Source organism: Euryhalocaulis caribicus (assembly GCF_000412185.1).
GTDB lineage: Bacteria > Pseudomonadota > Alphaproteobacteria > Caulobacterales > Maricaulaceae > Euryhalocaulis > Euryhalocaulis caribicus.
Map to the genome: position 1 here is coordinate 1 of NZ_ASJA01000002.1, position 57,671 is coordinate 57,671.

General features: G+C 65.1%; 44 protein-coding genes and 1 tRNA gene (1 of these 45 running past the window's edge). 23 read left to right on the forward strand and 22 right to left on the reverse strand.

Annotated features, from left to right (window positions below; genetic code table 11):
* The first annotated feature begins 164 nt into the window (after positions 1–164).
* Entirely contained in the window at positions 165–1,760 is a 1,596-nt protein-coding gene (gene purH / locus L338_RS01815) for a bifunctional phosphoribosylaminoimidazolecarboxamide formyltransferase/IMP cyclohydrolase (RefSeq protein WP_022696650.1), read from the forward strand.
* Positions 1,761–1,766: 6 nt separating this feature from the next.
* Positions 1,767–2,531, forward strand: coding sequence for a dienelactone hydrolase family protein (locus L338_RS16205; protein ID WP_022696651.1), 765 nt, complete (start codon positions 1,767–1,769; stop codon positions 2,529–2,531).
* A gap of 7 nt (positions 2,532–2,538) precedes the next feature.
* Here the strand turns inward: L338_RS16205 and L338_RS01825 are convergent, their stop codons facing one another.
* Together L338_RS01825 and L338_RS01830 are read right to left on the reverse strand one after the other, a co-directional pair.
* A complete protein-coding gene (locus L338_RS01825; protein WP_022696652.1) occupies positions 2,539–2,904 on the reverse strand; it encodes a VOC family protein in 366 nt (121 codons plus the stop codon).
* 57 nt (positions 2,905–2,961) lie between these two features.
* Entirely contained in the window at positions 2,962–7,863 is a 4,902-nt protein-coding gene (locus tag L338_RS01830; protein WP_022696653.1) for an NAD-glutamate dehydrogenase, read from the reverse strand.
* A 179-nt stretch (positions 7,864–8,042) separates the two neighbouring features.
* Here L338_RS01830 and L338_RS01835 point away from each other — a divergent pair, with 179 nt between their 5' ends.
* Positions 8,043–8,735 (forward strand): SDR family oxidoreductase, encoded by a 693-nt coding sequence (locus tag L338_RS01835; RefSeq protein WP_022696654.1) that lies wholly within the window; start codon positions 8,043–8,045, stop codon positions 8,733–8,735.
* A 150-nt stretch (positions 8,736–8,885) separates the two neighbouring features.
* Here L338_RS01835 and L338_RS18075 read toward each other — a convergent pair whose 3' ends face one another.
* Both L338_RS18075 and L338_RS01845 read right to left on the reverse strand, forming a co-directional pair.
* Positions 8,886–9,014 (reverse strand): hypothetical protein, encoded by a 129-nt coding sequence (locus tag L338_RS18075; protein WP_277813410.1) that lies wholly within the window; start codon positions 9,012–9,014, stop codon positions 8,886–8,888.
* 144 nt (positions 9,015–9,158) lie between these two features.
* Complete coding sequence (locus L338_RS01845) at positions 9,159–10,217, reverse strand: AI-2E family transporter (RefSeq protein ID WP_022696656.1); 1,059 nt, start codon at positions 10,215–10,217, stop codon at positions 9,159–9,161.
* Between the two features lie 106 nt (positions 10,218–10,323).
* On the opposite strand from L338_RS01845, the gene L338_RS01850 reads away from it, so the two are divergent.
* The 12 genes from L338_RS01850 to gyrB all read left to right on the forward strand — a co-directional run bounded on the left by L338_RS01850 (position 10,324) and on the right by gyrB (position 33,550).
* Complete coding sequence (locus L338_RS01850) at positions 10,324–11,805, forward strand: helicase HerA-like domain-containing protein (protein ID WP_022696657.1); 1,482 nt, start codon at positions 10,324–10,326, stop codon at positions 11,803–11,805.
* A gap of 3 nt (positions 11,806–11,808) precedes the next feature.
* On the forward strand, positions 11,809–12,648 hold the full coding sequence (gene mutM / locus L338_RS01855) for a bifunctional DNA-formamidopyrimidine glycosylase/DNA-(apurinic or apyrimidinic site) lyase (RefSeq protein WP_022696658.1): 840 nt from the start codon (positions 11,809–11,811) through the stop codon (positions 12,646–12,648).
* Between the two features lie 127 nt (positions 12,649–12,775).
* The gene (locus L338_RS01860) at positions 12,776–13,552 is read left to right on the forward strand and encodes an enoyl-CoA hydratase (RefSeq protein WP_022696659.1); all 777 of its coding nucleotides are present in this window, start codon (positions 12,776–12,778) and stop codon (positions 13,550–13,552) included.
* 131 nt (positions 13,553–13,683) lie between these two features.
* Positions 13,684–13,950 (forward strand): 30S ribosomal protein S20, encoded by a 267-nt coding sequence (gene rpsT, locus L338_RS01865; protein WP_022696660.1) that lies wholly within the window; start codon positions 13,684–13,686, stop codon positions 13,948–13,950.
* Between the two features lie 440 nt (positions 13,951–14,390).
* Positions 14,391–15,770, forward strand: coding sequence for a chromosomal replication initiator protein DnaA (gene dnaA / locus L338_RS01870; RefSeq protein WP_022696661.1), 1,380 nt, complete (start codon positions 14,391–14,393; stop codon positions 15,768–15,770).
* Positions 15,771–15,939: 169 nt separating this feature from the next.
* The gene (gene dnaN / locus L338_RS01875; protein ID WP_022696662.1) at positions 15,940–17,058 is read left to right on the forward strand and encodes a DNA polymerase III subunit beta; all 1,119 of its coding nucleotides are present in this window, start codon (positions 15,940–15,942) and stop codon (positions 17,056–17,058) included.
* A gap of 63 nt (positions 17,059–17,121) precedes the next feature.
* Entirely contained in the window at positions 17,122–18,255 is a 1,134-nt protein-coding gene (gene recF / locus L338_RS01880; RefSeq protein ID WP_022696663.1) for a DNA replication/repair protein RecF, read from the forward strand.
* A 98-nt stretch (positions 18,256–18,353) separates the two neighbouring features.
* Positions 18,354–23,546 carry an FG-GAP repeat protein gene (locus L338_RS16210; protein ID WP_022696664.1) on the forward strand — a complete coding sequence of 1,731 codons (5,193 nt, stop codon included), beginning with the start codon at positions 18,354–18,356 and terminating at the stop codon, positions 23,544–23,546.
* A 55-nt stretch (positions 23,547–23,601) separates the two neighbouring features.
* Positions 23,602–24,663, forward strand: a complete 1,062-nt coding sequence (locus L338_RS01890) for a TIGR03032 family protein (protein WP_022696665.1) — start codon at positions 23,602–23,604, stop codon at positions 24,661–24,663.
* A 100-nt stretch (positions 24,664–24,763) separates the two neighbouring features.
* Positions 24,764–29,278, forward strand: a complete 4,515-nt coding sequence (locus L338_RS16215) for an FG-GAP repeat protein (RefSeq protein ID WP_022696666.1) — start codon at positions 24,764–24,766, stop codon at positions 29,276–29,278.
* A gap of 91 nt (positions 29,279–29,369) precedes the next feature.
* Positions 29,370–31,034, forward strand: a complete 1,665-nt coding sequence (locus L338_RS16220) for a pre-peptidase C-terminal domain-containing protein (protein ID WP_022696667.1) — start codon at positions 29,370–29,372, stop codon at positions 31,032–31,034.
* A gap of 116 nt (positions 31,035–31,150) precedes the next feature.
* A complete protein-coding gene (gene gyrB / locus L338_RS01905) occupies positions 31,151–33,550 on the forward strand; it encodes a DNA topoisomerase (ATP-hydrolyzing) subunit B (RefSeq protein WP_027068191.1) in 2,400 nt (799 codons plus the stop codon).
* Positions 33,551–33,679: 129 nt separating this feature from the next.
* Here the strand turns inward: gyrB and L338_RS01910 are convergent, their stop codons facing one another.
* The 9 genes from L338_RS01910 to L338_RS01950 all read right to left on the reverse strand — a co-directional run bounded on the left by L338_RS01910 (position 33,680) and on the right by L338_RS01950 (position 42,177).
* The gene (locus L338_RS01910) at positions 33,680–33,967 is read right to left on the reverse strand and encodes a GIY-YIG nuclease family protein (protein WP_033310327.1); all 288 of its coding nucleotides are present in this window, start codon (positions 33,965–33,967) and stop codon (positions 33,680–33,682) included.
* A gap of 953 nt (positions 33,968–34,920) precedes the next feature.
* A complete protein-coding gene (locus tag L338_RS01915; RefSeq protein ID WP_051122691.1) occupies positions 34,921–36,282 on the reverse strand; it encodes a DEAD/DEAH box helicase in 1,362 nt (453 codons plus the stop codon).
* Between the two features lie 250 nt (positions 36,283–36,532).
* Complete coding sequence (dut, locus tag L338_RS01920) at positions 36,533–36,994, reverse strand: dUTP diphosphatase (RefSeq protein ID WP_022696670.1); 462 nt, start codon at positions 36,992–36,994, stop codon at positions 36,533–36,535.
* A 7-nt stretch (positions 36,995–37,001) separates the two neighbouring features.
* Complete coding sequence (locus tag L338_RS01925) at positions 37,002–37,502, reverse strand: hypothetical protein (RefSeq protein WP_022696671.1); 501 nt, start codon at positions 37,500–37,502, stop codon at positions 37,002–37,004.
* Complete coding sequence (coaBC, locus tag L338_RS01930) at positions 37,499–38,704, reverse strand: bifunctional phosphopantothenoylcysteine decarboxylase/phosphopantothenate--cysteine ligase CoaBC (RefSeq protein WP_027068192.1); 1,206 nt, start codon at positions 38,702–38,704, stop codon at positions 37,499–37,501. The genes L338_RS01925 and coaBC overlap by 4 nt, the downstream gene beginning before the upstream one ends.
* 51 nt (positions 38,705–38,755) lie before the next feature.
* On the reverse strand, positions 38,756–40,318 hold the full coding sequence (gene ubiB, locus L338_RS01935; protein ID WP_051122681.1) for a 2-polyprenylphenol 6-hydroxylase: 1,563 nt from the start codon (positions 40,316–40,318) through the stop codon (positions 38,756–38,758).
* The gene (locus L338_RS01940) at positions 40,319–41,086 is read right to left on the reverse strand and encodes a class I SAM-dependent methyltransferase (protein WP_022696672.1); all 768 of its coding nucleotides are present in this window, start codon (positions 41,084–41,086) and stop codon (positions 40,319–40,321) included.
* Between the two features lie 69 nt (positions 41,087–41,155).
* Positions 41,156–41,815 carry a peptide-methionine (S)-S-oxide reductase MsrA gene (gene msrA, locus L338_RS01945; protein ID WP_022696673.1) on the reverse strand — a complete coding sequence of 220 codons (660 nt, stop codon included), beginning with the start codon at positions 41,813–41,815 and terminating at the stop codon, positions 41,156–41,158.
* 95 nt (positions 41,816–41,910) lie between these two features.
* Positions 41,911–42,177 carry a hypothetical protein gene (locus L338_RS01950; RefSeq protein ID WP_022696674.1) on the reverse strand — a complete coding sequence of 89 codons (267 nt, stop codon included), beginning with the start codon at positions 42,175–42,177 and terminating at the stop codon, positions 41,911–41,913.
* A 165-nt stretch (positions 42,178–42,342) separates the two neighbouring features.
* Between L338_RS01950 and L338_RS01955 the strand changes: the two genes are divergently transcribed.
* A tRNA-Ser gene (locus L338_RS01955) sits at positions 42,343–42,433 on the forward strand.
* Positions 42,434–42,465: 32 nt separating this feature from the next.
* Here L338_RS01955 and L338_RS01960 read toward each other — a convergent pair.
* Positions 42,466–43,716 carry an endonuclease/exonuclease/phosphatase family protein gene (locus L338_RS01960; RefSeq protein ID WP_022696675.1) on the reverse strand — a complete coding sequence of 417 codons (1,251 nt, stop codon included), beginning with the start codon at positions 43,714–43,716 and terminating at the stop codon, positions 42,466–42,468.
* Positions 43,717–43,924: 208 nt separating this feature from the next.
* Here L338_RS01960 and L338_RS01965 point away from each other — a divergent pair, with 208 nt between their 5' ends.
* Both L338_RS01965 and L338_RS01970 read left to right on the forward strand, forming a co-directional pair.
* On the forward strand, positions 43,925–44,779 hold the full coding sequence (locus L338_RS01965) for a phytanoyl-CoA dioxygenase family protein (RefSeq protein ID WP_022696676.1): 855 nt from the start codon (positions 43,925–43,927) through the stop codon (positions 44,777–44,779).
* Positions 44,780–44,880: 101 nt separating this feature from the next.
* Positions 44,881–46,263, forward strand: a complete 1,383-nt coding sequence (locus L338_RS01970; protein ID WP_033310361.1) for an NAD-dependent succinate-semialdehyde dehydrogenase — start codon at positions 44,881–44,883, stop codon at positions 46,261–46,263.
* Between the two features lie 12 nt (positions 46,264–46,275).
* Here L338_RS01970 and L338_RS01975 read toward each other — a convergent pair whose 3' ends face one another.
* Positions 46,276–46,557 (reverse strand): hypothetical protein, encoded by a 282-nt coding sequence (locus L338_RS01975; protein WP_022696678.1) that lies wholly within the window; start codon positions 46,555–46,557, stop codon positions 46,276–46,278.
* A gap of 178 nt (positions 46,558–46,735) precedes the next feature.
* Here L338_RS01975 and L338_RS01980 point away from each other — a divergent pair, with 178 nt between their 5' ends.
* Positions 46,736–47,233 carry an NUDIX hydrolase gene (locus L338_RS01980; protein WP_161624589.1) on the forward strand — a complete coding sequence of 166 codons (498 nt, stop codon included), beginning with the start codon at positions 46,736–46,738 and terminating at the stop codon, positions 47,231–47,233.
* Here the strand turns inward: L338_RS01980 and L338_RS01985 are convergent.
* On the reverse strand, positions 47,210–48,712 hold the full coding sequence (locus L338_RS01985; protein ID WP_022696680.1) for an inorganic phosphate transporter: 1,503 nt from the start codon (positions 48,710–48,712) through the stop codon (positions 47,210–47,212). The genes L338_RS01980 and L338_RS01985 overlap by 24 nt on opposite strands.
* Positions 48,713–49,046: 334 nt before the next feature.
* On the opposite strand from L338_RS01985, the gene L338_RS01990 reads away from it, so the two are divergent.
* Positions 49,047–49,469, forward strand: a complete 423-nt coding sequence (locus L338_RS01990; protein ID WP_022696681.1) for a hypothetical protein — start codon at positions 49,047–49,049, stop codon at positions 49,467–49,469.
* Between the two features lie 4 nt (positions 49,470–49,473).
* On the opposite strand, the gene L338_RS01995 is transcribed toward L338_RS01990, so the two are convergent.
* Both L338_RS01995 and L338_RS02000 read right to left on the reverse strand, forming a co-directional pair.
* Positions 49,474–50,235, reverse strand: a complete 762-nt coding sequence (locus tag L338_RS01995) for an SDR family oxidoreductase (RefSeq protein WP_022696682.1) — start codon at positions 50,233–50,235, stop codon at positions 49,474–49,476.
* A complete protein-coding gene (locus L338_RS02000; protein ID WP_022696683.1) occupies positions 50,232–50,510 on the reverse strand; it encodes a 4a-hydroxytetrahydrobiopterin dehydratase in 279 nt (92 codons plus the stop codon). Before L338_RS02000 ends, L338_RS01995 begins: the two co-directional genes overlap by 4 nt.
* 132 nt (positions 50,511–50,642) lie before the next feature.
* Here L338_RS02000 and L338_RS02005 point away from each other — a divergent pair, with 132 nt between their 5' ends.
* The gene (locus L338_RS02005; protein ID WP_022696684.1) at positions 50,643–50,915 is read left to right on the forward strand and encodes a hypothetical protein; all 273 of its coding nucleotides are present in this window, start codon (positions 50,643–50,645) and stop codon (positions 50,913–50,915) included.
* Here the strand turns inward: L338_RS02005 and bioB are convergent.
* Positions 50,912–51,904 (reverse strand): biotin synthase BioB, encoded by a 993-nt coding sequence (bioB, locus tag L338_RS02010; protein ID WP_022696685.1) that lies wholly within the window; start codon positions 51,902–51,904, stop codon positions 50,912–50,914. The two genes, L338_RS02005 and bioB, sit on opposite strands and share 4 nt — an antisense overlap.
* An 85-nt stretch (positions 51,905–51,989) precedes the next feature.
* Here bioB and L338_RS16225 point away from each other — a divergent pair, with 85 nt between their 5' ends.
* Both L338_RS16225 and L338_RS02020 read left to right on the forward strand, forming a co-directional pair.
* Positions 51,990–52,829, forward strand: a complete 840-nt coding sequence (locus L338_RS16225) for a heme-dependent oxidative N-demethylase subunit alpha family protein (protein WP_022696686.1) — start codon at positions 51,990–51,992, stop codon at positions 52,827–52,829.
* Between the two features lie 126 nt (positions 52,830–52,955).
* The gene (locus L338_RS02020) at positions 52,956–53,900 is read left to right on the forward strand and encodes a hypothetical protein (RefSeq protein ID WP_022696687.1); all 945 of its coding nucleotides are present in this window, start codon (positions 52,956–52,958) and stop codon (positions 53,898–53,900) included.
* 66 nt (positions 53,901–53,966) lie between these two features.
* On the opposite strand, the gene L338_RS02025 is transcribed toward L338_RS02020, so the two are convergent.
* The 3 genes from L338_RS02025 to L338_RS02035 all read right to left on the reverse strand — a co-directional run.
* Entirely contained in the window at positions 53,967–55,436 is a 1,470-nt protein-coding gene (locus L338_RS02025) for an alanine/glycine:cation symporter family protein (protein ID WP_022696688.1), read from the reverse strand.
* A gap of 165 nt (positions 55,437–55,601) precedes the next feature.
* The gene (locus L338_RS16230; protein ID WP_022696689.1) at positions 55,602–57,299 is read right to left on the reverse strand and encodes an alanine/glycine:cation symporter family protein; all 1,698 of its coding nucleotides are present in this window, start codon (positions 57,297–57,299) and stop codon (positions 55,602–55,604) included.
* 80 nt (positions 57,300–57,379) lie between these two features.
* On the reverse strand, positions 57,380–57,671 hold the end of the coding sequence (locus L338_RS02035) for a bifunctional folylpolyglutamate synthase/dihydrofolate synthase (RefSeq protein ID WP_241762223.1). Its footprint extends 941 nt past the window's final position; only the last 292 of its 1,233 coding nucleotides appear in the window; its start codon lies off the right edge, out of view; it ends in the stop codon at positions 57,380–57,382.

The window sequence follows — 57,671 nt, forward strand, 5'->3', positions numbered from 1 at the left end:
AGGGGCGGCGCGAACGTCAAACTGCCCCCATCGTCCGAACGCTACGCGCCCGACACTTCCCCCCGCGTGCGGGGGAAGAACACACGCCGCCTTCCCCAACACCCAACCCCATGCTAGGCGAGCCGCCAATCTCGCATCGTCATTGAAGAAGAGGCCTTACCGCCATGTCCGCGTCCGATTCCGTCCGCGTATGCCGCGCCCTGATTTCCGTTTCCGACAAGGACAAGCTGGTCGAGCGGGCCACCGCCCTGAACGAGATGGGGGTCGAGCTGGTCTCCACCGGGGGCACGGCGAAGGCGCTGAAAGAGGCCGGGCTGCCGGTCCGCGATGTCTCGGAACTGACCAACTATCCGGAGATGATGGACGGGCGCGTGAAGACGCTGCACCCCGGCGTGCATGGCGGCCTGTTGGCCCGCCGCGACCTGGACGCCCATACCGCCGCGATGGAGGAGCACGGCATCTCCGGCATCGAACTGCTGTGGGTCAATCTCTACCCGTTCGAGGCGACGATCGCGGGCGGGGCGGACTATGACGACGCCATCGAGAACATCGATATTGGCGGCCCGGCAATGATCCGCGCCGCCGCCAAGAACCATGCCCATGTCGCGGTCTGCGTCGATACCGAGGCCATCGAGGCGACGCTGGCCGAGATGAAGGAACAGGACGGCGCGACCACCTATGAAACGCGCCAGAAGCTGGCCGCCCGCGCCTATGCCCGCACGGCGGCTTATGACGCCGCAATCTCCAACTGGTTCGCGAAAGAGCTGGGCGACGACGCCCCGGCCTATCGCGCCTTCGGCGGCTCCCTGAAGCAGACGATGCGCTATGGCGAGAACCCGCATCAGTCGGCGGCCTTCTACACCGACGGCTCGGGCCGCCCGGGCGTGGCGACGGCCGAACAGGTTCAGGGCAAGGAACTCAGCTACAACAACATCAACGACACGGACGCGGCGTTCGAGCTGGCCGCGGAATTCGATCCTGCGGACGGCCCGGCTATCGCCATCATCAAGCACGCCAATCCGTGCGGCGTGGCGGTCGGCAAGAGCCAGATCGAGGCCTATCGCCGGGCGCTGGAATGCGACCCCGTCTCCGCCTTTGGCGGCATCGTGGCGGCCAACATGCCGCTGGACGGCGAGACGGCGGCGGAAATCGTGAAGGTGTTTACCGAGGTTGTCATCGCGCCGGGCGCGGATGAAGCGGCGATGAAAATCTTCGCCGGCAAGAAAAACCTGCGCCTGCTGCTGACCGGCGGCATGCCGGACCCGCGCAGCGACGGGCTCTCCTTCCGCAATGTCGCCGGCGGCATGCTGGTCCAGGGCCGCGACGCGCGGCGGATCACGGCGGACGACCTGAACATCGTCACCAGGCGCCAGCCGACCGATCAGGAAGTGGCCGACATGCTGTTCGCCTTCACCGTCGGCAAGCACGTCAAATCCAACGCCATCGTCTATGCGAAGGACGGCCAGACGGCGGGCATCGGCGCGGGCCAGATGAACCGCAAGGATTCCGCGCGCATCGCCGCCATGCGGGCCGCCGAAGCCGCGGAGATGGCTGAAAAGCCGGAGTCGCTGGCCAAAGGTTCGGCCTGCGCCTCCGACGCCTTCTTCCCCTTCGCGGACGGCCTGTTGCAGGCCGCCGAAGCAGGGGCGACGGCGATCATCCAGCCGGGCGGCTCCATCCGTGACGAGGAAGTCATCGCCGCCGCGGACGAGCACGACCTGACCATGGCCTTCACCGGCGTCCGGCACTTCCGGCACTAGGCCGTCATGGCGCGCCGCGTCCTCTTCCCCGTCATCGTCGTCGCGCTGATCGCCCTGCTGACATGGGCGGCCGCGCCGCCGGAGCGGGTGGACTGGGCCGCGCTTCAGGACGGCGTCACGGTCCATTACCCGGAGGGGGAAGGCCCGTTCCCGGTCGCGGTGCTGATGCATGGCTGCGGCGGGCCGCGCCCCTTCATGGAAGACTATGCCGAGGCCGCAAATCACGCCGGCGTGGCGGCGGTGGTGATGGACAGTTTCGCCCCGCGCGGCATCGGCCGCCTGCGCGCGGTCACAACGGTCTGCACCGGCTTCCGCCTGCATGGCGACCAGCGCGCCCATGACATCGCCGTGCTGCTCGATAATCTCCCGGATGCGCGGCTGGATACGTCCCGTGTGGCGCTGGCCGGCTGGTCGCACGGCGCCTGGGCGGCGGCCGAGGCGCTGACCCGGCGCCCGGTGGAGGCCGAGGGCGTGGACGCCGCCTTTCTGGTCTATCCCTATTGCCGCTTTCCCGCGCGCTGGCCGGGCAAGCACGCGGCGAACGGCGCGCCCATCCTCGCCGTCGTGCCGGAGGACGATTATGTCGGGGACAGCGCCGCATGCCGCGACGCCCTGACGGCCAGCGGCGCGGACATCGTCTCCGTACCCGGCGCCACTCACGCCTTCGACGATCCCGAACCGACCGGCATCGGGTTCGAATACAATGCGGAAGCCACGGCGGAGAACCGCGCGCGATTTACAGATTTTCTGGAAGAGACGCTGACGCGCTAGTTCGCGGCTAGTCCGCTTTCGGCGTGATCAGGCCCAGCATGTTCCCGTCCGGGTCCTTGAACCAGGCAAAGCTGCGGCCATCGCCGGGGATTTCCAGCGGCCCGATATGCGCCGCGCCGCCCTCGGCCGTCACCTTTTCCAGCGCGGCCGCGATATCCTCGACCTCGATATAGAAAAGCACATAATTGTGGGGTTCATGGCCGAGCGCGGTGACATGGCCGTCAATGCTGTCCCCGCCCGGAGTCAGGGACTTGGCGAGGTCGTGATAGGGGCCGGCCTCCCACCCGAAACAATCGGAAAAGAACTTCGCCGAGCGATCCTTGTCGCGGCAGCCGACCTCGAAATGAACAACCGGATTTCCCATGCGCGCCATTCTAGGCGCCGCAAACACGCGCCGGGAAGCCAATTTCGACTCCCCGGCCCGATTTTCTTACGGTTTCACGACTTCCGAGAACTCGCGGAGATAGGTGTTGGCGATGGCCAGCTTGGACAATGTCCAGTTGGATCCGGCCTTCAGCTCCTTCAGCGCCAGATCCGCCCGCGCCGACTCGTGGCCGTTTTCGGCCAGCCACGCATCGACCAGAGACTTGGTCCAGTCCGCGTCCGGCGTCTCGGCCTTGCGGTCCGCGCCATAGGTCAGGATGGAGGCCACCAGCTTCTGGTGCGCGCTGTATAGCTCCTCCACCAGACGCCGCGCCGCCAGCCGGTCCCAGTGCTGCGGGCTGGTCAGTTTCAGGGCAGAGACGCGCAGGCGGTCGAAATCGAACCGGCCCGCCACGCGGTGATAGACCCAGGCGACATTTTCCAGCGGCCAGCCCGCGTCATGGGCCAGGTCGATGATGTCGCTGGCCGAGGTCAGCGGCGCCAGTTGCGCCACGTCATGGGCCAGTTCGCGCGGCGCGCCCTGTTTCACCCAGGCGTCCTCGCGGTCGTTCAGGCGTTTGCGCTGAAACGGGGACAGCATGTCGCTGGTCGCCGACTTCAGCGCGTCCACGCCCGGCTGGTAGGCCGCGATCATTTCCTGCACGGGCCGCGCATCGCCGCCGCCCACGCCCCGCACCCGGCGGGTCAGCCAGTAGGTCTGGCGGCGCAGCAGCTGCATCGTCTCGCGGTGCAGTTCGATCTGCATCGCCGCCGGGGCCTTGTTGTCCAGCGCGTTGATATCGGCGCTCAGCTCCGTATAGCGGAAGATGCGGCGGGCGCATTCGAACGCCCGCGCGATATCGCCGACGCTGGCGCCGGTCGTTTCCCGCGCCCGGTTCAGGAAGGTCGGCCCGCCCAGATCGCACATCTGGTTCGCCAGCACGGTCGAGATGATCTCCCGCTTCAGGCGATGGCCGTGCATTTCCTCGTCGAACTTGTCCAGCTGGTGCGGGAAATAGCCTTCCAGCAGCATGTCGAAATGCGGGTCGTCCGGCACGGACGAAGCCACCAGATCGTCAAACAGGGTCAGCTTGGCATAGGCCAGCAGCACCGCGATCTCGGGCCGCGTCAGACCGCGATTATCCTCGCGCAGCTCCTTGAGGATTTCGGTGGAGGGCAGGTTCTCGACCACGCGGTCCAGACGGCCTTCCTCCTCCAGCCGCACCATCATGCGCTCATGCGCGTCCAGATCCTCATAGGCCGTCGCCTCGGCGATCGAGATGGCCAGAGTCTGATGATAATTATGCGCCAGAACGTGCCGGGAGACGTCATCGGTCATCTTCGCCAGCAGCGCATTGCGGTCTTCGGCCTTCAGGCTGCCGCCGCGCATCGCGCCGTTCAGCAGGATCTTGATGTTCACCTCGTGGTCGGAGCAATCCACCCCGGCGGAGTTATCCACCGCGTCGGTGTTGATCTTGCCGCCCGCGCGGGCGAACTCGATCCGGCCCAGCTGCGTCACGCCCAGATTGGCGCCCTCGCCGATCACCTTGGCGCCGACCTCGCTTCCATTCACGCGGATCGCGTCATTGGCCTTGTCGCCGACTTCCCAGTTCTGCTGCGAATCCGCTTTCACATAGGTGCCGATGCCGCCGAACCACATCAGCTCGCACTGCGCCTTCAAAAGCGCGTGCATCAGTTCGTTCGGCGTGACGGTCTCGTCTTTCAGCCCGGTGATCGCCTGAATTTCCGGGGTCAGCGTCACCGACTTGGCGCCGCGGGAGAAAATTCCCCCGCCCTTCGAGATCAGGGAAGCGTCATAGTCCTGCCAGGAGCTGCGGGCCTGTTCGAACAGGCGCTTGCGCTCCGCGTGGGACTTCGCCGGATCGGGGTCCGGGTCGATGAAGATGTCGCGATGGTCGAAGGCGGCGATCAGGCGAATCTGGTCGGACAGCAACATGCCGTTGCCGAACACGTCGCCCGACATGTCGCCAATGCCGATGACCGTGAACGGCTCGCTCTGGATATCCTTGCCCAGCTCGCGGAAATGCCGCTTCACCGCCTCCCAGCCGCCGCGGGCGGTAATGCCCATGGCCTTGTGGTCGTAACCGACCGAGCCGCCGGAGGCGAAAGCGTCGCCCAGCCAGAAATCGTAATCGGCCGCCACCCCGTTCGCCATGTCGGAGAAGGTCGCCGTGCCCTTGTCGGCGGCGACGACCAGATACGGGTCCTCGCCGTCCCAGATGACGGTCTGTTTCGGGTGCACCACGCGGTCGTCGACAATATTGTCGGTGATGTCGAGAAGACCGCGGATGAAGGATCTATAGGCCCGCTTGCCTTCCTCGAAGATCGCATCGCGCCCGGCGTCGAACGGCAGGCGTTTGGGATAGAACCCGCCCTTGGAGCCGACCGGCACGATCACCGCGTTCTTTACCTGCTGCGCCTTCACAAGGCCCAGCACCTCGGTGCGGAAATCGTCGCGGCGGTCGGACCAGCGCAGCCCGCCGCGCGCCACCGGGCCAAAGCGCAGATGCACGCCTTCGACATGCGGCGCCCAGACGAAAATCTCGCGATAGGGCTTGGGATCGGGCAGGCCGCCGGCGGCCTTGGAGTCGATCTTCAGGGAGATCTGGGTCAGCGGATTTCCGTCTTCGTCCCGCTGGTAGAAATTGGTCCGCAATGTCGCTTTCAGAAGGTCGCGCAGACGGCGCGACACGCGGTCATGGTCCAGGCTGGAGACATTGACCAGCGCGGCCTCGATCTCCGCGTCGATTTCCTGCGCCCGCGCGGCGCGGACATCCATATCGCCCTCGAAATCGGGATCGAAGCGCGCATTGCGCAGCTTCAGCAGCAGGCGTGCAATGTCCGGGTTCTGGACCAGCGTCTGTTCCTGCACCGCTTGCGAGACATCGGCGCCCGTCTGGCGGCGGAAGCGCGCGCAGGCGCGCAGGAAGGCCGCATCGCGCCACGGCACGCCCAGCTTCAGGATCAGCGGATTGAAACCGTCGGATTCGTTCTGGCCCGTCCATGCGGCGACAAAGGCGTCCTCGAACAGGGCGCGGGTGTCGAAATCCTCCGGATCGGCCCCGGCCGGGGCGCGCATCTCGAAATCATGGATCCAGACCGTCTCATCCGCGGCGTCCTCGCCGCGCCGGTTGGCGCGGTATCCGGCCTCCCAGATCACGTCGACGCCCAGATGCTCCAGAATCGGCATCACCTTGGACAGCGGCAGCGGATCGGCCGCGTGATACAGCTTGAAGCGCAGGACGTCCGGCTCGTCGCCCGCCCGCCGCCAGGCGCGCACCTGGATATCGGGCCTGGGGCCCAGCGCCTCGATCTTCTCCACATCGTCCAGCGCCTCTTCCGGCGTGAACCGCTCGCGGTATCCGGCCGTGAAGCCTTCGGTATAGAGGTCGGCGACGGCACGCACGTCATCAATGGCGTGCTCGCGCGCATGCGCCTCGAAATCGTCTTCCCAGGTTCGCGCCAGCTCGGAAATCTTGCGCTCAAGGTCGCGCACGTCCGGCTCGGGATGCTCGAACGGGTTCAGGCCGATGATGAAATGCACCCGCGCCAGCGCGCTGTCGCCGAACTGCGGGTAGAAGGCCGAAAGCCGCCCGTCATATTCGGCGCGCAGCATCTCTCCCACCTGTTCGCGCAGGCGGGTATTGTAGCGTTCGCGCGGAATGAAGACGAGGGCGGAGATGAACCGGTCGAACCGGTCGCGGCGCAGGAACAGGCGCGGGCGCGGGCGGTCGTCCAGATGCAGGATGCCGAGGCTGATCTCCATGAGATCGTCCTCGTCCGTCTGGAACAGCTCGTCCCGCGGATAATTCTCGACGATGTTCTGAAGCTTCTTGGCGTTGTGGCTGCCCGGCAGCTTGCCCGCGCGCTCCAGCACCCGGCGCACCTTGCGGCGGATCAGCGGCACGTCGCGTGCCATACGGTTATAGGCTTCCGCCGTGAACAGGCCGACAAAGCGCGTCTCGCCCGTTACCTCGCCATTCTCGCCGAAGCGTTTGACCCCGATATAATCCATATAGACCCGGCGATGGACACGGGACCGCATATTGGATTTGGCCACGATCAGCGGCGCGGGCTCTTTCAGGAATTGCCGCACCTGCGGGCTCAGCACGGTCGGCTCCGACCCCCGGCGCAGCACGTTGCGCGTCTGGTCGCGCAGAATGCCGTACTCGCTGCCCTCGACCGTGTCGGGCTCCTCGTTCAGCAGGTTTCCATCGCCATCCCGCAGGAAGGCGACCTGCCGGCAGCCCAGAAACGCGAAATTATCGTCCCGCAGCCAGCGCAGGAACGCCACGCATTCCGATTGCTCCTCCTCGCTGGCCTCGGTCTTGGCCGCGTCCAGCTCGTCAATCGCCGCGTCCATGGATCCCAGCATGTCGGGCCAGTCCTCGACCGCCAGTCGCACGTCCTCCAGCGTGGCGTGCAGGCTTTCGATGACGGCCTTGCGCTCGGCCGCGCCCATCGGCTCCAGATGCACCTGGATCATGGATTCGGCGCGCGCCTCCGCGCCGTTCATGCGTTCGCCGGAATCGGACCGGCTGACCACCACGATGGGGTGGAACATGGCCAGCACGTCGCGCCCCTCTGCGGCGATGTCCGACATCACCGAGTCGACGATGAAGGGCCGGTCATTGGAAACGATCTCAAGGATGTCGCGCCGGATCGGCTGACCGTCCGCGCCCTTGCCGGGCCGGATGCGGATCAGGGCTTCGCCCGGCTTGCGCATCTGGCCGAAGCTCCAGAACTCGGCCGCCAGATGCAGCACGTCCTCCATCGAGAGGGTTTCGAGGTCCTCCGCGATGGCGTCTTCGTGAATCTGTTTGAGAAAGGCTTCGGCGAGCTTGTCGAGCCCGTCCGGGCCCTTGAGCTGTTGAAGATCGCTGTTACGGGCGGCCTCCAGGAAATCGGATTCCTTGAAGGCGTGCGTTGCGCTGACGACCGCTTCCATCTTAAACGGCGTCCTCCCTGATCAAGTTCTGTTCTTGGCGCGGATGCTAGCCTTCGTGCGCGGCGGCGCAAGGGGCGAGACATCCCGATTTTTCAGGTCTCTGGCGAAAATCTCAGCGCCTCTTACGTCTCTGGCGCGTTATTCATTCCAGTTAATCGTAGAAAATCACGGAGACCGCCATGACCACCGTCCTGATTACCGGCGCCAATCGCGGCATCGGCCTTGAGCATGTCCGGCAATATGCGGACAAGGGCGCGCGCGTGCACGCCTGCTGCCGCGACCCCGAGAGCGCCAATGAACTCAAGGCCCTCGCCAATGCGTCCGGCGGCAAGATCGTCGTTCACAAATTCGACCAGTCCAGGCCCGAAGACGCCGCGCGCCTGGCGGGCGAGATCGACGAGCCGATCGACATCCTCTGGAATAACGCCGGCACGGCGGGCGACCGCTCCAACCAGGTGTTCGGCACGGCGGCGGACACGATGAACGCGGTGTTCGATGTCAATGTCACCGGCCCGCTGCGTCTGTCGGAGGCCCTGATCGGCCATGTCGAGAAATCGGACCGCAAAATCATCGCCATGCAGTCCAGCCAGATGGGCTCTATCGCCGATAACGGATCGGGCGGGGTTTACGCTTATCGCGCATCCAAGGCGGCGCTGAACATGGTGACCCGTTCCATGGCCACCGATCTGGCCGACAAGGGCGTGACCGTCGTGGCGTTCCACCCCGGCTGGGTCCAGACCGATATGGGCGGCCCCAACGCCAAGATCAGCACGGAGGAATCGGTGCAGGGCGAACAGGAAGTCGTGGACAACCTGACCATCGACCGGTCCGGCGAATTCATCCGCTATTCCGGCGAAAAACTGCCCTGGTAGATTCTGATACCCTCAAAAGGAAACGCCGCCGGCTCTAGGGGGAGGGCGAGCCGGCGGCGTCATGAACAGACCTCAGTCTGCTGTGGGGTAGGGGGACATGGGATTGAGGTCTGTGTTCCTTGAATTCGTCCGGCTAAAAACTTCAGGCTCTTAGACCGTCTGGGCGACGGCGGTTTCGCCCTGATCGAAGAACAGCGGCCGTTCGCCCGCCTGCGCGACGAACACCGCCGACACCAGCAAGGCTGCGGCGGCGAATGCGATGGCGAAAAGACGGGCCATGTAGGTCTCCATGTCTGCGGCGAACAACGCCGCGAAAGACGAATATGGGACCGGACGGAAAAAATGCTCCTTCGCGCCGGTCACAACTGTGTGAACGTGCGGCCAGGTCAGTCGGTTCATTTGTTTTGACAGCGGCGCGGCGCGCTACATGGACGGCCTTGGCGGTATGGCCACGCCCTCGGCCGGCTTGCCGTCTCCCGACAGCAGGATGGCGACGGGCCGGGTCGAGGGGAACTGCGCCAGTATGATCATCACCATGACGGTCAGCGGCGCGGCCAGGAACATTCCCGCAATTCCCCAGATCGCCCCCCAGATCGCCAGCGACAGCAACACGACGAGCGTGGAGAGGTTCAGCGACTCTCCCTGCATTCGCGGCTGCAGGAAATTGCCGATGACGAACTGCCACACGCCGACCCCGCCAAACACCGCCGCCACCATCCACAGCGATTCAAACTGCACCAGCGCGAACAGGGTCGGCAGGACCGTCGCCACGATGGAGCCGATGGTCGGCACGTAATTCAGCAGGAAGATCACGAAAGACCAGAACAGCGCATTGTCCAGCCCGATGAATTTCAGCGTGGCGTAGGACAGCACGCTGGTGATCACGCTGACGATGGTCTGGACCCAGAGATATTTCTCGATGCTCTCGCGGATCGACTCCATCACGCTGGCCGCGCGCATCCGACCCTCGGCGTCCGGGAACAAGGCGTCCAGCTTTTGCGGGAAGCCCGCCTGCGCGGCGAACAGGAAGCCCACGAAAATCAGCACGAAAACCGCGTTGGAGATGACGCTCTGCAGGGCGGAGGCAACCTCGGCGAAGAAGCGGCCCGGCCCCGCGCGCTCGAAAAGCTGCGCCAGGGTCGGCGGATCGGTCAGCCCCAGCAGGGCATAGGTTTCCGATATCGCCTGCGCGATGCGCGCGTCATAGGCGCTGGCGTTGCCGGCAAATTGCGCGGCGCTGTCCACGATCACCATGACCACCGCCACCATGCCCGCCAGAACCAGCAGGATGGCAATGGGCAGGGCCAGCCAGCGCGGCATGAAACGGATGCTTTCGTGCAGCCGCCGCGCAAAGGCGTCCATGACCAGCCACAGGAACACCGCCAGCGCGAACGGGGCCAGGATCTCCCGGAACCAGAACAGCCCGGTGATCACCACGCCCGCCGCAATGATGGAAAGTGAGATTTTCCCCGCCTGGTCCATGGTCCCTATTCGCGAATGCTTCGCCGGCCGCGTCAAGCCGCGTTGAAGCCGGGCGGGGCGGGGGCTATCGTCTTTTCTCTTCTTCCATTTACCGGGATGCGCGCACGTGAGCGATAGCGTTTTTGTCGGCGGGTCGCCGAACGGCCCCCAGAGCCTTCTTCTCAACCGCGCCAACCGTCACGGCCTGATCGCCGGCGCGACCGGCACGGGCAAGACCATCACCCTGCAAATTCTGGCGCAAGCCTTCTCCGAGGCCGGCGTTCCTGTCTTCGCCGCAGACATAAAGGGCGATCTTTCCGGCCTCGCCGCGCCGGGGGCGGATACGCACAAACTGCATGACAAGCTGCATGAGCGCGCCCGGTCCATCGGCCTGGACCCGTATGATTACGCCGCCGCCCCCACCGTCTTCTGGGATTTGCTGGGCGAGAAAGGCCACCCGATCCGCACCACGGTATCGGAAATGGGGCCGTTGCTGCTCTCCCGCCTTCTGGACCTGAACGAGACGCAGGAAGGCGTGCTGACCGTCGCTTTCGCGCTGGCCGATGACCAGAAGCTTCTGGTGCTGGACCTGAAGGATCTGCGCGCCCTGTTGACCTATGTGGCCGAGAACCGCGCGGAGATCAGCGCCGAATACGGTCAGGTCTCCACCGCCTCCGTCGGGGCCATTCAGCGCCGGCTTCTGGTGCTGGAGCGTGCGGGCGCGGACCGCTTCTTCGGCGAACCGGCCCTGTCGCTGGCCGATCTGATCCGCACGGACCTGTCGGGCCGCGGCTATGTGAACGTGCTGGACGCCACCGGCCTGATCGCCGAACCGCGGCTCTATTCCACCTTCCTGCTCTGGCTGCTGTCGGAACTGTTCGAGGAACTGCCAGAGGTCGGAGATCCCGAGAAGCCGCGCATGGTCTTCTTTTTCGACGAGGCGCACCTTCTGTTCGAAGATGCGCCCAGGGCGCTGCTGGACAAGATCGAACAGGTCGCCAAGCTGATCCGCTCCAAGGGCGTGGGCATCTATTTCGTCACCCAGAACCCGCGCGACGTGCCCGATGACGTTCTGGCCCAGCTGGGAACGCGCATCCAGCACGCCCTGCGCGCCTATACCCCGGCCGAGCGCAAGGCCGTGAAAGCCGCGGCCCAGAGCTTCCGGCCCAATCCGGAGCTGGACTCCGAGGCGGTGATCACAGAGCTGGGCGTTGGCGAGGCGCTGGTCTCCACGCTGGACGCCAAGGGCCGCCCGACCGTGGTCGAACGCACGCTCATCCGCCCGCCATCCTCGCAGATCGGCCCGATCACGGATGAAGAGCGCAGCCGCATCATCGCCGGCAGCCCGGCCGCGGGGCGCTATGACACGCCGCAGGATCGCGAGTCCGCCTATGAAATTCTGGCCGAGCGCGCCGAGCAGAAACTCGCCGCCGCTGAAAAGGCCGGCAAGGACAAGGCGAAGGCGTCGACATCCCGCCGCTCCTCGTCCCGCAAATCCTCCGGCCGGCAATCCTATTTCGAGGCCTCGATGAAATCCTTCCTGCGCACCGCATCCACCGAGCTGTCGCGGCAGGTGATCCGGGGCATCATGAAAAACCTCGCCCGGTAGGCCATGCCCGAACTCCCCGAGGTCGAAACGGTGCGGCGCGGCCTGACCCCGGCGCTGGAGGGCGCGCGCCTGGAAACCGTCACGCTGGGCCGCCCCGATCTGCGCTTTCCCTTTCCGCCGCGCTTCCGGGAAAGACTGGAGGGCGCGCGCCTGATCCGTCTGGGCCGCCGCGCCAAATACCTGCTGGGGGAAATGGACACCGGCGAGTCCCTGCTGATGCATCTGGGCATGTCCGGTTCCTTCCGCGTGGACGGGACAGCGCCCGGCGATTTCGCCCATCCCAGAAACCTCGACTCGAAGCACGACCACGTGATTTTCGAGACCGGGGAAGGCCGCCGCGTCACCTTCAACGATCCCCGCCGGTTCGGCTTCATGACCCTGATCGCGCCCGGCGAGACCTCGCCCTATCTGGACGGGCTGGGGCCGGAACCACTTTCCAACGCCTTCAACGGCCCCGTTCTGCACGCCGCGTTCAAGGGGCGGCGAACGCCGGCGAAGGCGGCGCTGCTGGATCAGCGCATCGTGGCGGGCCTTGGCAATATCTATGTCTGCGAGGCCCTGTTCCGCGCGAAGATCTCTCCCCGCCGCCTGGCGGCCAATGTGGGCGCGGCGCGATGCGAAAAACTGGCCGCCGCGGTCAAAGCCGTGCTGTCGGAGGCGATCGCGGCGGGCGGATCAAGCTTGCGTGATCACGCCCTGACGGACGGAACCCTGGGCTATTTCCAGCATTCCTTTTCCGTTTACGGGCGTGAAGGCGAGCCTTGCCGGGCCTGCGCCGCGCCCGTGACGCGGATTGTGCAAGCAGGGCGGTCCAGCTTTTTCTGCTCGTCCTGCCAGCGCTGAACGCGTTTGAAGGCGCCCCCTCGCCACAGGGCGCGGGTTGCGTTATGAGGCCCGGCTTTCGCGCGCGGGACCGGCTCGTCGGTCCGCAAGACGCGCAGCCGCCACACTCAAGGATGATGGTCCGGATATGGCTTTTGAGACGATCGAAGTGAAAACCGACGGCGCGGTCGGCGTCATCACGCTGAACCGCCCCAAGGCGATGAACGCGCTGAACGACCAGCTGACCACCGAACTCGCCCAGGCGCTCGCCGATTTCGAAACCAATGACGACATTGGCTGCGTGGTCCTGACCGGCTCCAAGAAGGCTTTCGCCGCCGGCGCCGACATCAAGGAATTGCAGGGCCGCGATTTCGTTGATCTCTACAAGAACGACCCCTTCGCGAAGACGTGGGAGTCGGTGGACCGCTTTCGCAAGCCGGTCATCGCCGCGGTGTCCGGCTATGCGCTGGGCGGCGGCTGCGAGATCGCCATGATGTGCGACTTCATCATCGCCTCCGAAAACGCCAGGTTCGGCCAGCCGGAAATCACCATCGGCGTCATGCCCGGCTCCGGCGGCACCCAGCGCCTGCCGCGCTTTATCGGCAAGGCCAAGGCGATGGATCTCTGCCTCACCGGCCGCACCATGGACGCGCAGGAAGCCGAGCGCTGCGGCCTCGTCTCCCGTCTGGTCAGCGATGACGACCTGATGGAGGAGGCCATGGAGGCCGCCCGCAAGATCGCCGGCTTCTCCCGCCCCATCACCATGATGGCGAAAGAGACGGTGAACCAGGCCTATGAGACCACGCTCAGCCAGGGCGTGCGGTTCGAGCGCCGCGTCTTCCATTCCATGTTCTCGACCGAGGACCAGAAGGAAGGCATGGCCGCCTTCGCAGAGAAGCGGGCGCCGCATTTCAAGAATCGCTGAGCTTGCGCGGCGCCGCGCGCTTGACGCGGCCCGCCTATCCTTATATCTCGCCTGCCTTCGCCGCAGCGGCGCGAAATGCGCGCGCGGCCCGATGAATTTACGACGACCCTGAACACGGAAGTATAAGGCTCATGGCCAATACGCGTTCTGCGAAAAAGATGGTCCGCAAGATTGCGCGCCGCACCGAAGTCAACACCGTCCGCCGTTCGCGCATGCGCGGCTATGTCCGCAAGGTCGAGGAAGCGATTGCTTCCGGCGATCAGGCGGCGGCCCGCGAGGCGCTCGGCAAGGCCCAGTCCGAACTGGACAAGGCGGCCGGCCACGGCGTGGTTCATAAGAAGATGGCGTCCCGCAAGGTTTCGCGCCTGAATTCGCGCATCAAGGCGATGAGCGCCTGAACACGGCGCGCTGGTTTCCGGCCTGTCGCCGGGCCGTCATGAATCCGCAATAAATTTCAAAACGCTCCGGCCAGAACCTGCGCCGGAGCGTTTTTTTATGGGCCCCGTTTGCGCGCTTTTTCGCGCTGTCACCCCGCTGAAAAAAAATGTTAAGAAAGGTAAACCTAAGTCCCCTCCGGGGTTCCGGTTTTTTCTTGTCAAGTGACTCGTTTCCCTCCAGCGGCGAATTTTGGGGTTTGATTCGCAGTGCCGTCTAAGTATCCTCCTCCTTGCTGATCGACGTACCAATCTTAAGACGGATTGAACTCGATAACCGCCTCCCGTGAGGAGCGCGGAGGGGGAATTTTTGTCTTTAAAAACAATATGCTGGCGTGCCGTCCAAGGCGCGCCGGGCAAGGGGGAATTCAATGGGCGGGCAGTCAAAGGGAGCCGATATATCAATGGCGGTAGAGAGCGTCTGGGAGGCGATCAAGGGTCGCCTGAAGAGCGAACTTGGCGAGCAGACTTACCTGTCCTGGATCGCCAACCTTCAGGCTTCTGAAATTGATGGCCGCACCGTGCGCATCTCCGCTCCCAACCGTTTTTGCTGCGAGTATGTGGAGCAGAATTTCGGCTTCCGCATTCGCGAGTACTGGGCCGGTCTGGATTCGCAGAACCGCATGGTCCGGTTCGAGGTCACCGACGGCATGGCGCATCCGCCCGCCCTGCGGGTCGCCGCTTCCCGTCCCGCCGCCGCCGCGGGCGGCGCGTCCGGCGGAGGATCGGGCGCGGGCCTGTCCGAGCCGCGCCCCCCGGCCCGCATTGACCGCACCTTCGAGAATTTCGTGGTCGGCCCGGCCAATGAAGTCGCCGCCGCCGTGGCGCGCCAGATTTCCGGCGACGCCGCCGCGCGCTTCAACCCGGTCTATATCCATGGCGGCTACGGCATGGGCAAAACCCACTTGCTGCGCGCCATCCAGAATGAAAGCCGCGAGCGCGATCCGGAGCGCCGCATCACCTATCTGACGGGCGAACGCTTCACGAGCGACTTCCTGTCGGCGATGAAGAACCGCGACACCAGCGCCTTCAAGGAAACGGTGCGCAACACCGACCTTCTGCTGGTCGACGACCTGCACATCATGGCCGGCAAGACGGTCACGCAGGAGGAATTCTACCATACCCTGGCCGATCTCATTCAGGACGGCCGCCAGGTGGTCATCACCGGCGACCGCAAGCCGGGCGAGCTGGACGGCATTGACGAGCGCGTGCGCTCCCTGCTGGTCGGCGGCCTGCGCTGCGATGTCGAATGCCCGGATCTGGATCTGCGCCGCCGCATCCTGGACCGCGCCGTGCTGGACCTTCAGCGCACCTATCCCGGCTTCGCCCTGCCGGATCAGGCGTGCGATTTCATCGCCGCCCGCGTCACCGGCTCTCCGCGCGAACTGATCGGCGCCCTGAACACGGTGGTTTCCCGCACCCTGCTGATCGGGCGCGAGGCGACGACCGAAACCGTCACCGCCGCCCTGTCGGATTACGCCGTGGCCGCCACGCGCCGCATCACGGTGGACCGCATCCAGAAACAGGTGGCGTCCTATTATAATCTGAAAGTGCCGGAGCTTCTGTCGCCGCGCCGCGCCCGCGCCATCGCCCGTCCGCGCCAGATCGCCATGTATCTGTCCAAGCAGATGACCCAGCGCTCCCTGCCCGATATCGGGCGGCGTTTCGGCGGCAAGGATCACACCACGGTGCTGCACGCGGTGCGCCGCATCAGCGATCTGATGGAGAACGATCCGGCCGTGCATGACGACGTCAACGCGCTGATCCGCCTGCTGGAGCGCTAGGGCGGCGCGCCTTGCCGCCCCGCGTCCGCACAGGCCGGGCGCGGGAGGAAATGCGGAAAAAGGGCTTCGCGCGGCGGTGATTTTCGTTATTCTCCCGCCCCCGCGCCTGTCTTGCGCGGGGGCGATTCGCCTTTAACCCGTCAACCAAGAACCAAGCGCAGAACCCTTCATGAAGCTGACGATCGACCGCGCCGCGCTTATCCGCACACTGGGCCACGTCCAGAATGTGGTGGAGCGCCGCAACACCATTCCGATACTGGGCAATGTGCTGCTGTCCGCTGAAGACGGCGCGCTGAAATTCGCCGCCACGGACCTGGATCTGGAGATCACGGAGACGGTTTCCGCGGACATCGAGTCCGGCGGATCTGCCACCGCCCCCGCCCACACGCTTTATGAAATCGTGCGCAAGCTGCCCGAGGGCGCGGAGGTGGAAATCTCCATGACCTCCGGCGATCCCCGCCTGCAGATCAAGGCCGGGCGCTCGCAATTCTCGCTGCCCTCGCTGTCGCCGTCCGACTTCCCGGTCCTGAGCGCCGAGGGGCTGAGCCATGACTTCAAGGTCGAGGCGAGCGAGCTGGCGCGCCTGATCGACAAGACGCGCTTCGCCATCTCCACCGAGGAGACGCGCTACTATCTCAACGGCATCCATCTGCACGCCATGGAGGCGGAGGGCGCGTCGCTGTTGCGCGCGGTGGCGACTGACGGCCACCGTCTGGCCCTGTCGGAGACCGCCATGCCGGACGGCGCGTCCGGAATGCCGGCGGTCATCGTGCCCCGCAAGACGGTGCAGGAGGTCCGCCGCCTGGTCGACGACGCCGATGACGAGGTCGAGGTCTCGGTCTCCGAATCCAAGATCCGCTTCCAGATCGGCGGCGCGACGCTGACCTCCAAGCTGATCGACGGCTCCTTCCCCGATTACGAGCGCGTGATCCCGCGCGAGAACGACAAGCGCATGACCATCGAGAACAAAGTCTTCGCCAACGCCGTGGACCGCGTGGCGACGATCTCTGTCGAGAAATCGCGCTCCATCAAGCTCTCGCTGGCCGAGGATACGCTGACCCTGGCGGTCAATAACCCCGAAAGCGGGCAGGCGACCGAGGAACTGATGGTCACTTACGGCTTTGACGCCATCGATATCGGCTTCAATGCCCGTTACCTGCTGGACGTCGCCGGCCAGATCGAGGGCGATACGGTCGATATCCTCTTCCAGGACTCGGCCTCTCCCGCACTGGTCAAGGATTCCGCGGACGAACACGCCCTCTATGTCCTGATGCCGCTGCGGGTCTGAGTTTTTCTGTCCCGATGAAACTCCGTCTCCTCGCCCGCGCGAGGGGATAGAAGGGGCGCCAGCATGACCCGCTCCCTTGCCATCACCCGGCTGCGGCTGACCGATTTCCGCAACTATACCCGCGCCGAACTGGCGCTGGACGCGCGCCCCGTGGCGCTGGCCGGGCCCAATGGCGCGGGCAAGACCAATCTCCTCGAAGCGGTTTCCATGCTCTCCCCCGGCCGCGGCCTGCGCCGGGCGAAACTGGACTCGCTCCGCCGCGCCGGGAATGGCGAGACCGCCCCCGCCTGGGGCGTCGCCGCGACGATCGCGCGCGCAGGCGAGACGCATGAGATCACCACCGGCGTCGCGCCCGAGGCCCCCAATCGCCGCATCGTCAAGATTGACGGAACCAACGCCCCCGCCGCCGATCTCACCGCCCTGATCCCGATGGTCTGGCTGACTCCGGCGCAGGACCGCCTGTTCATGGGGCCGCCGGGCGACCGCCGCCGCTTTCTCGACCGCCTGACTCTGGCCGCCGCGCCCGATCACGCCCGCAACGCCAGCACTTACGAAAAAGCGATGCGGGAGCGCCAGCGCCTGCTGGACGACAATGTTTTCGACCCTTCATGGCTCGGCGCGCTGGAGGCCCGCATGGCCGAGTCCGGCGCCGCCATGGCGGCCGCCCGCGCCCGCACGCTTTCCCGCCTCGCCGAACAGATCGCCGCCTCGCCCGACACCGCCTTCCCCACCGCCGCGCTGGCGCTGGACGGCGCGCTGGAAGAGGCCGCGCTGGCGGGCGAAACGCCGGAAACGATCGCGGAGTCCTTCACCCGCAAGCTGGCCGAGGCCCGCAACCGCGACGCCGCGGCGGGCCGCGCCCTGTCCGGCCCGCACCGCAGCGATCTGCGCGTCACCCACCGGGAAAAAGACGCCCCCGCCGCGCAATGCTCCACCGGGGAACAGAAAGCCCTTCTCACCGGCCTGATCCTCGCCCAGGCCCGCGCCCTGGCCGCCGATCACGGCATCGGCCCGATCGTCCTGCTCGACGAGGCCGCGGCCCATCTCGACCCCGACCGCCGCGCCGCCCTGATCGCCGAACTGAACGATCTTGGCGCCCAGGCCTGGCTCACCGGCGTCGAATCCCGCCTGTTCGAAGCCTTCACGACCGACGCTCAGATGTTCCGCGTCGAAACCGGCGAAATCACGCCGGGCTAGGAAGCGCCCCGAACAGCCATTCCGGTCTGGCCCTCTCCCACAGGCTGCACTAACCTGCGTGCGCAATCTTTGAGGGGCGGGACAGGCAGGGATTTCACATGGCGCTTTTGATGGGCGACGCCGATAACAACACTCTGGTCGGCTCGGAAGACGACGACCTCATTTATGGCGAAAGCGGAAATGACGACCTTTCCGGTCTCGGCGGCGACGATTTCATCGTCGGCGGCCATGATAACGACCAGATAGACGGCGGCGCGGGCGGCGACGAACTCGTTGGCGGCGGCGGCATGGATACCATTGAGGGCGGCGCGGGCGACGATACGATCAAGGGCGGCGCCGGCGACGATTATCTTCTGGGTGACGCCGGGAACGACAAGATCCGCGGCGGGAACGGCTATGACTTCATCGTCGGCGGGGCGGATAATGACTTGCTGTTCGGGGAAAGCGGCCGCGACCAGATTTATGGCGGAACCGGCTCCGACACGCTGAATGGCGGCGAGGATAATGACGACCTGTTCGGCGGCGAGGGCAACGACCTCCTGATCGGCTTCACCGGCTGGGATGATCTGTTCGGCGGCGCCGGCGCGGACCGCCTGCTCGGCGGCGCGGATCGCGATAACCTGTTCGGCGGCGATGGCGGCGACACCCTGAAGGGCGGCGCGGACGCCGACAGTCTCTATGGCGACAGCGGCGCGGACCGCCTTTTTGGACAGGACGGCGACGACCGCGCTTTTGGCGGCATCGGCAATGACCAGCTGATCGGCGGGGCCGGCGCAGACCGTCTGCTCGGCGATGAGGGCGACGACGTGCTGCGCGGGGGCACTGGAAACGACAAGCTGTTTGGCGGGACCGGCCAGGATGTGCTGCAGGGCGGCGCGGGCGGCGACACGCTCTATGGCGGCGCCGATAGCGACCTCCTGCGTGGCGGGTCCGGGGCGGACACGCTCTATGGCAATGGCGGCAATGATACATTGCGGGGCGAAGCCGGGGGCGATGTTGTCAGGGGCGGCGCGGGCGACGACGTGCTCCTCGGCGAAACCGGCAGCGACAGGCTCTATGGCGAAGCCGGGGCGGACAACCTCGTCGGCGGCGCGGACAATGACCAGCTCCATGGCGGCGATGACGGCGACATCCTGACCGGCGGCGCAGGCGATGACGCGCTGGACGGCGGCGCGGGTGGCGACAATCTGTTCGGCGGCGCTGGCGCAGACCGCTTCATCTTCTCCAGCGCAGCGGATACCGCGCCCTTTGGCTCGGGGCGCGACACCATCAAGGATTTCACCAGCGGCGAAGACAGCATCGACCTCTCCCGCATCGACGCCATCGCCGCTACCGGCGCGAATGACGCCTTCACGATCGTCGGCGCCTTCTCCGGGACGGCGGGCGAGCTCACCATCTCCGCCCTCGCAGGCGGCAACCTCGTGGCGGGCGACACGGACGGCGACGGCAACGCCGATTTCGCAATCTACGTCCTCGGCGACGCGCCGGTGGAGGATGACCTAAATCTCGGCGGGCCCGCCCCGGTGATAGACCTCACCCTGTTACGGCAGGATCTGGGTTTTATTATTCAGGGAGACGCGGCGTTCGACGCGGCCGGTATGGATGTTGCGGCGGCGGGAGACGTCAATGGCGATGGATTTGAAGACATTATTATCGGCGCGCCGGGCGCCGAGTCGAATGATCCCGACTATACCGGCGAAGCCTATGTGATTTTCGGAACCGATCAGGGCTTCGGAGCAATCGACGCCTCCAATCGTAACGTCATCGACCTGACAAGCCTTTCCGCAAGCGAAGGCTTCGTGCTGCAAGACAGTTTTGCACGCACTTTCCAGTTTAACGGCTTGTCCGCCGCGGGCGATATCAATGGCGACGGGCTCGGCGATCTCGTAATCGCGGGGGCCGCCAGCGAAGGCGTCTATGTCGTCTTCGGGTCTGACAGTGGTTTCGGCGCATTGGTCGACCATGAGGGGCACGACCGCCAAACGCTCGACCTCTCCGCGATGTCTTCGGAAGAAGGTTTCCTGATCGCCACTGAAGGCCGGTCCGTTTCAAGCGCCGGCGATCTGAACGGTGATGGCTTCGACGATCTCGTCATTGGCTCGCCGGATGAGGGCGGCGGAAGCGATTCCGTTGGCGCGGCCATCGTTATTTTCGGGACTGACCAGGGTTTTGGCTCTCCGGACGCTGACGCGGGGACTCCCGATCTGGTGCTCGACGACGATACGCTGACAGCCGGGGAAGGGTTCGTCATTATAGGCGAGGCTGGCTCTGCCTACAGCCCCGAGACCGGACTCACCGTTTCGGGAGCCGGCGATCTGAACGGCGATGGCTTTGATGACCTTGTGATCGGCGCCCCGAACGCTTCATCAGCCATCGATGACGGGGCCCTTACTGGCAACGCCTATGTAATTTTCGGAACGGATCAGGGCTTCGGCGCGCCCGGCGGCGATGGGCGTCAGACGCTGGATCTGGCGAATCTGGCGCCTGAGGAGGGATTCACGATCTCCTCACAGGAAGCGGCGCGGCACGCATGGAGCGTGTCGTCTGCAGGCGATATCAATAATGACGGTTTCGATGACCTTCTGATCGCTACCCCTTACGCCGACATCTACGTCGAGCCGGACGTGATCCGGAATCTTGGCGACACCTACGTTATTTACGGCTCGGAATCCGGATTTGGCTATCTGGATAGCGATGGCCGTCAGTACATGGATCTTTCGGCGCTTGCGCCATCAGAGGGCTTCATCATTCGCGGCGCGTCCGGGGACGACTTCGCCGGATACCGGGTATCGAACGCTGGCGACGTCAATGGCGACGGTCTCGGCGATATCCTTGTCGGCGCGCCACTGTCAGGGGCCGCAGGCGCAGAGGCGGGTTCGGCCTATATCGTGTTCGGGTCCAATGGCGGTTTCGGCTCGCTTGACGAACAGGGCCGCCGGGTTCTGGATCTGGGCGGCCTGTCATCGAGCGAGGGCGTCGTCATTCACGGCGACGGACGCACAGACCGCGCCGGGTTCGATGTCTCCGCCGCTGGAGACATAAATGGCGACGGCTTTGACGATGTTCTGATCGGCGCCTATCAGGGCGATGATGGCGGGACCAACGCCGGCGAAGCTTATGTCCTCTTCGGCCGGGCTGATTTCACGGATATCTACCAGGGGCCCAACACGCCGCCCGCCTTCACCTCTTCCGCGTCAGTCTCGACCCCTGAACATTACGTCCAGACCGGCTATTTCGTCACCGCATCCGATCCAGATAATCACCCGCTTGACTATTTCGTCTCCGGCGGCGCGGACGCTTCCCTTTTCAAACTTGTTCACGGCAGCTGGGCGCTGGATTTCAAGACGGCGCCGGATTTTGAAAACCCTGCGGACGCTGACGGCGATAATGTCTACGAGGTGGAGATCAGTGTCACGGACGGCCAATCCACGGTCGCCCGTACAATCGAGTTCACCGTCACCGACCAAGTGGAAGCGCCCGTTATCGACCTTACAACGCTCTCCGCCGCCGACGGCTTTATCGTTCAGGGCGACCCGGCTTTCGGACAGCTCGGCGTGAACGTGGCTGCCGGGGGCGACTTGAATTTCGATGGCGTCGATGACCTGCTGCTCGCCGCGAGTGGCGAGGCCTATGCCATATATGGCTCGGATTCAGGTTTTGGCTCTCCCGATGCCTCAGCGCGTCAGGTTATTGACCTGGTCACGCTCCCCGCAGCAGAGGGACTGATTGTTCAGGACGGCGGCGAGGCGCAGCTTGGCGGCGACGTCTCCGTGCTTGGCGACATCAATGGCGACGGTCTGGCCGACCTGGCGTTCGGCGCGCCGAACGCCGATGTCAGCGGCTCCCGTGACGGCAAGGTCTATATCCTGTTTGGCGGCGAAACCGCCCCCGGACAACCGGATGCCGGCCGCCAGGTTCTGGATGTCTCCAATATGTCGTCATCTGAGGGCTTCACGATCACTGGCGCGCCCGGGGGCGAGGAGCCCGGTTATAGCGTGTCCGGCGCGGGCGATATCAATGGCGACGGAATCGATGATCTGATTATCGGCGCGCGATGGGCTGAACATGGCAACAGCATTCCCCGCCCGGGAGCGGCCTATGTCATTTTCGGCTCCGATGAAGGCTTCGGACAGGTTTCCGGCGGACAGTCCTCTCTGGACCTGTCCGCTCTGGGGTCGGACGAGGGCTTCGTGATAGAAGGCGCGTCATGGTTTGACGACGCCGGAACAAGCGTTTCTGGCGGCGGCGATTTCAATAATGACGGATTCGATGATCTCATCGTAGGCGCGCCGGGCGCCGAAGTGGATGGCGTCTCCGGCGCTGGAGCCGCCTACCTGATATTCGGCAGCGACCAGGGGTATGGCGCGCCGGATTCTCTCGGGCGGCAATCCATCAATGTCGGCGATCTGGGTGCGGACGACGGATTCCTGATTGTTTCAGGACCAAGCGGTGTCGGGCAAAGCGTCTCCATTACCGGCGATGTGAATGGCGATGGATTCGATGATCTCCTTGTTGGTTCAAGCGAATCCTATGTGATTTACGGAACCAGCCAGCCTTTCACTGATACGGACAATTATGGACGTATTCAGGTCGACGGCCGTTATCTGGAAGCGTCGGAAGGTTTTGTCATAAAAGGCGCGGCGAGCGGAGACGACGCCGGTTTCAGCGTTTCCGGGGCCGGAGATGTAAACGGTGACGGTTTCGCCGATATGGTGATTGGCGCGCCCCATGCTGATGAAGGCGGCGACTCCGCCGGCGCCGCTTATATTATATTCGGATCTGACGCAGGGTTTGGCCAGCCTGACGATGCGGGCCGGCAAGTCATTGACCTTGCACTGCTCACGGCATCCGAAGGCGTGATCATTCAGGGCGATATGACCGGGGATCTCGCCGGGTGGAGCGTCTCCGGAGCTGGCGACCTCGACGATGATGGTTTTGACGATGTTGTGATCGGCGCGCGCAATGGCGATGACGGCGGCAACATCGCCGGTGAAGCTTACATTATCTATGGCCGGTCAGATTTCTCCTCGGAGGAAGCTTTCCTTGCGGAACAAAAGGATCTGGCCGCCTTCGAGGACGGGCAGGCTGCATCCGGCACAGAACCGGATCACCCCCTCCCCTCCAACGGCACCTCCGCCCCGCCGCCCGAGCCGCCGCTCGCCAATTTCTCCGAAGCCATGGACGCGGCGCTGGCCGGACAGATGTCGGAGATTGCCGGGCGGTTCGGGCTGGGCCTTGGCGGGGAAGACGCGCCGTTCGCCAGCTGGGCGCCAGATACGGACTGGTTCTGATCGCTTGCGGCGGTTTGCGGCTTTTCCAGCCGCGCATGTCCGTTAGGATGCGCCGATGACCGGGACGAAAACCGCCGAAAAGCCTGCGCTTGAAATCGACGCCTCGCGCGGTTTCCCCTCATGGCTGGCCGATTTCGGGGCCTCGCTGGCCTTCACCACCTATCAGGTGGGCAAGCTGCTGTTTATCGGGGTGAAGCCCGACGGCTCTCTGTGGGTTCACAACCGCAATTTCGGCCGCTGCCTTGGCATGGCCGCGGACGGGGATGCGTTGTGGGTGTCCAGCGATGTCCAGATTTACCGTTTGAATGACGCCATGGCCGGCAACGCCGCGCCCGCCGGGGTGGAGGGGGACGCCTTCTATATCCCCCAGATGAGCTATTTTACGGGCGATCTGGACGTGCACGACCTGATCGCCGCCGATGGAAAACCGCCCGTCTTCGTCAACACGCTGTTCAACTGCCTGGCGACGGTCAGCGAGACGGCCAGTTTCAAGCCGCTCTGGCGTCCGCCCTTCATCACCGAAATGAAGGCGGAGGATCGCTGTCACCTGAACGGCGTGGCGATGGAAGACGGCGCGCCGCGCTATGTCACGGCCATATCCGAGAGCGACACGTTCGACGGCTGGCGCGATCACCGGCGCGATGGCGGCGTGGTGATTGACGTTAAAACCGGCGAGGTCATCGCCCGGGGCCTGTCCATGCCGCACTCCCCGCGCCTGCATGAGGGCAGGATATGGCTGTGCAATTCCGGCCAGGGCGAGCTGGGCTTTGTCGACCCTGACACCGGCCGGTTCGAGCCCGTCGCCTTCTGCCCCGGCTATATGCGCGGCCTGTCGATCCATAACGGCGTGGCGGCGGTCGGCCTGTCCCTGCCGCGCGAGAACAAGACCTTTTCCGGCCTGCCCCTTCAGGGCGAGCTGGAGCGGCGCAAGGTGGAGCCGCGCTGTGGCGTCTATTTCATCGAACTGGCGACCGGCACGGTCCTCCATTCGGTGACCATAAGGGGCGTGATCAGCGAACTTTACGACGTTCTCTTCCTGCCCGGCCGTCTCCAGCCCGGCGCGCTGGGCCCCGGTAACGAGGCACTGAAACGCACCGTTTCAATCGCGGGCGGCTGACCGTACCGGCGACAATCTTCGCCTCCCCGCTCTGGCCCCGCGCCGCTGGCTGCACTAACCTGCGTTTGCAATCAAAAGTACGGGCGGGGGGATATTCCGTATGTCGGTTATCAATGGCACAGACGGCAATGACCGGCTGGTGGGGGACACCGGCGCGGATCAGCTTTACGGCGCGGCGGGCGACGATGATCTGTATGGCGGGGCCGGAAACGATTCGCTGTACGGCAATGCCGGCGCGGACACCCTGCACGGCCAGGCGGGGTCGGACCTGCTGGTGGGCGGCGCGGGCCGCGACTATCTCTATGGCGGCGATGATAACGACATGCTGTTCGGCGGCGATGGCGATGACGTGCATCGCGCCGGCGCCGGCGCGGATCTGGCGCGCGGCGACGCGGGCCAGGACCTCATCTATGGCGGCGAAGGCGACGATAATCTCAAGGGCGGCGCCGGGGCCGACACGCTGTTCGGCGAGACCGGCGCGGATCGTTTGTTCGGCGAAGGCGGGCTCGACACGCTTTTCGGGGGCGACGGCGACGACAAGCTGTTCGGCAACGGCAACGCCGACATTCTCTACGGCGGAGCCGGTTCGGACCTGATCGAGGGCGGCGTCGGCGACGACCGGCTCTTTGGCGGCGCGCAGAATGACACCCTCGTCGCCGGGCCCGGCAATGACAGCGCCTATGGCGGCGACGGCAATGACCAGCTTCTCGGCGCCAGCGGCGCGGACCGCTTCTTCGGCGGCGCGGGCGATGACGTCCTCAAAGGAAAAACAGGTTCAGACAGCCTCTATGGCGGCTCCGGCGCCGACAAGCTCAAGGGCGGAGACGGGGATGACACGCTGCTGGGCGGCCGGGCGCGAGACGTGCTGTTCGGAGGAAGCGGCGCTGACAGCTTTGTCTATCTGACCGCGGCGGAAAGCGCCGCGGGGGGCGGCGGCCGCGACATCATTGTCGACTTCGAAAGCGGCGCCGATGTTATCGACCTTCTCGGGGTGGATGCGGACAGCAATCGCGTCGGCAATCAGGGCTTCGATTTCATCGCCACCGCCTTTTCCGGAAGCGGCGCCGAATTACGCATCATCGACCAGGTCGGCCGCTCCCTCCTGCAGGCCGATATCGATGGCGACGCCAACGCCGATTTCGAAATTCTCATCTATGGCGATGCGCCGCTTGAAAGCGATTTCGTCTTGAAAGAAGCGGCGCCGGTTCTGGATTTGGCGACGCTGCCGCCGGATCTCGGCTTCATCATTCAGGGCGATACGGAAGGCAACGGCGCAGGTTATGACGTATCAGACGCGGGAGATCTGAACGCCGACGGATTTGCCGATCTTGTTGTCGGCGCGCCCGGCGCAGGCGATGGCGGCGCGGCCTACGTGATTTTCGGAACGGACCAGGGATTCGGCGCGCCGGACGGTGGGCGTCAGGTTCTGGACCTGACAGGGTTGTCGGCCGGCGCGGGCCTGATCATCCAGGCCCATGAAGCCAATGACAGCACGGGTTTCAGCGTCTCCTCGGCAAAGGACGTGAACGGCGACGGAATCAACGACCTGGTGGTCGCCGCAGCGGGGGAGGGTCAGGACTCTCTGGAAGGCAGCGAGGTCTACGTCATCTTTGGCGCGGCGGATGGGCCGGGCGAAACACAAGGCGGCCAGCGAATCCTTGATCTGACGGACCTGTCCCCGTCCGAAGGTTTCTTGATCAGGGGCGATGCGCCCTATCAGGACGCGGGGCACAGCGTGGCCGGTCTCGGCGATATCAATGGCGACGGCCTGGGCGATATCGCCTTTGGCGCGCCGGGGGTCGGGCCGCGCAGCGGCGAAGCCTATGTCATCTATGGCTCGGACAGCGGCTTTGGGTCGCCCGATGAATATGGGCGCTCACTCATAGACGTGACGAATTTCACGCCCGATGAAGGCTTTGTCATTCGTGGTGACGATAACGGGGCCGAAGTCGGCTTCGATATCTCCACGGCGGGCGATATCAACGGGGACGGGTTCGCCGACCTCATGGTCAGCGCGCCGGAAAGCGATGTCCCGGGACCGGCGACGGGCGAAGTCTATGTGCTCTTTGGCGGCGATGATGGATTCGGCGCGCCAGAAGACGGCCGGCAGGTGGTCGATGTTTCGGCGCTGTCCTGGCCGGATGGATTTGTCATCGAAGGCGCCGATGAACGCGACAAGGTCGGGTACGACATATCGGCGGCAGGCGACGTCAATGGCGACGGGTTCGATGACCTGATCGTGGGTTCGCATCTGGGCGATGATGGCGGGTCCGGCGCAGGCGAAGCCTATGTGGTCTTTGGCGATGACGGACTGATCGGCGATCCGACCCGCGGCCGCCGTGTTCTAGATCTCTCGGACCTGACCTCCGACAAGGGCATCGTCATCCGGGGTGAAGTCGCAGGCGACAATCTCGGATACAGCGTGTCGGGCGCCGGGGATGTCAACGGCGATGGATTTGCCGATCTGATTGTCGCCGCCCACAAGGCCAGCCCCTCCGGCGAAAAATCGGGACAGGCCTATCTGGTTTTTGGCTCGTCCCGTGCTTTCGAACTTGATGAAGACGGCCGGCAGGTTCTGGACCTGTCCGAGATGTCTGCCGGGCAAGGCGTTGAGATCCTGGGCGACGCGCCCTTTGATCGTCTGGGATGGAGCGCTTCAGCCGCGGGCGATATCAATAATGACGGTTATGACGACATCGTCATAGGCGCTCAGCATGGGGATGACGGCGGCGTCAACGCCGGCGAGGCCTATGTCATTTATGGCGGGCTGCATTTCGCCGCCGGCGACGCGCCCGTGATCAGTCTGGAGAGCCTTGCCCCTGAAGCCGGATTCGTCGTGCAGACGCCCGGCGCGGGGAACAGCCTGGCCGGGGGCGGAGACTTCAATGATGACGGCGTTGCCGACTTCATCATTGGCGGCGTTGCCGGTGAGCCGGGCGGCGGCGCGCCCGGCGGCTCCTATGTAATCTTTGGCGGCAATACCTCGCTGGGCGCCATTCAGGACGGCAGACAGGTCTTCGATCCGTCAATGATCGACGCCAGCGAAGGGTTTTTCATTCGCGGCGAAACCAGCTCCGACTCCCCGGGCGAATCCGTCGCCAGCCTGGGCGATGTAAACGGGGACGGCATTGACGATATCCTCATGGGCGCGCCGAACGCCCGTGTCGAAGGCGGCCAAAGCAGCGGCGAAGCTTATGTCGTTTTCGGCTCCGACAGCGGCTTCGGGTCTGATCTGGATGGCCGCCAGACGCTCGATCTTCTGAATCTCGATGCCTCTGAAGGCTTCATCATCGAAAGCAACGGCTATTTTCACGGCCTGGGCCTGTCCACCGCCAATGCGGGCGATATCAATGGCGATGGTTTCGACGACATAATCATTGGCTCCAGGGGGGATTATTTTCGGGAATCCTATGCTGGCGAATCCTATGTCGTTTTCGGCACAGATCAGGGATTCGGCGTCGATAGTGACGGGCGCCAGATCCTCAACACCGCGTCTCTGGACGGCGAAACCGGCTTTGCCATCCACGGCGAGGATTCCTACGACTCCGCAGGCCAGAGCGTATCCGGGGGCGGCGACGTCAATGGCGACGGGTTTGACGACCTTGTCGTGGGCGCGCGCGGGCTGGATGCGGAAGGCCCGACGACGGGCGGCGCCTATGTCATCTTCGGCAAGAGCGCGGTTTTCGGCTCCAACGTGGACGGTCAGCAGATCTTCGACCTTGGCGGTTTCTCTGCCTCCGATGGATTTCTGATCCAGGGCGACGCCCAGGGCGATCAGGCCGGCTACAAGGTTTCCATTACCGGCGACATCAATCAGGACGGTTTCGACGACATCCTGCTCAGCGCCTGGTTCGGCGACGATAACGGCGAGGATGTGGGCGAGGCCTATATTGTCTACGGTGCCGATCAGGGCTTTGGCCAACCGGACGGGAACGGCCAGCAGGTCGTCGACCTTTCCACCCTGAGCCAGGACGAAGGCCTGATCATACGCGGGCGGGAGGGCGAGATGCGCACCGGGCAAAGCCTTTCGAACGCGGGCGATGTCAATGGCGACGGATACGGCGACCTGCTTATTGGCGCGCCCCGGCCGGACGATAGCGGCGACCTGCCCGGCGTCGCCTTCCTTGTCTTCGGATCGGAAGCCGGGCTCGGCGCCGTCATCGACGGCCAGCGCATTCTGGACCTGTCGGACCTACAGGCGGACGAAGGCGTCGTCTTTACCGGCCCTGACGGCGGCCGGGCGGGCGAGAGCGTGGCCGCGGCCGGCGATATCAATCAGGACGGTTTCGATGACATCCTGATTGGCGCGCAGGGCGCGGGCGAGGCTTATGTCATCTATGGCCGCGCGGACTTCACGCCCGTCGCGGCCCCGGAAACCGCCCCGCTGACCGAGGATATGCTGGCGCGAATGGCCGCCCAGAAGGCCGGAGCGCCGGAGGGTGGAGCGTCCTCCTCCGCCCCGCCTCCGCCGGAACGACCGCTGACGGACCATTCGCGGGACTTTTCCGCCGCTCTCGACGCGCAAATGGCGGAGATCGCGGCCCGGTTCGGCGATGGACCGGACGATGCGGCGGCCTTCGATTCCCTTGCGCCGGACGGATTCGACTGGTTCTGATTTTTCGCGCCGATATCGGATAATACTGGCCCGATCCGCCGTATTTGAGTAAAATCCCGCCAGAAAAAGGGTCAGGCGGGAGGGCGGGATCATGGCGCTAATCACGGGCGGAGCGGCTGGGGAGAGGCTCCTTGGCTCCACGGGGCCGGACACCATCTATGGCGCCGGCGGCAATGACTACATCATCGGCCTGGACGGCGACGACATCCTGTTCGGCGAGACCGGCAATGACCGGCTGTTCGGCAGGGAGGGCGATGACCGGCTCTATGGCGGGACGGGGGCGGACTATATCGCGGCGGCGTCCGGCGACGATCTTCTGTTCGGCGGCGGCGGAGACGACAATCTGCTGGCCGCGGTGGGGGACGACCTGGTCGATGGCGGCGACGGCGATGACCGCCTTGTCGGCGGCGGCGGCGACGATGCCCTGACCGGCGGCGACGGCGATGACCGCCTGCTGGGCAATGGCGGGCTGGACACGCTCTATGGCGGCGAGGGGGCGGACGTGCTGGTCGGCTCCGGCGGCACGGATCTGCTGTTCGGCGGCGCGGGCGGCGACCGCATGCGCGGCGGCGGCGGCGATGATCTTATCTTTGGCGGCTCGGGCGATGACCGGCTCTCCGGCGAGAGCGGCGACGACACCCTCGCGCCCGGCGGCGGATCCGATCTGCTGCTCGGCGGGGCCGGCGCGGACCGGGCCTCCTATGAGGAGGGTCAGGCGGACCTTTATATCGCGCTGGAAGATGACGGCGATGTCAGCGTCACGGGCCTCGCCGGCGACGCGGACGACACGCTGCGCGAGGTCGAATTCCTCAGCAACGCGGATTTCCTGATCGACCTGGCCGGCGGCGCTGAATCGTCCGACCTCGGCAATTCCGCCGCCTCCGCCGGCGCGGCCATGGCGGTGGGAACCCGGTTCACCGGCGAGATCGGCTCGGCCGGCGACGAGGACTGGATCGCGGTCACCCTGCTGGCCGGCGTCACCTACCAGATCGAGCTGCTGGGCGCGGATTCGGAAAATGGCACGCTGCGCGACCCGTATCTGACCATCTTCGACGCGGACGGCCTGCTGATCGCGGAGAATGACGACAGCGGGCTGGGCGTCGACTCCAACTATATCTTCCGCCCGGACGAGAGCGGGCTCTACTATGTCTCCGCCTCCTCTTTCTTCGCCAGCGATACGGGGACCTACACGCTTTCGGTGACCGCGCCGGAGGATGATTTCCCGGGCACGCTTCCCACCGACAACACGCTGGCCATCGGCGAATCCGCCACCGGCGAAATCCAGTTCGATGACGACCTGGACCTGTTCGCGGTCGAGCTGGTCGCCGGGGCGCGCTACACGATCCAGGTGCGCGGGGCGGACGCCTATGGCGGCACGCTGGACGATCCCTTCGTTTCCCTGCTGGACGCCAAGGGGAACACGGTCGCCGCCGATGATGACGGCGGAATCGGCTCCACCTCCCGCATCAGCTACACGGCCACCGAAACCGGGACCTTCTATATCGAGGTCGATACCGACGACGAGCGGGAATACGGCACCTATACCGTCTCCATCGTCCAGAACACCGCCGCCTCGACCGCGGCGGACCTGATGGCGCTGGCCGGCGGCGACCAGCCCGAGCCGCAGGACGGCCCCGGCCTGCCCGCCATGCCCGGCTGGGCCGGGCTGCAGGCCAGCATCGTTCACGCCCATCTGGACGCCGACCTCAATCCCGTCGCCGCCGCCATCCATAGCGAGCCGGCGGACTGGTTCTAGGCGCGGCCCCACCGCGCCTCGGCCTTTCTATTCAAGGATTTGCGGCCTAAAATGGCGGCTGAATCACCCCGCCGCCAGACATGGCGGTCCGCCCCCTCATCGGCTACAACAAATCTATGACGGCAGAAGCGAATCAGGCGCCTGAATACGGCGCGGAATCCATCAAGGTTCTCAAGGGTCTGGACGCGGTGCGAAAGCGCCCGGGCATGTATATCGGCGACACCGATGACGGCTCCGGCCTGCACCACATGGTCTATGAGGTGGTGGACAACGCGATCGACGAGGCGCTGGCCGGCCATGCGTCCAGGGTCACGGTGGTCCTGCACGCCGACGGCTCGGCCTCTGTCGAGGATGACGGCCGCGGCGTTCCGGTCGAAATGCACGCCGAGGAAGGCGTCTCCGCGGCCGAGGTCATCATGACCCAGCTGCACGCGGGCGGTAAGTTCGACCAGAATTCCTACAAGGTGTCCGGCGGCCTGCACGGCGTCGGCGTGTCCGTCGTGAACGCCCTTTCCGAGTGGCTGGACATGACGATCTGGCGCAACGGCAAGGAGCATTTCGTCAAGTTCCGCATGGGCGACACGGTGGAATCCCTGACCGTGGTCGGCGATGCGGAGGGGCGCACCGGCACCCGCGTTCGCTTCATGCCGTCCGACCAGACCTTCACGGGGATCGAGTTCGACCGGAACACGCTGGAGCACCGCCTGCGGGAGCTGGCCTTCCTGAATTCCGGCGTCGCCATCCGGTTTGCCGATGAACGCGGCGCCGAGCCGTGGGAGATCGAGCTGAAATATGAGGGCGGCGTCTCCGCCTTCGTGAAGCATCTGGACCGCGCCAAGTCGCCGCTGACCGAGGAGCCGATCCTGATCCACGGCGTGCGCGACAATATCGAGGCCGAAGTCGCCCTGCGCTGGAATGACGGCTATCACGAGAATGTCCTGGCCTTCACCAACAATATTCCCCAACGCGACGGCGGCGCCCATCTGGCCGGTTTCCGCGCCGCGCTGACCCGCGTGGTCACGCGCTACGCCAATGAAGTCGGCGCGGCCCGCAAGGAGAAAGTCTCCCTGACCGGCGACGACGCCCGCGAAGGCCTGACCGCCGTCATCTCCATCAAGGCGCCGGACCCGAAATTCTCCTCTCAGACCAAGGACAAGCTAGTCTCCTCCGAGGTCCGCCCCGTGGTGGAAAACCTCGTCGGCGAGGCGCTGAACGACTGGTTCGAGGAAAACCCGGCGCTGGCCAAGGAGGTGCTGGCCAAGATCGTCGAGGCCGCCGCCGCCCGCGACGCCGCCCGCAAGGCGCGGGAGCTGACCCGCCGCAAGTCCGCGCTGGAGGTCGCCAACCTGCCCGGCAAGCTGGCCGATTGTCAGGAACGCGACCCCGCCAAGTCCGAACTCTTCATCGTGGAGGGCGACTCCGCCGGCGGCTCCGCCAAGTCGGGCCGCAACCGCAAGAATCAGGCGGTGCTTCCTCTGCGCGGCAAGATCCTGAACGTGGAGCGCGCGCGCTTCGACCGCATGCTGTCTTCGGACCAGGTCGGCGCGCTGATCACCGCGCTGGGCGCGGGCATCGGGCGGGACGAATTCAACCCGGACAAGCTGCGCTACCACAAGATCATCATCATGACGGACGCCGATGTCGACGGCGCCCATATCCGCACCCTGCTCCTGACCTTTTTCTACCGCCAGATGCCGGAACTGATCGAACGCGGCTATCTCTATATCGCCCAGCCGCCGCTGTTTAAGGTCGCGCGCGGCAAGTCCTCCCGCTACCTGAAGGATCAGGCGGAGATGGATTCCTTCCTGATTTCGGAGGGCGTCAGCGACGCCTCCCTGACGCTCTGGAATGGCGAGGTTCTGGCCGGTAACGATCTGGCCGAGGCGACCGAGGAAGCCCGTCAGGTCGTGCTGCTGCTCGACCGCCTGTCACAGCTCGCCCCGCCCAATATCGTGGAACAGGCCGCCATCGCCGGCGCGCTGGAGCCCGAGGCCGGGGAGAAAGAAGCGCAGGAAACCGCCCGCCGTCTCGACAAGATCGCCGATGAGGGCGAAGAGGGCTGGAGCGGAACCTTCGAGGACAATTCCCTCATCCTCACCCGCGAGGTCCGCGGGGTGGAGGAGCGCCGCGTGCTGGACGCCAAGTTCCGCGACAGCGCCGACGCCCTGAAACTCGCCAAACGCGCCGCCAAGATGGAAGTGATGTGGCGCGAGGTCGCCGTCCTGCGCCAGAAGGAAACCGAAACCTTCATCCACGGCCCGTCATGGCTGATGGAGGCCATCATCAAGGCCGGCTCGAAGGGCCTGACGCTGCAGCGCTACAAGGGCCTCGGCGAAATGAACCCCGACCAGCTCTGGGAAACCACGCTGGACGAAAACGCCCGCACCCTCCTCCAGGTCAAGGTCAAGGAAGCCGACACCGCCGACGACCTCTTCACCAAGCTGATGGGGGATGTGGTCGAGCCCCGGCGCGATTTCATCACGGAACACGCGCTGGAAGCCGAGGTGGACGTTTAGGGCGGGGGCGCACTGAAGTTCGCCTTCGAGACGCCCTCCCGGGCTCCTCAGGCTAAGGGAATAGAATTTAAAACGACCTCACCCTGAGGAGCGGCCCGAAGGGCCGCGTCTCGAAGGGTCGAAGGGTCGTCACAGAACCCCGCGCTCCCCCTTCCGCCACGCCAGCTGCGAAATCCGCGCATAATCCCGTTCGATCAGCGCCTCCTTCTTCGCCCGGCTCCACCCCTTGATGCGGCGCTCGGACGCGAACGCATCGTCATAACGCTCAAACCACTCCGCCCAGACCAGCTCCACCGGCAACCGCTTCGACGTATAGGCCGTCCCCGGCGCGCTTTCCGCATGCTGGTTCACCCGCACGCCCACGTCTTCATGCCGCGTCAGCCCCGTATAAAAACTCCCGTCCGCACACCGCAACATATAACCCAAGCGCCCATGCCCCGAGCCTACCGGCGGGGACGGGAGAGGGGAAATCCGGAGGAAACTCGCGTTCTCTGGAGTTCGCCTTCGAGACGCCCTCACGGGCTCCTCAGGCTAAGGGATTGGGGTTGTAGGTTATTGTTTCTCCACCCCTTCCTATCACCCTTCCCCTGAGGAGCCGCGCCAAGGCGCGGCGTCTCGAAGGGCTCTGAAAACAGGGACGAACCCAGAAATATCAGACCGCGTATAAGACTGATCCATAATCTCCGGTGTTCGCCGTCATGCGAGGGGCTTCGGATCCGGTCGCCCGAGGGACGGAGTTGAACGCGGTTCCCGGGATACGGCAGGGTCTGACCAGACCGTGCGCGTCCCGGCGCACCGCCAGGCGCCAGTCTGAGGCTGAAATGCCCTGGCTATTAAGACTCTGGCGGCAGCGGATGGAGAGGCCGGTCGAGGCGACTCCCGCCCTCCGCAAAAGAACCGCGCGGCGCGTCTCAAGGACGCGAAACATACAAACACACGGTAACCGGCGTCCCGAAAGACGCGCCGCGCCACCCTCGTGTTTCTCTTCTCCAACCTCTGCGGCCAGCGGGCCGTGGAGCCAAACGCGTAACGAAGACACCAACCAACTCCGTCATCCTCCGACGGAGCGAAGCGGAGATCGGAGGACCCAGTTGAAATCTTTGCGCCCCACGTTCCCTGGGTCCTCCGGTCAAGCCGGAGGGTGACGATGAAGAGAGGAGTAAGGCGAGAGAAAAAGACCCCTCACCCCTTAAGAAGGGGAGAGGGCAAAAACGCCCCAAAGCCCGCAAGGGCTTTGGATGACGGAATGGGAGAGGGGTGGTCAGGCGGTTACACGCAATCCGGCAACGTCCCCCTCTCCCTTTCGCGCAAAAGAAAACGCCGTCCCCGGAGTGCGGGAACGGCGTTGTCAGGCGTGTCGGCGAAAGGGCCTAGTTGCGGCCGCCCTGCTGGGCGTTCTGGCGTTGGCCGCCATGGGCGCCCTTGTTGCCGGGCTTGCCGCCGCGGAAGCGGCGGTTGCGGCCGCCGCGTTTGGGGGCGCCGCCCTTGCCTTTGCCGCCGCCCTGATGGCGCGGCTTGTTGTTGTACTGGCGGGGCCGTTCTTCGGTCTCCAGCTCCACCACCGCCGGGGTTTCGGCGGCCTGCGCCTCGGCCGGGGACTTGCCGGTATGCTCGCGGCGGTCTTCAGCCGGGATTTTCTGGCGGGTGATCTTTTCGATCTGCTTGAGATAGGCCCGCTCGTCATTGGCGCAGAAGGCGATAGCCGACCCTTCCGCCCCGGCGCGCGCGGTGCGGCCGATGCGGTGGACGTAAGACTCGGGCACGTTCGGCAGCTCGTAATTGATGACGTGGGTGACCTCGTCGATATCGATGCCGCGCGCGGCGACATCGGTCGCCACCAGGATCGGCGTCTTTCCGCGCTTGAACGATTCCAGCGCGCGGGTGCGGGCGTTCTGGCTCTTGTTGCCGTGGATCGCCGCGGCCGGGACGCCGGTCTTGATCAGGTGCTTCACCAGCCGGTCCGCGCCGTGCTTGGTGCGCGTGAAAATCAGGGTGCGGCCCATGCCTTCCGTCTCCAGAAGCTCGGTCAGCATGTCGCGCTTCTTGCCCTGCTCGATATAGATGACGCGCTGGCTCACCCGCTCGGCGGTGGTCGATTGCGGGGCGACGGTCACGCGGGCCGGATCGGTCAGCATCTCGCCGGCCAGCTTTTCCATCTCCTTGGGCATGGTGGCCGAGAAGAACAGGGTCTGGCGATTTTTGGGGAGGGCGGCGACGATTTTACGGATCGGGCGGACAAAGCCCATGTCCAGCATCTGGTCGGCCTCGTCCAGAACGAAGATCTCGGTCTGGTTCAGCATCAGATTGCCCTGCTCGATATGGTCGATCAGGCGGCCCGGAGTGGCGATCAGAATATCCGCGCCATTGCGCAGGCCGCGCGTCTGCGGGCCATAGCCGGCACCGCCGAACAGCACCTGGACGTCCAGCTTCAGGAAACGGCCATAGGTGCGGAAGCTCTCGGCGATCTGGTTGGCCAGTTCGCGCGTCGGCGACAGGATCAGCGCCCGCGCCGTGCACGGCTTGGCGCGCTGGCCCTGATAGAGCTGGTTCAGGATCGGCAGGGCGAAGGCCGCCGTCTTGCCGGTGCCGGTCTGCGCCACGCCCAGAAGGTCGCGGCCTTTGAGAAGCTGCGGAATGGCCTGGGCCTGGATCGGGGTGGGCTTGTCGTAATTCTCGGCGGCGAGCGCTTTCAGGATGGGCTCAGCCAGGCCGAGATCGGTAAATTTGGTCATGAAGTCTTCTTGTTCTTTCGCATGCGGCGAAAACCGTGGACGCGCAGACATGCGCGCACGGGTCAGGCCGCGGGGGTCAGGGAACGCCCCGCGTGATTTGGGCAATTCAAGGAGGTTATCGGGCCCGGCGAGACGGCTCTTCTTTGAAGATCAGGCCACTCACGCAGCCGGGCATATGGGCCGCTCTATTTATGCGGCAGTGCAGCAAGTGGCCTTCGCGGGGCCGGAAGTCAAGCGCAATGCGCGGCGCCTAGACGCCGGTGGAGCCAAATCCCCCGCCGCCGCGCTGCGTTTCGGGCAGGGCCTCGGCCACCATCCAGTCGATCTGGGTGACGGGCGCGACCACCATCTGGGCGATGCGCATGCCGCGCTCCACCGTGAACCGCTCGGCGGCGTGATTGATCAGGATGACCTTCACCTCGCCGCGATAATCCGCGTCGATCGTGCCGGGCGTGTTGAGGCAGGTAACGCCGTTCTTGATGGCGAGGCCCGAGCGCGGACGCACCTGCGCCTCGAACCCTGGGGGCAGCGCGATGGCCAGCCCCGTGGGGATCAGGGCGCGGCCGCCCGGCGGAATATCCACTGGATCGCCCTCCGGCACGGCCGCGCGCAGATCCATCCCCGCCGATTCGGCGGTTTCATAGGCAGGCAACGGAAGGTCGCCAAAATGGTCGAGTTTGCGGACCGAGACCAGCGGCCGTTCGTCGCCCATGAAGCCTCTAGCCCTCGGTCTGGGCGTTATACGCCGCGATGCGGGCGTCGGCGGTCGCGCGTTCGGCGTCCGTCAGCTCGCCCAGCAGGACTTCATAGCCATAGACGCCGTCTTCCAGGACCAGCTTGGAAACGCCGGTCTTTTCCTCGCCGTCATAGGTCTCGACATAGAGCGGATAGCCGCTTTTCGGGGCCTTGTAGTCGTCTGGCGCGGGCACGATGGAATTGCGCTCGCACAGTATGCCTTCGGTCTCGAACCCCTCGGCGGTGTCCAGCTTCAGGCCGTCATGGTCGCGCGTCATCGCCAGCACGGAAAGATCCGGCGCGGCATAGACATTGGACTTCTCGGCGCCGGCTTCCTTGCCGACAATGGCGCAGCTCATCTCCACCAGCTCGGCCTCGGCGGCCGGGGCGGTGCTCATCGGCGCCGCCGCGTCATCCTGCGCAAGGGCGGGCATGGCGGCAAAGGTCAGGCTGGCGGCGGCTGCCGCGGTCAGAAAATGTTTCATCGTTTCACGTTCCCATCGAGTGTTTCCGCGATGCGCGCCGCCAGACGGGCGGCCACTTCGCGCTTGGTCAGGCGCGGCCAGCGGTCTGTCCCATCCCCGCTCACCAGCGCAATCTCGTTATCGTCGCCGCCCATCGCATCCCCGGACACGTCATTGGCGACGATCCAGTCCGCGCCCTTTTTATCAAGCTTGGCGCGGGCATTCTGTTCCACGTCGCAGGTCTCTGCGGCAAAGCCGATGACCAGCGCCGGGCGGGGATCGGATCCCGCTACGCCTAGCAGGATGTCCGGATTCTCCGCAAGGGCAAGCGAAGGCGGCGCGCCGCCCGTCTTTTTCTGCTTCTTCTCTGCGGCGGTTTCAGGGCGCCAGTCGGCCACCGCCGCCACGCTGACGAAGACATCGGCGGGCAGCGCGTCATGCACGGCGCGCTCCATCTCCCGCGCGGTCTCGACCTCGACGCGTCGCACGCCCGCCGGGGCGGGAAGCGCGGTCGGGCCGGAGACCAGCGTCACCTCGGCGCCCAGCGCGGCCAAGGCGGAGGCGATGGCGTATCCCTGCTTGCCGGAGGAGCGATTGGCGAGATACCGCACCGGGTCCACCGGCTCATGCGTCGGCCCCGCGGTCACCACCGCTTTTCTGCCCGCTAAAGGGCGGGCGCCGCCCTCCAGCAGCGACAGGATTTCATCGGCGATGGCGTCCGGCTCGGCCATGCGGCCCGGGCCGTATTCGCCGCAGGCCATGTCGCCCTCGTCCGGGCCGATAAAGCGCACGCCGTCGGATTTGAGGGTCTCCAGATTGCGCCGGACGGCCGGATGCTCCCACATGCGCACATTCATCGCCGGGGCCATCAGCACCGGCTTGTCGGTCGCCAGCAGCGTTGTCGAGGCCAGATCATTGGCCAGGCCATTGGCGCATTTGCCCATCAGGTCGGCCGTGGCCGGGGCGACGACGACCAGATCGGCGCTGCGCGACAGCTCGATATGGCCCATCTCCGCCTCGTCAGTCAGGTCAAAGAGATCGCCATAGACGGTGTCGCCGGTCAGGGCGGAGACCGAGAGCGGGGTGACGAATTCCGCGCCCGCGGCGGTCAGGATGGCGCGCGTCTTCACGCCCCGCTCGGCCAGGCGGCGGATCAGGAACAGGCTCTTATAGGCCGCGATGCCGCCGCCGATGATCAGCAGGATGCGCTTGCTCTCGCTCATAGAGGCTCCTGATTAGCAGGGCGCGGCGGGGCTTGGAAGCACAGTCAGGCGTCAGGCCAGCCACAGCGCCAGCGCCCCGGCGATGCTGGCCGCGGCGATCAGCCAGATAGCGAGCGTCGCGGTGGAGCGCGCCTGCCCGATTTCACGCGACAGCTCGTGAACGGTCGGCCCGTCCAGAGCTACGCCGCCGTCCTTCCAGTGCGCCGCGGCGTCGGCCAGATCCTCGATCGCCTGCGGCATGCGGCGCATGGCGGAGCGCAGGCGGCGGAGATCGTCCAGCGCGTCCAGCGCGACGCCCTCCGGTCCCAGCTCGGCGCGCAGGAACCTCTCGACGATGGGCCGTGAGGCGGCCCACATATCCAGCGACGGGTCCAGCCGCCGGGCCACGCCCTCCGCCTGCACCATGGTTTTCTGCAAGAGGACCAGTTCGGGCCGCAGGCGCATATTGAACAGGTCCGTGATTTCCAGCAGCTGCAGGAGCACCCGGCTCATCGAGACCTCTTCGGCCTTGCGGCCATAGATCGGCTCGCCCACCGCGCGCAGGGCGGCGGCGAAATCGGCGTGATCGTAATCGTCCTCGACATAGCCGGCGTCGAAATGGGCGCGGGCGGCGCGATCATAATCGCGCTCCAGGAAGCCATAGATGATCTCGGCCAGGTAGCGCCGCTCGGCCCGGCCCAGCCGACCCATGATCCCGAAATCGACCGCGATCAGCCGGCCGTCATGATCGGCGAACAGATTGCCCTCATGCATGTCCGCGTGGAACACGCCGAACTCCAGCGCGCTGCCGAGGAAAGTCTGGATGACGGTTTCGGCGAGCGCGCGCTGGTCGATCCCCGAAGCCTCGATCGCCGCCATGTCGCTGAGCTTGATGCCGTCCACCCAGTTGGTGGTCAGCACCCGCTTGCCGCAGCGCCGCCAGTCCGGCGAGGGCACGCCGAAATTGTCCAGCCCCGGCGCAAGGTCCGCGAGGTTCGAGGCGGCGGCGGCCTCCAGACGCAAATCCATCTCCAGTTGCAGGGAGCGGGCCAGCGTGTCGACCAGGTCCAGCGGGCGGAAGCGGCGCGTGTCCGGCAGGAAGCGATGGGTCAGGCGGGCGGCCAGCTTCATCGCCTCGATATCGCGCACCACGCGTTGTTCGATGCCCGGGCGCAGGACCTTCACGGCCACGGACTCGCCCTCCGTCGTCACGGCCGGATGCACCTGGGCGACCGACGCGGCGGCGACGGACTGGCCCAGTTCAGCGAAAAGCGATTCCAGCGGCGCGCCGAACTCCGCCTCGATGGACTCGACAGCCTTGGCGTGCGGGAAAGGCGGAACGCTGTCCTTCAGCCGGGCGAGGCCGCGCGCGAAGCGTGGGTCGAGAATATCGGCGCGGGTGGAGAGGAACTGACCGAGCTTCACATAGGAAGGCCCGAGCGCCTCCAGCGCCTGCGCGAAACGCTCGCCGGGATTGTCGGCGCGCTCCGGCTTGGCGAACAGGCGGGTGAATTTGGAGAACAGGCGGGCGAAAAGCGGCAGGCGCTGGTGATATTCGCGCGGCAGCAGCGCATCGCGGCGGGCGAGCACGAATACAGCGCGCGAAAGCCGCCAGGCCGACCCGAGACGGCTCATCTAGATGGCCCAGCCGATATGCAGCGCCGCGACGCCGCCGGCAAAGTTCGTATACGAAACATTCCGGAAGCCGGCCTGGCGGATTTCGCCAGCGAAGGTTTCCTGATCGGGAAAACGGCGGATGCTTTCAACAAAATAGCGATAGGGCGCGTCATCGCCGGCCACCAGCTTGCCCATCGCCGGGATCATGTGATCGGAATAGAGATCATAAAAACGCTGGAAGGCGTCGAAAGTCGGCCGTGACATTTCCAGGCACAGGAACCGGCCGCCGGGTTTCAGCACGCGTCGCATCTCCGCCAGCGCGGCCGGGCGGTCGGTCATGTTGCGGATGCCAAAGCCCGCCATCACGCAATGGGCGCTGCGGTCCGCAAAGGGGAGCTTTTCCGCATCGCCCTGCGCCCAGTCGACCTTTCCCGCGTCCTTGCGCGTCAATCCGGCCTGCAGCATGGCGGCATTGATATCGACGACCACGGCGCGGCCCGGATCGCCGCCACGGCGGCCGCGCGCCTTTTCCGCCATCCGGACCCAGCGCAGGGCCAGGTCGCCCGTGCCGCCGGCGATGTCATAGAGCATTTCGCCGGGCTGCGGATTGGCGCGCGCCACGACGATGTCCTTCCAGACACGGTGCGCGCCGCCGGACATGACATCGTTCATCGCGTCATAGCGATCGGCCACGCGATCGAACACGCCGCGCACGAGGGAGGATTTCTCCCCCCGCGGCACGTCGCGTTCACCGAAAGGAACCGTGTCTTGAGCGCGCTCTGTCATGACGGGCGGCACCTTAGACGAGGCCTCCGCCACGCGCTATGCGTCGGCGCCGCGCAGCGGCGGCGGGCTTCAGTCCGCCTTGCCGCGGGACAGGATGGGGCAGACGACGCCGGTGCCGCCAATGCCGCAATAACCGTCCGGATTCTTTTCCAGATATTGCTGATGATAATCCTCGGCGAAGAAGAAATCGGGGGCCGGGGCGATTTCCGTGGTGATGCGGCTTTCGCCCCTGGCGTCCAGCGCGTCCTGATACATGGCGCGGCTATACTCGGCCGCTTCGGCCTGCGCCGAGCCGTGCGTGTAGATGGCGGAGCGGTATTGCGTGCCGATATCATTGCCCTGACGCATGCCCTGCGTCGGGTCGTGCGCCTCCCAGAAGGCGCGCAGCAGATCCTCATAGGCGACGATGGACGGATCATAGACCACGCGCACCGCCTCCGTATGGCCGGTGCGCCCTGAACACACTTCCTGATAGGTCGGGTTGGGAGTCATGCCGCCCTGATAACCGACGGCCGTGATCCATACGCCTTCCATCTGCCAGAAAATGCGCTCCGCGCCCCAGAAACATCCCAGACCGAAATCGGCGATTTCCAGATGCTCCGGATAGGGCCCCTTCAAAGGGTTTCCGGTGATGGCGTGATGGTCAGCCGTGCGGATCGGCTCATCCCGGCCGGGCAGAACACGGCGCGGGTCTGGCGAGGCGGTTTTTTCGGAGTTGCCGAACAGCATGGGCGCGACTTTCGCAGATCAGTCAATAAAACCGGTTTCGATCACATAAACCCGTTATTGCGAAATGAAAGTGCGCCGCTGCTCACAATTGCGTGTCAGTGGTGAAAAATCTTGCGCTCTCTCCGCACCCGTCCGGCCATGGCGATCAGAGTCGCGCCCATCACCATGCTGAGCGCCCAGACCCAGAACTGGTCCAGCGGGCGGACGCCGAAGCGGTGAATGTCCGAAATTGTAAGAAAGTCCGGCGCTGCCGCACGCGTGGAATGGGCGATGTCCGAGCCGAAAAGAATGATCGCGCCAAGGATCAGAAAAAGCCCGGCCCAGCGGACAAGACGGCGGGGCCCCGATATGCGCTTCGACATTTAGCGTCCCTCGCTACTGGCAATGGCGGCGGGCCGTTCCGGCTGAGAAAACCATAACCCGTCCTGCAAAAAAATTTAAGACACGCGGCAAACAGTGCGCGTAGGCGCTTGTCGCAGCCAATCATGACATGATAAGGGCGGCGCCTTCGCGACATGCAAAGCGCGGGTGAGGTGGCCGAGTGGTCGAAGGCGCACGCCTGGAACGCGTGTAGGCGGTGCTCCCGTCTCGTGGGTTCGAATCCCACCCTCACCGCCACTTTGCATGTCAGGCGAGTCTCTCCGCCAAGCCTATTCCGTCTCGACCCTCACATCCCGCCAGACCATGCGGTGGTCCGAACTTTCGATCGGGTAGCCGGGGCCGACGAGGCTGTAATGCGGGTGACCGGGAGCGGGCCAGACGACGCCCGTGCGGACGGTTTCCAGGCAGGCGCGTGAAGGGATCACGTAGTCGAGGCGCAGATTGCCGACGCCGGATTCGGCATCGTCCCCGAAATCGGCGGTTTGCTGCGCCGGCGGCCCGGATTTGCCGATATTGGCGCCGCCCTGCCGCACCGCCGCCGCGGCCCCGCCCCGGCTTTCCGGCGCATCCCGGTCAGCGGTTTCAGGCTGATCCAGCAGACGGTTGATCGCCCGGCGGGCCAGATCATCGCCGTCATGCGGGTCGGCGTTGAGATCCCCCAGAATTACGAAACAGGCGCCGGGCGCCAGGCCGCCTTCGACGCCCGTGTCGTCATAGATGTATTCCCCCGCACCGCCGACATAGTCCGACCAGAAACGGATTTCGTCGTGATTGCGCTTGCCGTTGCGGTCCTCCGGCCCGTCAAAGCTGGGCGGGGTCGGGTGGCTGGCGAGGATATGAACGCTCTTGCCGCCGATGAGGACGGGAACATCCCAGTGGCTTTTCGAGGACAGGCGGAAATCGGCCAGCGCGGCCGCGTCATACCAGTCCGCGGGCAGCAGCGCGCCGGGCATATCCTTCCACAGGAATGTCTGGAAGGTGCGCCCCGCGCTTTCGGCCAGCGGGTATTTCGACAGCAGGACCATGGCGTACTGGCCGGGAAACTCGCCATAGCCGAACGCGTCGCCGCCATAGGCGCGGGAGCCGGGCTGCGGGCTGACCGCGCCGTCGCGGTCGAGATCATGGCCGGAGGGCAGGCCGGTATTGGAGGGAGCCAGGAAGACATAGGGATAATCGATGGGCGCGGCGCCGTTCTGGCTGACGCCCAGATAATTTTGCCGGAAGAGCGCGATGGCCTCGCCCGCCGCGTCATAGTCGAACTCATTGAGGAGAAGGACGTCAGGCGCGGCGCGCTGGATGATCTCGGCGACCTTGCGGGCCTGCGCGTCGCCGCTCCTGAGGTCTGCAATCAGTGCGCCTTCGGCCGGACGATTGAGATAGGCGTTGAAGGTGACGATGCGCACCGCCCCCTCCGTCCGGGCCGGGAAAATATCCGGTTCGGGTCCGGGGGCGGTCATACAGGCGGACAGAGGCGAAACCAGTATCAGAGCCGCAAAACCAAGCCAGTGAAAACCACGCATCGGGACCGCCTCCCAGTCATCGCACAAGGCCACCTTTAGGGACGGTCTGAAACAGTTTTGTAAAGCCGCGCTGCGGCGCGTCCAGACGGCATGCCAGCCGAATTCGGTCCCGCCGCCATCGACACCGTTCCAAGCCATTGGCCGGCGTGATAATTTTCCGCGAGGCGGCCTTCATTCCCGGCGCGCCTCACAGATGGGAGGACAGGCGATGGACAGCGCGCAGACGGAGTCGCCGCAGGACCAAGCCTTGCGGCGTTATCACGAAAGGCGCGAAGCCTTTGACCGCGACGGCTATGTCATCTTCGAAAATATCCTTTCCGAAGAGGAGACGGCGGCGATCCGTGCGGCGCTGGCGCCGTGGATGAACCGCACCGGGCGCAATGATTTCGAGGGGCTGAGCACCAATCGCGTCTACGCCCTTCTGGCCAAGTCACCCGTGTTCGCTGATCTGGCGGCCCATCCGCTCGCCATGGCTTTTGTGGAGGGGGAGCTGGGGACCAGCTGCCTGTTATCGGCCTGTCTGGCGATCAATCTCCATCCCGGCGAAAGCGTGCAGCCCTGGCATCACGATGACAGCCATATCGACATGCCGCGTCCCCGAAAGGCCTGCGGGGTCAGCGCCTTCTGGGCGATTGACGCCATGACCGAAACCAATGGCGCGACGGAAATCCTGCCCGGCAGCCATCTGTGGCCGGAAGACGACATCCCCGGCGCCGTGGCGGCGGAGCACTTCGCCGATCGCAACAGGCGGGATGCGGGGGACGATCCGGGGGCGCGGCCGGACGCCATGAAAGTCGTGATGCCGGCCGGGTCCCTGATGCTGGCCAAGGGCACGTTGTGGCATCGCGGCGGAGCCAACCGTTCCGACGCGCCGCGCCTTATCATCACGCCGCAATACTGCGCCGGCTGGGCGCGCCCGCTGGAGAATATGTCGCTGGCCGTGCCGCCCGCCATCGCCCGCGGGCTGCCCGCGCGCGCCCGCGAGCTCCTGGGCTATTCCATCCATGAACCCTTCATGGGTTATGTCGATGGCGCGCATCCGCGGCGGGTTCTGGAAAATTGAGGCCGGGCTGAGGCCGCCCTGCAGAGGACGGGAACGCAAGTTGAGGCCTGCGGGTTGCTGTGTCTGAAAATTCCTTTGAGATCAGCAAGGACGACGCCTCCATGAGCAAGCCCATCGTGACGATCAATCCGGCCACCGAAGAGACGCTGGATCGCTATCCCCTTATGAGCGACGCGGAGGCAGGCGATGCGGTAAGCCAGTGCCATGAGGCGTTCCGTAGCTGGCGCCTGGAGCCCGCGGCTGAGCGCGCGAAAATCATCAAGGCGATTGGCAAGGCGCTGCGCGACAACAAGGAAGAGCTGGCCGAACTGATGACGAAGGAAGTCGGCAAGCTGAAATCCCATAGCGTTCAGGAAATCGAGCTATGCGCCGGGATCTGTGACTGGACGGCGGAGAACGGCCCCGGCTTCCTGGAGGATGAAGAGCGCGAGGTCGAGAACGGAACGCGCGGCATCATCACCTATTCGCCCATCGGCGTGATCTACGGCATCCAGCCGTGGAATTTCCCGGCCTATCAGGTGATCCGCTATTCCATCGCCAATCTGATGGCGGGCAATGGCGTATTGCTGAAGCACGCGGCGAACTGCACCGGCTCCGGCAAGATGCTGGAGCGGATCTATCGCGAGGCGGGTTTGCCGGAAAACCTGTTCACGGTGCTGACCATCGATCACGACCAGTCCGACAGGATCATCGAGAATGATCTGGTGCGCGGCGTCACCCTGACCGGCAGCCCCGTCGCGGGGAAAATTATCGGTGAAAAAGCCGGCGCCAAGCTGAAGAAAACCGTGCTGGAGCTGGGTTCCAACGACGCCTATGTCGTGCTGGAGGACGCCGATCTGGAGCAGGCGGTGAAGATGTGCGTGATGGGCCGGGTCTATAATAATGGCGAGACCTGCGTGGCCGCGAAACGCTTCATCGTCGTCGACGCCCTTTATGACGCGTTCAAGGACGCCTTTGTCGAAGCCATGAAGGCGGTCAAGACCGGCGACCCGTTCGATGAGGAATCCGGGCTTGGCCCCATGGCGCGCGAGGATCTGCGGTCTGATCTGCACGAACAGGTGGAGGAGAGCGTCAAGAAGGGCGCGAAAATTCTCTGCGGCGGCGAAATACCGGACGGCAAGGGCTATTATTACCCCGCCACGGTGCTGGGCGATGTCGAGCCCGGCCAGCCCGCCTATGACGACGAACTGTTCGGCCCCGTCGCTTCGCTGATCCACGCCAAGGATCAGGACGACGCCATGCGCATCGCCAATGACAGCCGTTTCGGCCTTGGCGGCGCGATCTTCTCGAAAGACGTGAAAAAGGCCACCGAACTGGCGTCGAAGCATTTCGACACCGGCATGGTGTTCATAAACGGCTTTGGTCTGGCGACGCCCAACATGCCCTTCGGCGGGGTGAAGGATTCCGGCTATGGCCGCGAACATGGCGGCTTCGGCATCCGTGAATTCGTGAACGCCAAGGCGATTGTGGTGGTCAGCGAATAGGTCGCGGCGCGCTCAGGAGAGATAGCCGGGAAGCTGGCGCTCGAATTCCGGGAAGTAGCGGGCAATGACCCTGATGTCGAAGGCGGCGAGGATCGCCTCTTTCGGCTCCCGGTCCAGCAGAAAGCGGAAGGCGGCGTCAATCACCCGGTCGGGCGCCGCGCCCGCGCCCGCGCCCAGACGCTGATAATCGGCGCGGGCCAGGGTGACAGAGTGGCGCGTTTGCCCGCCGCCTTCAGCAACCGTGACATCAAACGCCATCGGGTCCCCGGACCCGGTCTGTGTGACCGAAATCATGACCGGACGCCTAGCATGAAACCCGCCCGCGCCGCCAGAATGCGCGCGTGGCGGTAGGACTTTATTCACCATCATTAGCGCAGTCTTGTCAGGCACTTATGCTGTCAGTCTCTGATGATGGCGCTTTATCGCGCCGCAAACCGTCATACATATGGCTGACGCCGACGAAGGATATTTGATGCTCGAAACCGTGAAACAACTCTGGCCCACGCGGGAAAAACTGACCGGCCCGGCGATTACGCAGGCCGGGGTGATCCCCTATGCCGTGAAGGACGGAGTCGCGGTTTATCTGCTGGTCACCTCGCGCCGCACGGGGCGGTGGATCTTTCCCAAGGGGGGCTGCGATGCGGGCGAATCCGCCCCGGAATGCGCCGCGCGGGAAGCCCGCGAGGAAGCGGGCGTGAAGGGCGAAGTCACCGGACCGGCCGTGGGATTCTATCGCGACCGCAAGGTGCATCCCATGCGGCGCAAGCTGATTGAGGTGGCGATGTATCCCCTGCGCGTATCGGAACAGCTTGAGGACTGGCCGGAAAAGGACGAGCGCCAGCGCCACTGGGCGACGCTGGAGGAAGCCCGCAAGCTTCTGACCACGCCGGGGCTGTTCGAACTGGTTGAGCGCGCCGAGGAACATATCCTGGCCGCGCACGAGGCGTCAGGCGCGGGACATCAGGCTTAGGCCCAGATAGAGCACGGCGGCCAGACCGCCCGCCGCCGGAACGGTGATCACCCAGGCCGCGGCGATGGTCCAGCCATGCTGACGGCGCACCAGACGCCGCCGCTCCTGTTTCTTCAGCTTCTTGACCGCGTCTTCCGGGGTTTCGTTGATCTGGTCTTCGGTCAGCGGCACGGGTTCCCTGTCCTGACGGCGGCGAAGGCCGCGATTGGTCAGGATCTCCCGCAACAACCCGACGCCGAAAACCCCGCCAATCGCAATATGGGTGGAGGAAACCGGCAGGCCCAGATGCGAGGCGATCAGCACCGTGATCGCCGCCGAAAGCGCCACGCAATAGGCGCGCATCGGGTCCATCTTTGTAATCTGCTGGCCCACGGTGCGGATCAGGCGCGGTCCGAACAGGGCCAGGCCCAGCGAAATCCCCGCCGCGCCGATCAGCAGAACCCAGATCGGCAGCTCCACTGCGGTCGGCGCGGCCATCTGGGTTTTTGCCGCCGCGACGATGGCGGCCAGCGGCCCGACCGCATTGGCGACATCGTTTGCGCCATGGGCGAAGGACAAAAGCGCCGCCGCGCCGATCAGCGGCGCCACGAACAGGCGGCTGACTTCCTTGCGGCGATTGTCCATGTCGCGGCAGCGCCGGTTTACCCAGGGGCGGGCGACGGCCCACATGGCGAGCGCCGCGAGGACAGCCAGCACCAGAGAGGCCGGATCGGAAACGTCCACGACCTTTTTCAGCCCCTTGCCGAGCATATAGAGCACGAAAACCCCGGCCATGAGGGCAATCAGAACCGGCACCCATCGCCGCGCCGCGGAGACCCGGTCCTCGCGGAACAGGATCGACCATTTCACGAACGCCAGAAACGCCGCGGCGATAACGCCGCCCATGACCGGGCTGATCACCCAGCTGGCGGCGATCGCGGCCATGGTTCCCCAACTCACCACGCTGGCCCCCGCGGCCGCCAGACCGGCGCCCAGAACGCCGCCCACGACGGAATGGGTGGTTGAGACCGGCGCGTTCAGCACAGTGGCGAGATTGATCCAGATGGCGGCCGACAGGAAAGCGGACATCATCAGCAGGATGAAATTGACCGCCGGCATGTCCGCCGGAGGCGTAACGATGGACTTTGAGATGGTGGAGACGACATCCCCGCCCGCCAGCATCGCGCCTGCGCCCTCGCAAACCGCGGCGATGACCAGCGCGGCGGTCATGGGCAAGGCCTTGCTGCCCACCGCCGGGCCCATATTGTTGGCGACATCATTGGCGCCGATATTCAGCGCCAGATAGCCCCCGATCAGCGCGCCGACGACCACATAGATGGCCAGCGGCCCTTCGCTGAGAAACGCCGCGACGAAAATGGCGACCGCCGCCAGAAAGACCCCCGCCATGCCCGGCAGAGCCATGCCGCGCGCCAGATCGGTCGTGGCGGTTTCAAGCCGCCCGACCTTTTTCAGGTCCTTGTCGAGACTTGTCTTTGCCAAACCGGAAACTCTCGACGAACGCTTGATGGGGAATGACGGGGCCGCCGGGTTATTCGGCGGCGGAGATCATGAGCCGCACGGCCCGGGCGGCCGCCCGTCCATGACAGTTTTGTGACGGTGCGCACAATGCGGTGGAGGGTTTGAAGTTTCAAGCCGCCTGACGGCAAGAAACACCGCCGTCAGTGAGAAAAGAACGCGCCCTTCAGGCCAGGAACAACCACCAGCCGCCCAGAGCGATCAGGGCGAGGCCGGCGGCGAGCGCGATCAGACGGGTTTTCATGACGCATGGCTCCTGAAAGCGTTTTTTTACGTTGATGCGATATTAGCGTGTCTCATGAAAGTCGCGCTTCGCATCCTGACGGTCCTCGCGGCCGTGACATTCGCCGCCACGCCCGCCCTGGCCGCGGGCGCCGCGCCCGCCAAGAAACGGGTGACGGCGTCCGAGGAATTCATGGAGATGCCGGGGCTGACCGCCACCATCACCCAGGATTACCGCATTACCGGCCTGTTGCAGGTCGAGGCGGGTCTGGACATCCATGACGACAAGCTGCGGCGCAAGGCCGAAGCCCTGATGCCCCGCCTGAGGGACGCCTACGCCACGGCGCTGACCGCCTATGCCGGGGGCTTCTACATCCCCGGCAATGTGCCGGACGCGGACCGCATCGCCAATATGCTGCAGGCCGCGACCGACCGGGTTCTGGGCGAAGAAGGCGCGCATCTTCTGCTGGGCATGGTCGTGGTGCACGAACAGCCCTGATGCTTCACCAGGCCGAAAGGCCGCCGTCGATTTTCAGCTCTGTCCCCGTGACGAACTTGGATTCGTCTGACGCCAGATAGACGCAGGCATACGCCACGTCGTCCGGCTCTCCGATGCATTTCAGCGGGATGCCGCGGGCGAGATTCTTGTGCAGCTCCTCGTCCGTCTCGATGCCCAGCGCCTCCTTCATGCCGTCCAGGATCGGCGTCTTGATGAAGGCCGGATGCACGGAATTGGCGCGGATGTCATAGCGCCGCTTGGCGCAGTGTAGCGCCACCGACTTGGTCAGCAGCCAGACGCCGGCCTTGGCGGCGTTATAGGAGGCCAGCTCCGCCTGACCCAGCAAGCCCGCGATGGACGAGATATTGATGATGGAGCCGGGCGCGTGGCCCTTCATCACGCCCAGCGCGTATTTGCAGCCCAGAAAAACCGAGTCGAGATCGACGGCGACGACTTTCTTGTAGCTTTCGAAACTGTCGTCCTCGACCGAGCCGAACGCGCCGATGCCGGCGTTATTGACCAACACATTGAACCCGCCGAGCGCTTCGTCGGCGCGCTTGATCGCCGCCTTCCAGTCTTCCTCGGAGGTGACATCATGCTTCATCGCCTTGGCGCCCAGCGTTTCGGCGTTGGCGCGCGCGCCGTCCTCGTTCAGGTCGGTCAGGAAGACCTCCCCGCCCTCATCGACAAATTTCTGCGCGATGGCGAAACCCAGGCCGCTGGCCGCGCCGGTGATCAGGGCGCGCTTGCCCGTCATCCGGCTCATGCGAGCGAATCCATGAATGAGGCCAGCGTCACGTCCTTGTCCGTCACCCCGCCGGCGTCATGCGTAGCCAGGGTGACCTCGACCCGGTTATAGACATTGAACCATTCGGGATGGTGATCCATCTGGTCGGCCTTGATGGCGACCCGGGTCATGAAGCCGAAGGCTTCATTGAAGTCCTTGAATTCAAAAGTCTTCTCTATGGCGTCGCGGCCATCGGCGGCATTCCAGCCATCCAGCTTCGAAACCGCGTCCTTCGCGCCGATCTTCCCGGTCATTTCGATCTCTCTCCCGTATTCTTGTTGCGTCCTCATTATCGCGCCGGGCGCGGCGGCGAAAGGCGCGGGAAAGCAATTCTTTACCGCCGCCAGGGTAAGTTTGGCACCTGTTGAGCATGGAAGGGGGCGGGTATGACCCGGTTTCTGGTTTCCGAAGAAAATCCCGGCGGGCACAAGCTGGAGGATATCCTCAGCCTGATCCGCGGCGACGTGCTGAAACGCTCGATCAAGATCGACGCCGATCCGCGGCCCGAGGCGCTGCACGTCATGGGCAACAACATGAAGATCCTGCAGCACCTGACCGCAGCCATCGAACTGGCGCAGGATTCGACTCATGTTCTGGATCGCGCCTTCGGGCCGTCCAAGGCGTCCCAGGGCGGCCAGCCGCGCATCGGCGCGGCTTAAGGGCCGGCGGCGTCCGCCGCCTCCCGATTCAGGCCCAGCTCCGCCAGCAGGGCGGAATCCGCGTCGTCGCCCGCGTTCGGCGCGGTCAGCAAGGCCTCGCCCATGAAGATCGAATTGGCGCCGGCGAGGAAGCAGAGCGCCTGCATGGTTTCAGACATCGTCTCCCGGCCGGCCGAGAGGCGCACTACGGATTTCGGCATCATCAGGCGCGCCAGCGCGACCGTGCGGATGAAATCCAGATCCTTGACGCTTTTGGCCTCCGCCAGCGGCGTGCCTTTGACCGGCACAAGGCGGTTGACCGGCACGCTTTCCGGGTGCGGGTCCAGCCGCGATAGCTCCAGCAGCAGGCCGACGCGGTCTTCCTGATCCTCGCCCAGTCCCAGAATGCCTCCGACGCACAGCTTCACGCCCGCCTTGCGCGCGCGGCCGAGCGTTTCCAGCCGGTCGTCATAGGTCCGGGTGGTGATGACCTTGTCGTAATATTCGCGGGAGGTATCGAGATTGTGGTTGTAGAAGTCGAGCCCGGCGTCGGCGAGGCGTTCCGCCTGCCCCTCCTCCAGCATGCCCAGCGTCATGCAGGTTTCCAGTCCCTCCGCCTTCACTGACGTGACGATGTCGCAGATCTTCTCGACATCGCGATCCTTGAGCGAGCGCCACGCCGCGCCCATGCAGAACCGGTCCGCGCCCTTGGCCTTGGCCGCGCGGGCGACCTGCATCACCGAATCCTTGTCCATCAGCTTGGAGGCTTTGACGCCGGTGTCGAACTTGGCTGACTGGCTGCAATAGCCGCAATCCTCGGCGCAGCCCCCGGTCTTGATGGAAAGAAGCTGTGCGCGCTCGATTTTGCCCGGATCGTGAAAGGCGCGATGCACGCTGGCGGCGCGGAACACCAGATCGGAAAATGGCAGGCGGTACAGCGCCTCGGCTTCCGCGCGGGTCCAGTCGGTGCGAATGTCGGTGTCGGAATAGGCAGGTTGCGGCGCGTCCACGGCAGGCGGGCTCCTTGAGAGAGTCACTGATTGGCGGTCAACCTAGGGCAGGGGAGCGGCGCGCGGCAACGCGCGGAAGACAAGATTGACCAGTTTTTTTCCAGACAGGCCGCCATACCGGCCCTTTCTGTCCGGCCCGCCGAAATTCAAGGTCGGACTGAAGAAGATAGAGGCCGCGGAGTGGCTGCGGCCTGACCCGGAGCTTCAGGCCGGACGCGCGCATGGCGCGGCGATGCTGGACCAGCGATTCAGCGAGGTATTCCGGGAAATCCACGGCTCCGCTGCCGCGCAGGCGGAGGCGCGGGCAATGGTGGAGTCCGCGCTTGCTGAAGCAGCGCCGGAGACCGGCGAGCCCGATCTGGCGCGCGCCCGGCGCATGGTCTCCGACGATCTCGTCGTGATGACGGCCGAGGACGGCGAATGGCGAACCGCCGCGCTGGCCCTGTGCCAGCCAACCTTCTTTTCCGCCGGCCACGCCATCGGGAAGGCCCTGGACGGTTTGCACGTCCCGGTGCCGGACGGCGCGCCCCGGCTGGCCGGCGCCATCGCCCATGTCTTCAACAGCCTTGCCGCGGACGCGGTGTTCGAACGTTTCAACTGGACAGTCCAGTTCGGCGGAGACCGCTATACGCCGGACGGCGGCCCCTTGCGGGCACAGGCGGCGGCGCTGGGACCGGAAGCGGCGGCGGACCAGCTGCATCTTCGCGTGGAGCGCCAGACCATACGGCGCCTGCCGGAAACCGGGGGAGTCCTGTTCACCATCCGCATCGCACTGGACCCTTTGGTTCCCGTTCTGCGCAACCCGGAAACCGGCGCTGCGCTGGCCGCCGGCTGGCGCGGCGCGGCGGATAACGCCCGGCGCTACAAATGCTGGGACGCGCTGGAAGCCGCCATGGAACATCTCCTGAAACGCGAAAATCTCTGAATTTTTCGCGTTATCGGGGAATTATGGGCTTTTTTATTCGCTCATTTCGGGCAAGCGCTTGACCTCCCTGACCAAAAGCCGGGTTAATAATCGTTAACCATTCTCAAACCTTGGGGAGGACCGGGAATGATGAAGCGAGTTCTGATGAGTTCCGGCGCGCTGTCATTGTGCGCCGGCGCGGCTTTTGCCGGGGGGCAGGGCGTTCCGCTTCCCAATGACCCGCCGGCCTATGCCGAGCCGGGCCAGTGCTATCAGCGCATTCTCGTCCGCGCGGAATATGACCGCTATGTCGACGAATATCTGTCGCGCGAGGCCTATGACCGCATCGAGGTTACCGAGCCGGCGCTGGAAACGCGGTCGCGCGATTATCTGCGCAAGGAGGCAGGGGTCCGCTATGTCGTGCGCCAGCCCGTCTATGAAACCGTGACCGAGCAGGTTCTGGTGCAGCCGGAATATGAACGCCTTGTCGTCGAGCCGGCGCGTCTGGAAACGGTGACCGAGCGCGTCATGGTGCGCGAACCGCAAATGGTGTGGAAACGCGGCCGCCTGCCCGGCGCCAAGCCCTATCGCTATGACGAGGAAACCGGCGATGTCTGGTGCCTGATCGAGGAAGCGGGCGAATACCGCACGATCGAGCGGCAGGTCGTGGTGCAGCCCGAGGAAGTGCGCTCCATCCCGGTTCCGCCACAATACGCGACCATCGAGAAGGAAGTTCTGGTGCAGCCCGGCGGCGTGGAGGAAATCCCCATCCCGGCGGAATACGCCTCCTATAATTATCAGGAAGTGGTGCAGACCGCCGGGCACAGCCGCTATCGCGTCGAGGCGCAGATGGCCTCCATCGAGAAGCATCAGCTGGTTTCGCCGCAGCGCTATGAGTGGCGGCTGGTCGAGTGCGACCAGATCCCGGTTCTGGAACAGCCGCATCATCCCCGGAAACATGATGACGGATGGCGGGACTATCAGGAAAAGGACGGGGTTCCGGCCTCGGGCTTCAAGGACGCCGAGGGCATGGAGCTGAGCTATTACCAGCCCGCCGACAATCGCGTTCTCAACTGGAACGGCAAGCGCTAAGGGGACGAGCGCGCCGTGGCGTGAAGGAAAAAGGGCGGTCCGGAGGGAGCCGCCCTTTTTCCTTGCCTATTCGGCAGGCTCCTTCGCCGCCGGGTCGTTCAACGCCCCGGCCCTGATCTGGCCCGTTCCGGCTTTCGACATGGCCAGGACCACGCCGGACAGCGCCAGCAGCGCGATGACATTGGGGAACAGCATCGAGGCGTTGGCGACATCGCCCAGCCGCCACAGGCCGTCCACATTCACGATCATCGTGCCGGCGAAGATCATCATGACCCACAGGAAGCGGAACGGCCGCGCCGCCCAGTCGCCGGTGATGAAGGTCAGGGCCTGTTCGGCGTAATAGGACCAGCCGATCATGGTGGTGAAGGCAAACAGGAACTGCGCCGCCAGCACGATCCATTGCCCGCCATAAATTCCCTGCGCGAAGGCCGCCGTGGTGATGGCGGAGGCCTGAAGGTCCGCCGACTGCCAGGCGTATTCCACCGTGCCCCCGGCGCTGGGGAAATCCCCGGCCACGGTCAGGATGACCAGCGCGGTCATGGTGCAGATGACGATGGTGTCGATGAAAACGCCCAGCATCGCGATCTCGCCCTGACGAACGGGGTCGCTGGTCTGCGCCGCGGCGTGGGCGATGGGGGCCGAGCCCTGTCCGGCCTCGTTGGAGAACAGGCCGCGCGCCACCCCGGCGCGGATCGCCGCCAGAACGCCGTACCCGGCCAGACCGCCCGCCGCTTCCTGAAATCCGAAAGCGGAGCTGAAAATCAACGCGAAGGCGTGCGGCACTTCCGAGGCGTGCAGGATGATTACCGCCAGTGACGCGATGACATAGGCCGCGGCCATCAGCGGCACCAGCTTGCCCGCGACAGACCCGATGGACTTGATGCCGCCAATGATGACCGCGAAGACCAGCCCCGCGATCACCAGCCCCGCCGCCCAGTTCGGAATGGAAACACCCAGAGAGCGCGCGGTTTCCTGCGTGGACTGCGTGACCGAGTTCGCCTGGATCATCCCGCCCGTGGCGACAGCCGAGAACAGCGTTCCGATGCAGAACAGGAAGGCCAGCACGATCCACGGCCTGGGCAGGGCGTTCTTGATGTAATACATCGGCCCGCCATGAACCCGGCCATCCGGGTGCTGTTCGCGATAGCGCACGGCCAGCGAGGATTCGGCGAAGGCCAGCGCCATTCCGAACAGCGCGGTTACCCACATCCAGAATATCGCGCCCGGCCCGCCCAGCGTGATGGCGGTAGCCACCCCGGCCAGATTGCCCGTTCCGACCTGCCCGGATAGCGCGGTGGAGAGCGCCTGCCAGGGCGTGATCTCCCCCGCGCCGAGCGCCTTGCGCCCTGTCCAGAGCTGGGCAAAAGCCGGGCCCAGCCGCGTCACCGGCCGGAACCGCATGGCAATCATGAAAAAGACGCCCGTCCCGATCAGGGCGATGGTGACGATCCCGACCGGCAGGACCCGCGTCTCGCCCCATGTTCCGCCCCACAGAAAATCGCTGAAGAACTGAACGGGTCCGAAGAAGTTTTCCATTGGCGCATCGCTGAGAAGTGAAATCCCGATACGCACTAGAAGCGCAAATTTCACCCCCGGCAAGCGAAATGAGAAAACGCGCTATCCCTTGCCATGACTGAAAAAGAAACGGGTCCGCCAGTCACCCGGCGGACCCGTTATTTCAGGCCGGAAGCCTCAGGCGCGTTACGCCTTTCCGCTCTCGCCGTCCTCTTCGCCCGCGGACGGAGCGGGCATGGGCGTGTTCTGGTCGCCCAGCTTGTGATCGCCATCATCGCCCGGCCGCGCGCCATGGCGCTTGGCGATGGCGAACACCGTGCCGGAAAGCGCCAGAAGCGCGATCAGGTTGGGCGCGGCCATCATCCCGTTGCCGATGGAGGCGACCGTCCAGGCCAAATCGTTCGTCCATATGGCGCCGACAAACACGACGAGGCACCAGAAGACGCGATAGGGGAAGATCAGCTTCGTCCCTGTCATGAATTCCAGCGATCGTTCGCCGTAAAGCGCCCAGCCCAGGATCGTCGTGAAGGCGAACACGGTCAGGCCGATCACCACGATCCACTCACCCCCCGGCAGCGCCGCGCCGAAGGCTTGCGCCGTCACATCCGCCGCCGAAGCGATGCCCGAGAGCCAGGAATGATCGGTCTGGGCCACCACGGACGCATCCGTCGCCGCCGCCAGAGCGTCAGACGGAACTTCCACGCCCGCCGCCTGGCAGGCCTGAAGCGCGCCATAAACGGCGTCGCCGCCCTGCGCCACGCTCTGCGCGCGGTTCTCGACATCGGTCTGGGGCGCAGCGGCGAACAGCGCCGTGCGGCTCATGCCGTCGGGTATGGTCAGCGCACCTTGCGTCTCGCACTGGCCCAGCGCGGCCCGCGCCGGATTGTAGTTGAAATTGCCCGTGGCGGTCAGGATCACCAGCGCGGTCAGGGTGCAGACCACGATGGTGTCGATGAACGGGCTGAGCATCGCGATCGAGCCCTGACGGTGCGGATTGCGCGTCTTGGCCGAAGCGTGCGCGATAGCCGCCGATCCCAGACCCGCCTCGTTCGAGAACGAGCCGCGATTGGCGCCTTCCCGGATCGCGGCGGCGAAGGCCGCGCCGAAGAAGCCGCCGACAGCCGCGGTGCCGGAGAAGGCGTCGGTGAAGATCGACAGGAAAGCGGCCGGAACATCGCCCGCATTCACCAGAAGCACGGCAACCGCGCCGACCACATAGGCGATGGCCATGAAGGGCACCAGGACCGAGGCGACACGGGCGATCGACTTCACGCCGCCCACAATCACCGCGAACACCAGAACGGCCATGACGCCGCCGCAGATGATCGCCGGAACGCCCAGATTGGATTCCACCAGCGCGGCGACGGAGTTCGCCTGCACCAGATTGCCCGTGCCGAATGCCGCCACAGCCGTGCAGATGGCGAACAGCCAGGCCAGCCACAGCCATTTTTTCGAGAGGCCGTTCTTGATATAGTACATCGGGCCGCCGACATGTTCGCCCCGGTCATCGACCTCGCGGTAGGTGACGGCCAGCACGGCTTCGGAATATTTCGTGGCCGAGCCGACAAGCGCCGTCATCCACATCCAGAAGACCGCCCCCGGACCGCCCAGCGTGATGGCGGTGGCGACGCCGGCGATATTGCCAGTGCCGATCGTGGCGGAAAGCGCGGTGAAGAGAGCGGCGAGCGGGGAGATTTCCCCATCGCCTTCATCTTCGGGCTTGGATTTCTTGAACATCATGCCCAAAGCCGCCGGAAGGCGGTAAATGGTCATGAATTTCAGGCCGATAGTCAGATAGAGACCGGTGCCGAACAGGAGCGCCACAAGAACGGGGCTCCACACCCAGCCATCGATCTGGGTGAGCACGGATTGCAGTGCTTGCATGATTGTTTTTCAGCGTGTTGCGAATTGTTGCAGGCAATCTAGCCCGAGGCCCGGCGCGGCCTCAAGCGAAAGCCGGTCATTTATCCGCCATAATCGGCCAGGACCTCGCCGGCCAGCCTGAGAGAGCCCGCGATGACGATGCGCGCCGCGCCGTGCCGCTCCAGCGCCTCGGAAAGCGCGGCGTCGAGCGAAGGCGCGATGGAGGCGCTGATTCCGGCCTCCGCCGCGGCCATGGCGATCAGGCCGGGATCGGCGCTGGCGGCCTCGTCTTTCAGCGGCACCGCGATCAGTTCGGTGGCCAGCCCGGCGAACGGCGCGGTGATGCCGTCCAGATCCTTGTTCGCCATGGCGCCCATGATCATGATCAGGTCC

What these genes read in the sequence shown, in the direction of transcription:
- purH (WP_022696650.1), top strand. Translation starts at nt 165, where the DNA reads ATGTCCGCGTCCGATTCCGTCCGCGTATGCCGCGCCCTGATTTCCGTT.
- L338_RS16205 (WP_022696651.1), top strand. Translation starts at nt 1,767, where the DNA reads ATGGCGCGCCGCGTCCTCTTCCCCGTCATCGTCGTCGCGCTGATCGCC.
- L338_RS01825 (WP_022696652.1), bottom strand. Translation starts at nt 2,904, where the DNA reads ATGGCGCGCATGGGAAATCCGGTTGTTCATTTCGAGGTCGGCTGCCGC.
- L338_RS01830 (WP_022696653.1), bottom strand. Translation starts at nt 7,863, where the DNA reads ATGGAAGCGGTCGTCAGCGCAACGCACGCCTTCAAGGAATCCGATTTC.
- L338_RS01835 (WP_022696654.1), top strand. Translation starts at nt 8,043, where the DNA reads ATGACCACCGTCCTGATTACCGGCGCCAATCGCGGCATCGGCCTTGAG.
- L338_RS18075 (WP_277813410.1), bottom strand. Translation starts at nt 9,014, where the DNA reads ATGGCCCGTCTTTTCGCCATCGCATTCGCCGCCGCAGCCTTGCTGGTG.
- L338_RS01845 (WP_022696656.1), bottom strand. Translation starts at nt 10,217, where the DNA reads ATGGACCAGGCGGGGAAAATCTCACTTTCCATCATTGCGGCGGGCGTG.
- mutM (WP_022696658.1), top strand. Translation starts at nt 11,809, where the DNA reads ATGCCCGAACTCCCCGAGGTCGAAACGGTGCGGCGCGGCCTGACCCCG.
- L338_RS01860 (WP_022696659.1), top strand. Translation starts at nt 12,776, where the DNA reads ATGGCTTTTGAGACGATCGAAGTGAAAACCGACGGCGCGGTCGGCGTC.
- rpsT (WP_022696660.1), top strand. Translation starts at nt 13,684, where the DNA reads ATGGCCAATACGCGTTCTGCGAAAAAGATGGTCCGCAAGATTGCGCGC.
- dnaA (WP_022696661.1), top strand. Translation starts at nt 14,391, where the DNA reads ATGGCGGTAGAGAGCGTCTGGGAGGCGATCAAGGGTCGCCTGAAGAGC.
- dnaN (WP_022696662.1), top strand. Translation starts at nt 15,940, where the DNA reads ATGAAGCTGACGATCGACCGCGCCGCGCTTATCCGCACACTGGGCCAC.
- recF (WP_022696663.1), top strand. Translation starts at nt 17,122, where the DNA reads ATGACCCGCTCCCTTGCCATCACCCGGCTGCGGCTGACCGATTTCCGC.
- L338_RS16210 (WP_022696664.1), top strand. Translation starts at nt 18,354, where the DNA reads ATGGCGCTTTTGATGGGCGACGCCGATAACAACACTCTGGTCGGCTCG.
- L338_RS01890 (WP_022696665.1), top strand. Translation starts at nt 23,602, where the DNA reads ATGACCGGGACGAAAACCGCCGAAAAGCCTGCGCTTGAAATCGACGCC.
- L338_RS16215 (WP_022696666.1), top strand. Translation starts at nt 24,764, where the DNA reads ATGTCGGTTATCAATGGCACAGACGGCAATGACCGGCTGGTGGGGGAC.
- L338_RS16220 (WP_022696667.1), top strand. Translation starts at nt 29,370, where the DNA reads ATGGCGCTAATCACGGGCGGAGCGGCTGGGGAGAGGCTCCTTGGCTCC.
- gyrB (WP_027068191.1), top strand. Translation starts at nt 31,151, where the DNA reads ATGACGGCAGAAGCGAATCAGGCGCCTGAATACGGCGCGGAATCCATC.
- L338_RS01910 (WP_033310327.1), bottom strand. Translation starts at nt 33,967, where the DNA reads ATGTTGCGGTGTGCGGACGGGAGTTTTTATACGGGGCTGACGCGGCAT.
- L338_RS01915 (WP_051122691.1), bottom strand. Translation starts at nt 36,282, where the DNA reads ATGACCAAATTTACCGATCTCGGCCTGGCTGAGCCCATCCTGAAAGCG.
- dut (WP_022696670.1), bottom strand. Translation starts at nt 36,994, where the DNA reads ATGGGCGACGAACGGCCGCTGGTCTCGGTCCGCAAACTCGACCATTTT.
- L338_RS01925 (WP_022696671.1), bottom strand. Translation starts at nt 37,502, where the DNA reads ATGAAACATTTTCTGACCGCGGCAGCCGCCGCCAGCCTGACCTTTGCC.
- coaBC (WP_027068192.1), bottom strand. Translation starts at nt 38,704, where the DNA reads ATGAGCGAGAGCAAGCGCATCCTGCTGATCATCGGCGGCGGCATCGCG.
- ubiB (WP_051122681.1), bottom strand. Translation starts at nt 40,318, where the DNA reads ATGAGCCGTCTCGGGTCGGCCTGGCGGCTTTCGCGCGCTGTATTCGTG.
- L338_RS01940 (WP_022696672.1), bottom strand. Translation starts at nt 41,086, where the DNA reads ATGACAGAGCGCGCTCAAGACACGGTTCCTTTCGGTGAACGCGACGTG.
- msrA (WP_022696673.1), bottom strand. Translation starts at nt 41,815, where the DNA reads ATGCTGTTCGGCAACTCCGAAAAAACCGCCTCGCCAGACCCGCGCCGT.
- L338_RS01950 (WP_022696674.1), bottom strand. Translation starts at nt 42,177, where the DNA reads ATGTCGAAGCGCATATCGGGGCCCCGCCGTCTTGTCCGCTGGGCCGGG.
- L338_RS01960 (WP_022696675.1), bottom strand. Translation starts at nt 43,716, where the DNA reads ATGCGTGGTTTTCACTGGCTTGGTTTTGCGGCTCTGATACTGGTTTCG.
- L338_RS01965 (WP_022696676.1), top strand. Translation starts at nt 43,925, where the DNA reads ATGGACAGCGCGCAGACGGAGTCGCCGCAGGACCAAGCCTTGCGGCGT.
- L338_RS01970 (WP_033310361.1), top strand. Translation starts at nt 44,881, where the DNA reads ATGAGCAAGCCCATCGTGACGATCAATCCGGCCACCGAAGAGACGCTG.
- L338_RS01975 (WP_022696678.1), bottom strand. Translation starts at nt 46,557, where the DNA reads ATGATTTCGGTCACACAGACCGGGTCCGGGGACCCGATGGCGTTTGAT.
- L338_RS01980 (WP_161624589.1), top strand. Translation starts at nt 46,736, where the DNA reads ATGCTCGAAACCGTGAAACAACTCTGGCCCACGCGGGAAAAACTGACC.
- L338_RS01990 (WP_022696681.1), top strand. Translation starts at nt 49,047, where the DNA reads ATGAAAGTCGCGCTTCGCATCCTGACGGTCCTCGCGGCCGTGACATTC.
- L338_RS01995 (WP_022696682.1), bottom strand. Translation starts at nt 50,235, where the DNA reads ATGAGCCGGATGACGGGCAAGCGCGCCCTGATCACCGGCGCGGCCAGC.
- L338_RS02000 (WP_022696683.1), bottom strand. Translation starts at nt 50,510, where the DNA reads ATGACCGGGAAGATCGGCGCGAAGGACGCGGTTTCGAAGCTGGATGGC.
- L338_RS02005 (WP_022696684.1), top strand. Translation starts at nt 50,643, where the DNA reads ATGACCCGGTTTCTGGTTTCCGAAGAAAATCCCGGCGGGCACAAGCTG.
- L338_RS02020 (WP_022696687.1), top strand. Translation starts at nt 52,956, where the DNA reads ATGATGAAGCGAGTTCTGATGAGTTCCGGCGCGCTGTCATTGTGCGCC.
- L338_RS02025 (WP_022696688.1), bottom strand. Translation starts at nt 55,436, where the DNA reads ATGGAAAACTTCTTCGGACCCGTTCAGTTCTTCAGCGATTTTCTGTGG.
- L338_RS16230 (WP_022696689.1), bottom strand. Translation starts at nt 57,299, where the DNA reads ATGCAAGCACTGCAATCCGTGCTCACCCAGATCGATGGCTGGGTGTGG.